Genomic DNA, 57,671 nt, shown 5'->3' on the forward strand with positions numbered 1-57,671 from the left:
AAGAAGAACTTATTAACGCTTTTTATTCCGTCAGAGACGCAGCTTATCGAATTATAGAGAAAAAAGGAGCTACTTTTTACGGGATTGCTACATCGTTGGTTCGAATCACTCGGGCTATCTTTAACGATGAAGATGCTATTTTACCTTTGTCTGTTTATTTAGCTGGAGAGTACCAACAAAAGAATGTCTTTTTAGGGGTCCCAGCTATCATTAATCGTGAAGGGGTGCGCGGCGTCATTGAAATTGCTTTAAACGAAGTAGAACAACAAAATATGCAGCATTCTGCTGACACCTTACGCAAGATCATCGAAAATTCTTTTGCTACATTAGAAGATGAACAATAAATAAAAACAGCTGCATCCTTCATTTCAAGGACGCAGTTGTTTTTAATGATAAGTAATAGTTAGTCAAGCACTTCAAATTTTTCTTCAAACAAAGGACTGACAGAACGATTTTCATGAATTCGTTTGATTGCTTCAGCAATCAATTGAGAAACAGATACTTGAACAACTTTCGGTGTCATTTTTTCTTCAGGCAACTGAATAGAATCTGTAATAATAACTTGGCGGATAACGGAATTTTCTAACCGCTCCATAGCTGGACCCGATAAAACAGCATGCGTACAGCAAGCATAAACTTCGGTTGCACCTGCATCTTGCAAGGCTTGAGCTGCTAAGGTAATGGTACCTGCTGTATCAATCATATCATCAATGATGATTGCTTTTTTGCCTTGAACATTTCCAATAATATTCATGACTTCTGCCACATTTGCTTTAGGACGACGTTTGTCGATAATTGCAATCGGTGCATGGATAAATTCAGCAAGTTTACGTGCACGCGTCACACCACCATGATCCGGAGAAACAACAACCACATCATCTTCTACCATATTATTATCTAAGAAATAATTCGCTAATAATGGTGCTCCTAATAAATGATCAACCGGCATATCAAAGAATCCTTGGATTTGAGGGGCATGTAAATCTAAGGCTAGGACACGGTCCGCTCCTGCATTAGTAATCATATTCGCGACTAGCTTAGCAGTAATTGGTTCACGTGATTGGGCTTTTCGATCTTGTCTTGCATAACCATAGTAAGGAATGACGATGTTAATGGTTTTAGCACTCGCACGTCTGAGGGCATCAATCATAATCAATAATTCCATTAAATGATCATTAACTGGGCAACTTGTGGATTGAATAATATATACATGAGCGCCACGAATACTCTCATCAACATTCACTTTAATTTCTCCATCGCTAAATTGCGTTGATGAAACAACACCTAATTCTACGCCAACTTCCGCGGCAATCTTTTCTGCCAATGGAAGGTTGGAGCTCAATGAAAAAATCTTCAATTTCGGGTCTTTGTAGTTTTCTGTAGTCATAATTTTCTCCACTCACCAATCTATTTTTTTGTGTTTCTTTCTTATATCATTCTTCTAAACCATTATAAAAACCAACCTAATATAAGACTATGTTATTTTTTTGACGGCGGAAGTTTATCCCAATACCCCTCTTTGTTGACTTGTCGCGCTCGCGCAATCCCTAAAGCTTGTTCTGGGACGTCTTGAGTAATGGTTGAGCCAGCTGCTAAAACTGTATTTGCACCAATTTCAACAGGTGCGATTAAATTGACATTGCAACCGATGAAACTATTATTACCAACTGTTGAACGGTGCTTGTCTTTGCCATCATAATTTACAAAAACAACCCCACAGCCAACATTAATATTTTCCCCTAAATCTGCATCTCCAACATAGGTTAAATGGGCAACACTAGTATGTGCACCTATTTGCGCATTTTTAACTTCTACAAAGTTACCAATATGTACTTGTTCACCAATCTTACTATTAGGACGTAAGTGACTGTATGGACCGATGTTACTGTCATCAGCCATTTCAGCTGATTCAATATTGGAACTTATGACACGAACACGATTACCAATTTTAGAATCGCTAATTTCTGAATGCGTACCGACAAAGCAGTCCTCACCAATAACTGTCTGTCCTTTTAATAAAACGCCCGGTTCGATAATGGTATCTGAACCAATTTTGACATCCGCTTCGATATACGTATTAAAAGGGTCGAGTAAAGTAACCCCATTTCGCATATGTTTTTCATTAATCTTTTTCTTCATTTTGACACTTGCCTCGGCAAGTGCAACGCGATCATTTACACCAAGTGCTTCTGACATATCTGTCATTTGATAGGCCGAAACAATTTGGCCTTGTTTTTTTAATATTTCGATTACATCCGGTAAATAATATTCACCTTGCGCATTATCATTGTTAACATTTGCAAGAGCTTCAAAAAGAATTTCATTATCAAATACATATGTTCCTGTATTGATTTCTTGTACGCGTGCTTCGCTTTCGGTTGCGTCTTTTTGTTCAACGATTTTTTCAACATGTTGTGCTTGGTTACGTATAATACGTCCATAGCCGAGTGGATCATCTGCATGAGCAGTTAAAATGGTTGCTTTTGCTTGTTGAGACTCATGGTGTTTTACCAAGTTTTCAAGTGTTTGGGCTGTTAATAGGGGCGTATCTCCACAAATAACAAGTGTTGTCCCTGATTTGCCACCCAAGGTTTCTTTTGCTTGTAAAACAGCATGTCCCGTACCTAACTGTTCGGATTGAAGCACAAATTCTGATCGGTTTCCTACCGTCGTTTGGACTGCTTCAGCGCCATGCCCCACAATCGTTACTATTTTGTCCACACCCGCTTGTTCTACTTGATCAATGACATGTTCTACCATTGTTTTTCCACAAACTTCATGTAGAACTTTGTATAACTTACTCTTCATTCTTGTCCCTTGACCGGCCGCAAGAACAACTGCAAAACGTTTCGTCATATAACTTTCTCCTTTGCTCTTGTATGAAATCACACAATTTTTATCCTACCCGAAATAACCAGTTTTTTCAACCTCTGTAAGCGTTCAATCGTATCTTTTCTTCATTTTCTCATATTCTGCTTCAAGATTACAGAAGAAAGTAGAAAAAGCCACCATAAATTTTATGGTGGCTCGTAACTAAATGTCAAAATAACTTCCTAAACTGACAGTCATCGTACGATTACGTATATTCACTTCACTCACACGAATTAACGACGCGTAATCTTCGGTTTCTTTTGAAGTGTAAGCTGCCTCTGCAAAAACAGTAACGCCTACAATTTCAGAATCAAACTCTTCTATAATACTGCGCATCCCACTAACTGTACCGCCACCCTTCATAAAATCGTCAACGATTAAGACACGGGAGCCGCTAGGGAGACTGCGCTTTGATAATTCCATTTTTTCAACACGATCGGAAGATCCGGACACATAATTGATACTAACAGTAGAGCCTTCAGTAATTTTCGAGTCTCTACGCACAATCACAAAGGGAACGTTTAAATAACTGGCTACGGCTTGCGCAATCGGAACCCCTTTGGTTGCAACAGTCATAACAGCCGTCACTTTTTCTCCTCGATATTGTGAAGCAATAATTCGGCCTATTTGATTTAATACTTGCGGATTTCCTAGTAAGTCAGATAAATAGACATAACCACCTGGTAACACACGTTCATTGCTATCCATTTTCTCACAAATTTCGGTCGCAAATAGACGTGCCTCTTCATCAGTTATAAAAGGAACATATTTCACGCCTCCGGCAGCACCAGGTAGGGTTTCCACAATTCCATAGCCGTTCTCCTCAAAGGCACGCCTAATAATCGTTAAATCCTCACTAATAGAAGATTTTGCTGAACTATATTTCTTAGCAAAATAAGTTAAAGATATCAATGTGTAGGGATGGTTCAATAAATAATAAGTCATGTCGACTAATCGATCGCTACGTCTAATTTTCATAAAGTCTTACTCCTTCTACCATTTTATTATCAACAGTATATCGGTAAATTCTTGAAAATGATAGTTTTTTTATATTAATTGTTCGTATTTAAATAAGAAAACAATCTTAACTAAATCTAAATTAGACATTTTGACCGGAATAGACGTCATTTTTATTTTAAACCTTTAAGAAGCTCTACAAGGTATTCATAACTTCTTTTCGTAGATGCGATACTTAATTTTTCTTTAGGTGTATGTACATCAAACATATCAGGTCCAAAAGAAACAACATCAAGGTTAGGATAAGTCTTTTTAAGTGCACCACTTTCTAAACCAGCGTGTATAACAATGACTTTCATCTCAGTCCCATACATTTTTTGATAGAGTTCAACTGCTTTTTCTCTGAGTTTTGACTCTGCTTTGTATTCCCATTCAGGATAACCACCTGAAATATGAAAGCTTCCAACTTTTTCTATATCTTTAGTAATTTGCTCTCTCATAGCATTTAAAATACGTTCACTCGAGCTTCTTGTAGAAATAGATAGGGTTATTTTGCCTTTTTCAGTATGAACAATCGCAAGATTACTTGAACTTTCTACCGTATTTTCGCTATCTGCTAACCAAGTATGCACACCTGTTGGGAGCTGTTCTAAAAGATACAGGATATTTTCCAAATCGATTTGTCTCAACGCTTTTTGTAAACCAGTCGGTTTGTCTAAAAGAATTTGCGGATTTTCTTCCACCCATTTATTTTTAAGTTGTGTTTCGATTTTAGTTACTGATGCTTCTAGTTTTTCTAAGTCCTCTTCTTTAACCCCGATGACTATTTTCATTTGTCTTGGAATGGCATTGTCTTTAGTCCCACCATCAATAGACACCAATTTGATAGCTATTTCTTCCTGCAAGGTTTTTAAAATATTCAGAGAAACTTTTAATGCATTCGCTCTATTTTTATCGATTTCCATTCCAGAATGTCCACCATTTAAACCAGTAACTGAAATAGTAAGTGCTTGGTAACCAGAAACTGAGTCTTCTTCGGTACTTACTGTTGCTTTGATCAGTTCTCCCCCTGCCGACCCTACAGTGAGAAAGCCTTCTTCTTCTGAATCCAGGTTTAAGAGTCTCGTTCCTTTTAAAACATTTGGTTTTAGACCTAATGCGCCGCTCATATCGGTTTCTTCTGAAGTAGTAATCAATAATTCGAGCATGGGGTGTTCAAGACGATCATCTTCTAAGATTGCAAGCCCCATTGCAACTGCAATACCATTATCTGCACCTAGTGTCGTGCCATTCGCCTTAATAAATCCATCTTCTACAATTAAATCGATGGAATCTGTTGAAAAATCATGGTCAACTTGTTCTTCTTTTTCGCACACCATATCCATATGGCCTTGTAGAATAATTCCTTCTGAATTTTCATAACCTTTTGTAGCAGGCTTTTTAATAATAATATTGTTCAGTTCGTCTTGGATTACTTTTAGTCCGAGGTCTTCGCCTACTTTTTTTAGATAATCGCTTATTTGCTTTTCAGATCCGGAACATCTCGGAATCTTAGTGATCTCTTCAAAATAATAAAAAACTCTTTCTGGTTTTAAATCCCTTAGTTTTTGCATCATAAATCCCTCCTTAACTATTTTTTGCTGCATTTTCTGCTATCTTAGCAATTAATTTTGATGCTAGTTTCATATTTTCAATTGGGATAAATTCAAATCTTCCGTGGAAATTATATCCCCCTGCAAATAGATTCGGCGTTGGAAGCCCCATATAAGATAGTCTAGCCCCATCTGTACCGCCTCTAATAGGTTTTATATCAGGAGTAATATTAATATCCTTCATGGATTGCTCCGCAAGGTCGATAATTTCCATATACGGTTCTATTTTCTCTTTCATATTATAGTAACTATCTGTTACTTCAATTGTGATAATGTTTCCATATTTCTTGTTTAAAAATTCAACGATATCTTTTATAAAGGTTTTTTTATTTTCAAATGCTTCCATCGAAAAATCTCTAATTATATAGGCTACTTGCGCCTCATCAACTGTTCCCGTAATACTATCTAATAAGTAGAAGCCTTCATAATTTTCAGTGTGTTCAGGCACTTCTACGCTTGGGAGCATGGTGTCAATTTCTAATGCTACTTTAAGGGCGTTGATCATCACGTTTTTTGCTGTGCCGGGATGAACATTCTTACCTTGTATGTGTATCTTGACACTTGCAGCGTTGAAGTTTTCATATTGCAATTCCCCAAGCGGGCCACCATCCATGGTATAAGCAAAATCTGCCCCAAATCCTTTAACATCAAAAAGGTCTGCACCTCGGCCTATCTCCTCATCTGGTGTAAAGCCTACTTTTATTGTTCCATGCTCAATAGAAGGATTATTAATTAAATATTCCATCGCATCCATTATTTCGGCTATACCAGCCTTGTCATCTGCACCTAAGAGTGTGGTGCCATCTGTCGTAATAAGTGTTTGGCCTTTGAGTTCTGCTAATTCCGGAAAGGCCTCGACCGTAATTGCGTATTTGTCATTTAATTTTATATCGCCACCTTGGTAGTCTACAATTTGTGGGTTCATCACCTTACCATCTAAATCGGGACTTGTATCAAAGTGTGCGATAAATCCGATTGTTGGCACTTCTCTATTGGTATTAGAAGGAAGTGTGGCATACACGTAACCATTTTCATCTTGCACCACGTTATCAAGCCCAATTTCTTTTAATTCTTCTACTATTATTTTGCCAAGTTCTAATTGTCCTTTAGTACTAGGGACTGTTTCAGAATTTTCATCTGATTTTGTATCGACAGCAATATATCGTTTAAATCTTTCAACAATTTTGTCTTGATTCATTTATACTCTCTCCTTTTTTATAAAATCGTTTGTAGTGCTAGCATGATCATTGCAAATACACCAATAATTCCCATCAGTGGTAAAACAAATTTTAGCCATTTGTCATAGGTAACATCTACCATTTCAAGGGTAGCAAGGATAAGACCGGTTGGAGTGATAAATGCCATCCAACCTTGACCCCAGTTATAAGCACTGACGACGATATCGCGAGAAACATTTACTGTATCAGCAAGTGGTGCCATAATTGGCATCGATAAAACAGCAAGTCCAGATGAGGATGGTACAAAGAATCCTAATATACTAAATAATATCATCTGAACCGATGCAAATAACCCACCGCTCATTCCTTTAACAATAGAAGAGGTATAATAAAGCAGCGTATCTGAGATCATTCCGTTATCCATCACAATGTTAATGGAGCGTGCGACTCCAATGATAAGAGCCACCCCAACTAGATCTGCGGCTCCTTCTACAAAGGTGTTGACTGATTCTTTTTCTGAGAATCCAGAAACAAACGCGATAATAAATACAACTGTTAAGAATAAAGCTGACATTTCTGGGAACCACCAAACACCTGTTGAAACGCCCCAAACCATTATGGGAAAGGCACCTAAAAATACTAACAGGATGAGCACTCTTCTCCAGTTAAAAGGCGCCACTTGGTCCGGATTATAATCCTTTAAAAATCTTTCTTCTATTCGCTTATGATCATCATAGACGAGTGATTTTGTTGGATCTGCTTTAATTTTTTTAGCATAGATATAGATGTAAACAAGGGTAATAATCATGGCTAAGATTAAGCTCACTAATCTAAAGGTTAGCCCTTCATTAAAGGAGATACCCGCCGCGTTGGAAGCGATTACAACCGAGAATGGATTCACAGTCGAGAACATGGTTCCTACAGAACTACCCAAATAAACGGCCGCAATTGCCACAATAGCATCATATCCACTTGCTAGGAAAATGGGCATCAAGATGGGATAGAGTGCAATCGTTTCTTCAGCCAGGCCGAAGGTGGTCCCTCCAATTGCTATAAGTGCTGATACAAATACAACGAGAAGAAATTCTTTGCCTTTTGTTTTCTTAGATAAAGCGGCTATACCCGCATCAAATGCTCCCGATTTATTAATCATGCCGATAATACCACCAAGTATCAAGACAAATACCATGATATCAACGGTGTCCATAACCCCTATTACCGGTGCCATAATCACGTCAAGCGGTCCTTGTGGGTTTTGTTCTATTTCTTGATAAGTATCTGGCACTGCGATTGGTTTTTTGATACTACCATCTGTAAATTTAGATAAGTCCATTTTGATATTTAAATCATCAAGGGCTTCTTGCGTGGCTGGAACACTTGTAGATTCACCCTCAGGATTGACCACTACAAATTCATTTTCGGCCTCTACGTACTCCATTTTTGAATATTGACCTGCTGGAACTAAGTATGTTAGCCCCGCTGCTAAGACTAGAATAATAAATAATACTGTAAAAGCAGTTGGGAACTGAAGCTTCTTTTTCTTTCTTTTTGACCCTTGAGGCACATTTTCTTCATTTTTTACCATAACTTTTCCTCCTTTTTCTATCTATCATTAACAAATTATAGCCTACTTATAATTATACTTTAAAAAGTAAAGAACACAACGTCACTTATTTAATTAAATCACTACAAAAAGAGTGACCAGATCAAAATCCGGCCACTCTTTTTCGTATCCTATTGCATTCATTTTAATTTTGTTTGGATTCTTTTAAAAATACCAGTTATTACAAATATTAAAACAAACATTAAGGTAATCGTTGCTCCTGGCGGCGTACCTAAATCATAAGACAGATAAAGTCCACCATACATACCAATTAAAGCAATGACCGTGCCTAATAAGATAACCGTTTTAAAACTGTTAACCAACCGCATAGCAATCGCTGACGGCAAAACTAAAATAGCTGAAACTAATAAAGAACCCGTAATGGGCATAATTAAGGAAATAGCCACACCTGTAATAACAGAAATAAATAAAGATATTTGCCGTACTGGAAGACCGGCTGTTGCTGCCGTAGCTTCGTCAAAGAGGAGAACATACAGCGGACGATTAAAAATAACATAAAGCGCTACTACTACAACCGTCAAAACAAGTAAAGTCGTAATTTGGTCTTTATCGATGGTTACAATCGAACCAAATAAAAATTGCTCAATATTAGCCGTTTGTTGCCCAGATACGAAACTCATTAATACTAAGGCGATTGCCATCCCCGTAGACATCAAGATTGCAATCGAAATTTCTGAATAGCCTTGAAAAACATCTTGCAAATATTCAATCCCGATTGCTACTAAAATGACCACAAAAATAGTTGTAAAGGTTGGGTTAATACCAATTAACATCCCTAGAGCAATTCCTGCTAGAGAGACGTGTGATAATGTATCTGCTAATAAGGATTGCCGACGTAAAATAAGCGTCAATCCTAGAATCGGTGCAATCATCGCAATTAAGGTTGAGGCTTGGAACGCCCGCTGCATGAATCCATAGAAAAACACCTCCATGGCGAATCCTCCTTCCGTCTCAAAATAATTTGGCGATCCATATACGTTTTAATGTCTTCATGTTCATGGGTCACCATTAAGATTGCCTTGTTATGAACTTTTGAGTTATGTCGCAACAGCCGATAGAAGCGTTCGCGTGACTCTTTATCCATACCGGTTGTCGGTTCGTCTAAAACAAAAAGGTCAGGATCCGTAGCAAAAATTCGTGCTAAGGCAATCCGTTGTTTTTGTCCTCCAGAAAGTTCGCCAATTTTTTTATGGCGTAAATCCCACATTCCCGTTGATTCCAGAGCTTTTCTAACATGTTCTTTATCTTCTTGGTCTAATCGTTTAAACCAACGATTGTTTTGATAACGCCCCGATTCAACAAATTCCAAAACCTTACTTGGAAAACCAATATTAAAGGAAGAGATTTGCTGAGGAGCATAGCCTACCATCATTTTATTCCCATGAATATTTGTTGGAGCTATTTTTGCAGTTCCTTCTTGGGGTTTTAAGAGTCCCAAGACACTTTTGAGTAAGGTTGATTTAGCAGCGCCATTTTCTCCGGTTAGAATAACAAACTCGCCTGCTTTAACAGTAAAGTTAATGTCTTGTAATACTGGCTCAGCATCATAGGAGAATGCCAAATTCTCTACTTTGATATAGTCCATTTAGCTTCCTCCTGTTTATTTAATGGTTTTCTTTAAGGCCTGTAAATTATCACGCATAATTGATAGGTAATCAATTCCAGACGCTTGTTCTTCGTCTGTGACACCTTCAATTGCACTTAATATTTCTTTTTCTATACCTGTTTCATTCGCTACAGCTTCTGCTAAACTCGCATTACCTGTATTTTGATAATAGATAACTTCAACGTTATTGTCTTGAATATACTTGGTAATTTCAGCTAGTTTTGCTGGACTAGCTTCTTGATTAGAGGTTAGAGATGATATAGCAATCTCTTCAAGATTGTAGCGTCTTGCTAAATAACCAAAAGCTGCATGTTGGGTTACAAAGGTTCGATTATGAGCTGCTTCAAAAGCCGCTTGATACTCTTCATCCAAAGTTTCTAATTCCTGTACAAAAGTTGCAGTCTGTTCCTGATAAACTTCTCTATTTTCTTGATCAACTGTTTGGATAACCGATGAGATCGTTTCTACCATCCGCTTCGCATATAGAGGATCTAGCCAAACGTGGGGATCAACAGCATGGTTGTGACCGTCATCTTCCGTGTGTTCTTCTTCGTCATCTGACTCTGCTTCATAAAAAGTAAGATCTTCGGCAGCTTCTATTATTTTTACATCACTTTCTTTTAATGTCTCCAAAACTGCTGGGACCCAAGTTTCCATATATTCGCTGCTGTAAACAAACACATCGGCTTCTGAAATAGCTGCCATGTCTTTTGGCGTCGGTTCGTAATTATGCGTATCTTGACCTGCACCTAGCAGAACCGTTACGTGTCCATTTTCGCCGACCACTTGATTCGTAAAATGATAGACCGGATAAAAGGTTGCGACAATATTAAGTTGTCCATCGTCCTCTTGGTCTCCAGTCTGCACTCCGCATGCTGCTAACAGCACCACCAAAAGGGGAACTAATTTTTTTAAGAGATTCATCTTATCTCTCCTCCTATTTTATAAATCGTAATGATTCCTATTTACCAACTTAGTTACTTTAGCATACGTTGCTTATCTCGTCAACAACTTCTTCTTATATCAAACAAAATAAGAGTGTGCTCAAACAAAACTTGTTTGCAACACACTCTTATTTTAGGGTTCGAACAATATAAACTTCTTCACAAAAACCGCGTAGACTATTATAGACACGACGCGCGCGTGAATAATTTTGACTGAAACCGATAATAGTTGGCCCACTTCCACTCATAGTAACACCATCCATCCCATATCGTAACATCCGATCACTTAATTGTTTCAATTGGGGATGCCGTTCAAAGGTTACTGCCTCCAGCGCATTACTTAAATTTGTTACCATTTGTTTGTAGTCGCCTTCTTCAATCGCCTTTTCTACAATTCGAGATTTTGGTTCATAGTTGAGTTTATCCGCTTCTAAAGAACGAAAAACTGTTTTAGTAGAGACGCTAATACGTGGTTTAGCTAACACAATCCAGCAGGGAGGTAGTGAACGAATCGGACGAACCTTTTCACCACGCCCAGATACAAATGCAGTCCCCCCGGTAATAGAATATGGAACATCGGTCCCCACTAACATCCCTAAATCAATTAATTCTTTTGTTGATAATTCTAAGCTCCATAACTGATTTAAAGCCCTTAATGTAGCAGCAGCATCCGTACTGCCACCACCGAGTCCAGCGGCTACTGGAATCATTTTTTCAATTTCGACTAACATGCCTTCTTTAATTCCATATTTCTCTTTGACTAATTTAATAATTTGATACACATGGTTCCGACGGTCAACGGGTAAAAAAGCTTTATTTGTATAAACTTCTATTTTATTTTCTACCAAAGGGGTAAAAGTCAAGTGGTCGGCCAAGTCAACCGATGACATAATCATTTCAAGCTCATGATACTGATCATCTCTTTTAAAAAGCACATCTAAGGTTAAATTAATTTTAGCAGGTGCTCGTTCGATCCATTCCATATTTATTCCCCTCCTTTCTCCTTATACTACACGATTGACTACTATTTATAAAGAAAAAGAGTTACTTGCACTGAATTGTAGGCAAACAAAAAAGTCAGTTTTTCGTAAACGAAAGTCTGACTCTTGTTTGGTTATTAGAATAATTAAAACGAGAGATTATGCGTATTGGCTTGTCTCTTCATTATAGAAAGAAATTTCTACTGAAGAAGTTAAGACATCTGCATAACTATATGAAACACGTTCAAAAGCATTTTCTTCCTGATCTAGATCAACAACAAACACAGAATGATAGGTCTCACGTAGCACACCTTTTCTTTCTGTTTTACGCTTTCTACCTGCTTGAGCAGTTAACAATACTTTCTTACCTAAACGATTGTCTAACTCCTCTTTGATTTCCATCAAGCTTCTCGGCATATATCCTTCACCTCACTAGCAAGCAGTATACCATAATTTTATAAAATTTTCAAGTATAACATAGGACGTATTTCTTGACAAGTCTTTTAGTTCTGTTCTAGAATGGAATATTTATTTAATTCATTTGCTAGATTTGCAAACTCTTCAATTGATAATGTTTCTGCTCGTCTACTAGGTTCGATATGAGTCACTTCGAGCGCATTTCGTAATACTTCCTTTATTTCGTCTGCTTTACCAAACATAGCCATTAAGTTATTCCACAAAGTTTTGCGTCTTTGTTGGAAGGAACCTCTCGTCAGTTTAAAATAAAATACCTCATCATCAACGGATACTTTTGGTGTTTCTCGACGTTTTAAATATAAAACAGCTGAGTCAACATTAGGTTGAGGTATAAAAACGGTTCTAGGTACAATAAAGGCAATTTCAGCCTCTGTATAATAATCAATTGCAATGGTTAATGATCCATAATCTTTTGAACTTGGTGATGCAGTCATCCGCTCTGCTACTTCCTTTTGCATCATCATGACGTAAGCGTCAACAGGTAAATTTGCTTCGATAAAATTCATAATAATAGGAGTCGTAATATAATAAGGCAAGTTCGCTGCTACAACGATACGATCAGTCGGTTCGAAGTGCTCTGCAAATACCGCTTCTAAATCTACCTGTAAAATATCTTGAAAAATAAATTCAATATTATCGTAAGCGGCTAATTCTTTCTTTAAGATTCGCTCTAATCGGCGGTCAATCTCAAAGGCAACTACTTTTTTGGCTGCTTGGGCCAAACATTCTGTTAGCGCACCGATTCCTGGACCAATTTCAATTACAACCGTATTTTTATCAATCTTCCCGGCTTCGAGCATTTCCGTCAAAATACTTGGTTCAACAAGGAAGTTTTGACCTAAGCTCTTTTTCATACTTAACCCATATTTTTTCAATATCTGCTTGGTTCGATCTGGTGTTGCAATATAATTATCTGTCAAAGCTATTCACTCCTCTTTTTTCAACTGGTAATGCACGATCAATTTTTTTCATAGCTGTAAGAATTTCTTCTTTAGTAATTTGAAACATTTGAACGCGTTTAATAAATTGCTTGCCATTCGTATAGCCAATCCCTAACTCATCACCGAGCTGTTCTCGGTACCAGGCGGAATGACTTTGTCCGATTAAGCCGAGTTGTATAAAGAAAGGCTTCAAATCTTCAATTTCAGCTTCTTTATGTGGTGTGTGGACATTTTTCAACGCTTCTTGAATTGTTTCTATGGAGGCATGCTCAACGCCAAGACTGCCTCCTTTTGGCGACTGGCAGTCTTGTTTTCTTAAAAAAGCGTGCTTTATACCTGGAACGCTCTGTGTAAGGGTTTCACGTATTTTTCCGCCTGGGAAATCGGGGTCTGTTAGCACAATAACGCCTCGGGTAGCTTGCGCCAAGGCTACTCGCTGAATAACTCTATCATCAATGGCTGATCCATTCGTTTCAATTGTATCAGCCTCTACCGCTAATTTAATTCGCGCTGTGTCGTCTTTACCTTCTACTACAATAATTTCTTTTACTTTCATAGGTCTTCCAATCTAAATAGTTTATTCGCATTACGTGTTGTAGCAAGTGCTAAGTCCTCGACACTCATCCCACGTAAATCCGCGACCCGTTTGGCTACATAAGCTACGTAAGCCGGTTCGTTGCGTTTACCGCGATAAGGAACGGGTGCCAGATACGGAGAATCGGTTTCAATCAGAAGCCGATCTAAAGGCACTGCTTGTGCTACTTCATGCACTTCTGTCGTTTTCTTAAAAGTCACCACGCCGCTTAATGAAATATGCATCCCTAAATCAAGGAACTTCTTCATATAAGTCACATCCCCACTATAACTATGCATAATCCCACCAATTGTTGAAACATCTTCATCTTTCAAAATCCGATAGGTATCAGCAATCGCATCGCGCATATGAATGGATATAGGTAGATTTAACTCTTTAGCAACCTTTATTTGCTTACGAAAGACTTCTTCTTGTATTTCCTTGGAGTCTTCCATCCAATAGTAATCTAATCCCATCTCACCCATCGCAACGACCCGTTTATTTTTCAATAAAGTTTTTAAATTTTCTTCTACTTCTGAAGTATAGCTTCCGGCTTCTGTAGGATGCCAGCCGATAATACTATATATTTCTGGATATTCCGCACTTAGTGCTAAAGATTTTTTTATTGTTCCGGGGTCAAAACCAACGACTGCTAAACGTTCAACATTCGCTTCTTTAGCGCGTTTTAGTGTTTCAACAAGGTCTTTATCAAATGCTTCTACATTTAAATGACAATGCGTATCAAAAAGCATTGTATTCAGCTCCTTTTCATCTCATTAATCTGCCGTTATTATACATGAAAACAGGGCTGATGCTTCAATAGCACCAACCCTTTATTTTAAGCAACTACAGAGCCATTTACAGCTTCTTCTGGTGCAAAGATAACTTGTAATTCTCCATCTTTTTCTGCTGAAAGAATCATTCCTTGGCTAATTTCGCCTCTCATCTTACGTACTTTCAAGTTCGCTACAATGATAACTTTCTTACCAATAAAGAAGGCCGGATCTTGATACCATTCAGCGATACCAGACAAAATCTGACGATGCCCTTCATCACCAGCATCTAAGCGAAACTTCAACAGCTTATCAGCACCAACTACCTTTTGGCAATCAATTACTTCAGCTACTTTTAATTCAACTTTATCAAAATCTTCATACTTAATTTCTTTATCCTTTTCAGAAATAAGTTTCGTCTCTGCTGGATTCCATTCCTCTACCGCTTGTTCTTCTTCTACAGTTCCACTATTTTGAGCAATTTGCTCTTTTAAGAATGCAACTTCTGCTTCTTGATCCAAACGTGGGAAGATTGGTGTTCCTTTTTTGACAACTTGCGTTCCTTCTGGGAATTGGTTAAATTGCAAATGACTCCATGTTGCATCCGTTTCAAAGTTAAGCCCTAATTGCTCAAATATTTTTTGAGGAGCAACTGTCATGAACGGGGATAAAAGAATTGCTGTGATTCGCAGTACTTCTGCTAAATGAACCATGACACTTTCCAGTTCTTCTTGACGTGTTTCGTCTTTCGCTAATACCCAAGGCTGCGTTTCGTCAATATATTTATTGGCGCGTGAAATCAAACGCCAAACTTCTGATAGTGCTAGGCTAAATTGCATTTTATCCATAGACTCTGTATACATTTCAATGACGGTTTCAGTTATTTGTTCTAAATCGCTATCGAAAGCTGTTTTAGATTGTGCCCATTTTGGAATACTGCCACCTAAATATTTATTAATCATGGCAATCGTTCGATTTAATAGGTTTCCTAAATCATTTGCAAGGTCAAAGTTGATGCGATTAATATAATCTTCAGGAGTAAAGACACCGTCACTACCAAAAGACACTTCTCGCATTAAATAATAACGCAAAGCATCTAAGCCATAACGTTCAACAAGCGGTTCCGGATAAACAACGTTTCCTTTAGATTTTGACATTTTACCATCTTTCATTTGCAACCAACCATGACCAAAGATTTGTTTTGGTAAAGGTATATCCAATGCCATCAGCATAATCGGCCAATAGATTGTGTGGAAACGAACAATTTCTTTTCCAACCATATGAACGTTTGCCGGCCAGTATTTTTGATAGAGACGGTCATCTTCTGAACCATACCCAAGGGCTGTAATGTAGTTTGACAGAGCATCAATCCAGACATAAACGACATGTTTGGGGTTACGTTTAACGGGTATTCCCCATTTAAAAGTTGTCCGAGAAACGGCTAAATCTTCTAATCCAGGCTTAATAAAATTATTAATCATTTCATTTTTTCGTGATTCAGGTTGAATAAAGTCGGGATGATCTTCATAGTACTTCAACAGGCGATCTGCATACTTGCCCATGCGGAAGAAATAAGATTCCTCCTTAACAAGTTCTACTTCGTGGCCACTTGGTGCAAGACCACCAATTACTTTACCAGTTTCATCTTTATAAACTTCAGCTAATTGTGTTTCCGTGAAGAACTCTTCATCAGAAACAGAATACCAACCTTCATATTCACCTAAATAAATGTCATCTTGTTCAACTAATCGTTCAAACATCGCTTGAACTGCAATAACATGTTCTTTATCAGTCGTACGGATAAATTTATCATGAGATATGTCTAACGTTTTCCATAAGGCTTGAATCTCCTTAGCCATTCCATCAACATACGCTTGAGGGGAAATACCAAGCTCTTCTGCTTTATTCTCAATTTTTTGACCGTGTTCATCTGTTCCAGTTAAATAATAAACATCAAAATTTTGTAGTCGCTTATAGCGCGCCATAACATCGCACGCAATAGTTGTATAAGAATTGCCAATGTGGAGTTTTCCACTTGGATAATAAATCGGGGTCGTAATATAAAACGTTTCTTTTTTATTAAACACGAATGAGTGCCTCCTTAGAATTATATATGCACAATCTATTTTACCATACAAAGCTCTTGATTGTTTGGTGTTTTCAAAATTCCTCTCGATAAAAAAAGTAGCCCTCAAGAGGACTACTTTTTATTGAACGATTAGTTTACGCGAACTGCAAAATCTGGTGTAAAGTATTTTACATAGTTAACTTCAACGTTTCTTCCTTCAAATGGTGCATGGATGTATGATCCGTCACCAAGAGAAATTGCTACGTGGTAAGTGCTACCTGCTGAACCCCAAAATAGTAAATCTCCAGCTTGTGCTTGAGAAACACTAATTCTTGTACCTGCATTTTCTTGTGGTACAGTCCAACCGCCGATATCAATGCCGTAAGCTTGTTTATAGACATAACTAGTAAATCCTGAGCAGTCAAATCCTGCTGGTGTTCTTCCACCCCATACATAAGGAACGCCAAGATATTTATATGCTTCTGAAACAACGTTTCCACTATAAGAGGGTGCTGGTGCTGGTGCTGGTGTCGGAGCTGGCGCAGGAACTGGTGCAGGAGTTGCCGTTTGAGTTGGCGCTGCTGCTGCTACGTTTTCTACCACTTGCTCTTCTACAACTTGCGATTCACTTACTTCTACTGTATTTTCTACTGTATGAATTGATGGTGCATAGTTAGTTGATGCAACTTCTGTCACACTTTCAATTGCTGGTGCTTGAGCAGCGCGCGCTGCTTCTTCTGCTGCGGCAACGGCTGCTGCTTCAGCTGCTGCTAAACGTGCTGCTTCTTCTGCTGCACGACGGTCTGCTGCTTCTTTTTCAGCTACAAAACGGTCGCGGTCAGCTTGTACAGTTGCTTTATTAGCATTCAATGCTGCAATCGCACTTTCTTCTTCAATTTTCTTGATTTCTAAATCAGCTTTTAGTTCTTCTAACTCACTTGACATTCCAATAATTTCACTTAATTTTTCTTCTGAAGAAGCTTTCTTTTCTTCAACTAAGTTTTGGTCAGCTACTTGTTGTTCAACCATGTCCTTATTAGCAGAAACCATAGTTGCAACAACATCTACTCTAGCAAATAGATCGGTTAGAGATTCCGATGCAAAAACAAAGTTCATATAGTTTGTATTTGATCCGTTTACTTGTACAGAACGTGCTTGGTCTTTTAATTGGTCTTCACGTTTATCAATAATAGCTTGAAGTTTTTCAATTTCTTTTGTTAATTCTTCTATTTTAGTTTGCGCTTCGTCACGTTGTGCAAGTAGTTCATTTGCTCGCGCTTCAGTAGCAGCAAGTTCAGCTTGAACAGCTGATAATAGTTCTTGAGCGGAAGAAATACTTCCTTTTATCTCTTCTAATTTTTGATCTTGTTTAGTAATATTATCTGTTAATTCATCTGCGGAAGCCGTCATTGGTGCCATCATACTGGTTGCAAGCATTGAGCTAGTTAGTAGTACTGTCATTAGTTTCTTTTTCAATTTCATACCTCCGAATGTTATGTTTATTTATAGGTGTCTTCTTGACATTATTTGTTTGCTTTAACGTTATGAATCATAGCATATTTTTTTTGTGAATAAGTGGATATAGTCAACTTGTAGTTACAATGTAATAAATCTGTAATATTGCGGGACTTATGTTGCAATTGTTAAAATGGTTGACTCACTACAGGGTGTTGGCTATAATAAAATCAATTGAAAAAGTTTAAAGTTATGACGGAACCCAGTAGGTAGAAGCTTTGCAGCAGATAGAGAATCGGTGAATGGTGAGAACCGGTGCAATCTTATACTGAATTACACTCTTGAACTTTCTTGAAGGAACGGTTAGCACCGTTATATGCATAAGAGGTTTTCCTATTGGGGAAACAATCTGGGTGGTACCACGGTAAATTATCGTCCCTGACAATACTGTCAGGGGCTTTTTTTGTTTTATAAATATAGAGGAGAGATAAAATGAATATTATAGAAGAATTACAATGGCGCGGCGCCATTAACCAACAAACCGATGAAGAAGGACTCCAACAGTTAGTAGAAGAAAAGAAAATTGGGTTATATTGTGGGATCGATGCGACTGGTTCAAGTATGCACATTGGGCACTTAATCCCTTTTATGATCTTGAAACGATTCCAATTGGCTGGTCATAAACCCGTTATTCTAATTGGTGGCGCAACCGGTTCAATCGGAGATCCAAGTGGTAAATCAGAAGAGCGCGTTTCGCAAACGGAAGAACAAGTTGCTTACAATGCTGAAAAAATTACAATCCAAATGCAAAAGCTATTCAAAGCAGGAGAATCAGATTCACAGATCCGTCTTGTAAATAACCTTGACTGGACAAAGGACTTATCCTTACTTGACTTTTTACGTGACTTTGGTAAAAACTTCAATATCAACACAATGTTAGCAAAAGACATTGTTTCAAGTCGCTTAGAAACAGGCATTTCTTTTACTGAGTTTTCTTATCAAATTTTGCAGTCTATGGATTATTTGCACCTCTATAATCATTATGATATACAACTACAAGTGGGTGGCGCTGATCAGTGGGGAAATATTACAGCTGGTTTAGAGCTTATTCGTAAAAAGGTCGGTCCAGAAGCTAAAGCCTTTGGTTTAACCATACCTTTGATGCTTAAAGCTGACGGAACTAAATTTGGTAAAACCGCGGGTGGTGCAATCTGGTTAGATCCAGAAATGACTACACCGTATGAATTTTATCAGTTCTGGGTTAACCAAGATGACCGTGATATTGTTAAATACTTAAAATACTTTACCTTCTTATCTAAAGAAGAAATAGATCTTTTAGCGGAAAAAATCGAAACAGAACCTCATAAACGCGAAGCACAAAAAACATTAGCAGCTGAAATGACACGTTTTGTCCACGGACAGCAAGCCTTGGAAGATGCATTAAAAATCACGGAAGCACTCTTTACTGGTAACATAAAAGAATTAAATGCCAAGGAGATTGAACAAGGTTTCAAAAATATGCCGACATTTGAATCACACCTGACAGAGCAAAACTTAGTCACTTGGTTGGTTAATTTGGGCATTGAACCTTCACGTCGTCAAGCCCGTGAAGATATCACCAATGGTGCTATTACAATTAACGGCGATAAAGTTACGGATACAAATTTTGTCATCACGGCAGAAAATTCATTCGAAAATCGCTTTATCATTGTACGACGTGGTAAGAAAAAATATTTCTTAATTAAATTGGTATAAATGATGCTAACACTTATTTCAGCTAGAAATAATACGCAAGCAGAGACAGTCGCCAATATGGCTACCACAATTTGGCGAGAACATTACCGCCCTATTATCGGTGACCAGCAAGTCGCTTACATGTTAGCAACAATTCAATCAAAAGAAAGGATTCTAGAAGATTTCGTGAACGTTGATTACTATATTATTCAGTTGGAACACAAAGCCATTGGGTACCTAGCCCTTGAAACAAAAAGAGAATCCTTTTTTTTGAGTAAAATTTACTTATACAAAGAGGTTCGTGGTCGAGGCTATGGTCACTCTATTATCAGCTACTTAAAGAACAAAACACGTTTAGAAGGAAAAAAATATTTGGAACTAACTGTTAATAAGTATAATCCCTCGGCTATTTTATTTTACGAAAAAATCGGTTTTCAACGTGTCGATGCGATTATTTCTGATATAGGAAAAGGATTTTTTATGGATGATTACGTTTATCGTTTGTATGTATAAAAAAATGGATGCTCAGTGAGCATCCATTTTTTTCTTTATACTTCTTCTTTTATATTTAATCATGACATTGATTGCTATAAGTAAGCCACCTACCAAGAGCATGATCCGAACACTCATAACTTGTAACCATTTTAAGAGGAGTAAACCAAAACCATAAATAACAATTGTCATAATATCTAGCTTTTCTTCCCAGTCATCCAGCTGGTTTTCACTTTTAGAAAATTTGGTCAATAGCCAATGAATCAGATAAAGTCCTAAAGCAGCTAGAAAAACAAAGATAATATTTTCATAGTCATTTAGTAACATACCGTATTTACGTTTTAATAAGACAATAGCAACAATATAAAGAGCTTGAAAAATATTTTCCTTTTCTCTTAAACTCGTCTTCATCCCACTTAAACCGCCTTGTAATAAGTTTGACCGAGTATCTGACCCGTTTCAACACTATCATGCCCCATAGTTAAATGAACAAAACCTTCAACTTCTGTTTCTGATAAGTTATAAAGCACTTCAATTTCACGACTCATTAAAAGCGGCGTTGTTTTCATCACAATATCTAAACTCGGAACCGGCATGGGCTTCAAGGTTTCAACTCTAAGTATCTGTTTTAAAGCAGCCACCAATCCTTCATAAGGTTGTGCACCGACAATTTTTACGCCTTGATTCGCTTCATTCACGAAAACCACAGTAGGAAATCCTGTTGCTGAAAGCGCACTAGCTAAACTTAAATCACTGCTTAATAAGCTGCGGCCTTCAAATGATTCTGCTGCACTTAATACTGCTCGGGAATCAAAACCTAAATCTTCTAATAAGATAGCCAAGACCGAACTTTTTGAAATGTCTTGATTGTGAAGCATGACTCTTTCGCGCAACTTACGTAAGAATAAGTCTGCTTTGTCTGGAAAATCTCGACGAATAATTTGATAGACTTGCGAACTTGGATAGGAAGAAGCAATGGGTTCATCTAGCCAGACGCGACCATCGATTGGCATCCGTGTAAAATCTCCAACTTCACGCCAATGTTCTGCCACGTCCACGGCCGTTTGAATACCATTAGCTCCATCACCATTATAAGTTTCCCAGTTTTCAATCATGCCACCCATAACGGTTAAATCATGATCAATATAGTCGGCATACTCATATCTAAATTTTCTCAGGGTTGGCTCAAAGGCCCAGCAAAAAGAGCAGAGTGGATCTGTTACATAGTAGAGATTTATTTTACTCATCCTCATCACTCTTTTCTACAGCTTTTTTCTCATCCCTATTGTTGGTTTCAGGCAACACACATAGACCCGTTTTCGGATCACAGACAAGCGATTCCGTTGCATTGCTTGTTTCAACTTCAATAAATGTAAACAAGGATTTCTCCATCTTTTTCTTCCTCCTTTTCTAAGACTGACGATCCCATTGATTACGGCTCCACATTCGGCCGTCTATTTCACCTTGTGTCATCTCAATTCTTCTATATTGTTCGTTTATTAAATCCACAAACGCTTGATACAGTGCTATTTGTCTATAATCCTGGCTTTCTTCTGCTAATTTGTTTATTTGTTCAAGCATCCAGTCTTTTTGTTCCATCATTTACTCCTTCATTTCTTCAAGCGTCCAGTTTAAATCATCCAACTGCTCCCTATTTTCTTCCATTTGAGCAATTAACAAATCCACTAAATGTTGGTTTTCAGTTGAAAAGCCCTCTTTACCAAGTCCATTTAACTCTTGCTTAAACCATTCTTCTTTTTCTTTTAAAGAAGGTAGTTTTACATTCGTCACGACCTGTCGATAGTCAATAAGCAACGCTTTTTTTTCTGTCTCACTCATGTAATCAAAACGTGCAATGACTAAGGGTGGTAAATAAGTCATGTGGCATTTCTGTATCGTTGCTTGAAAAGGTCGGAGTAATTCAGGGATAGTGAACTGTTCGCTGGCACCGGGCTGGTAGGCATTGATGTTTACTCCAGTTGTAACAACTAATTGACATTCCTTATTTTTTAAAAACTGTCCTTTCTTCCCATGGGCAAATCCTTCTATCAAGACTAAATCTTGCCACTTCTTAAATAGAGAGGGTGAACTATACCAATAAAAAGGGAATTGAAAAATAATACGATCGTGCTCTCGTAGGAGAGCTTGCTCATTTTCCACATTAATAATTTCATCTGGGTAAATAGCTTCTAAATGGTGCCACGTTACATTTTCTTCTGGTAAGCTTTCTTTTAAAAATTGTTGTGTATGTGATTCTGTTAGTTCAGGATGAGAGATAATGATCAATGTTTTCATATATAACGTTACCCCTTATTTCATTGTCTATGAATCTTATCAACAGTATATCGAAAATTCAATCATTCTGCTTATATAAAGATAAACAGGCTAAGGTTACACCTCAGCCTGCTATCTTCTAAATGAAATCTAATTAGTCCGTATACTGGTTAGTTTATCGGCAAATTCTTTAGCAGAGGCTGTCACTGCGCCGTAACCACCGTCTTTTAAATTTTTTGTTAAGGCGCTCCCAACACCAACTGACCACGCACCACTCGCAATCCATTGGTCCATATTATCTAAAGAAACACCACCTGAAGGCATCGCTTCCACCCAAGGGATCGGTCCGTGCAAATCTTTAATAAATCCGGGTCCCAATAAGCCTCCTGGAAATAGCTTTACAACTTCACAACCAGCTTCTAGAGCTTGTGATACTTCTGTAATCGTGCCACAACCTGGTAAGTAAGGGATGGTATAAATATTACAAATTCTAGCAATTTTTTTGTTAAACGAAGGGCTCACAACAAATTTAGAACCATTTAAAATAGCAATGCGAGCTGCTACTTCATCTAGAACAGTTCCGGCTCCTACAACCATATCTGTGTCTGCAAATTCATCGGCAAGCTGGCGCATAACTTTTTCTGCATTCGGGGTTGAAAAAGTTACTTCAATATTTTTAATTCCACCTTCAAACACAGCTTTGGATACTTCATATCCTTCTGCCTGTGTAGAACCACGCACAACTGCAAATAAAAAGTTTTTTTCTAACTGACTTAGTATGTCTCTTTTCATACTCATTTAACTTCCTCCCTTTCAAATCGCTCGTTCACGTTATAAGTTGATTGTATTTTTTCAAAGTTACTTTGTCAATTGTAGGCTAATCAAAGGTTAAACTCCAAAAGCCTTTATAAACTCGTTTGGTTCGCTTTCTTTTGCATATGATACATTTGTGCATAGCTTCCATTTTTTGCTAATAACTCACTATGGTTTCCTTGCTCAACAATTTGACCGTTTGCTAAGACTAAAATCTGTTCGGCATGTTGAATGGTAGAAAGACGATGAGCAATAATAAACGTCGTACGTCCCTCTTTAAGGACAGCCATCGCATGTTGAATGATTTCTTCAGTCTCAGTATCTATTGAAGATGTCGCTTCATCTAATATTAATATTTTTGGATCGAAGGCTAAGGCGCGAGCAAAGGATATTAATTGCCGTTGGCCTGAACTCAAGGTAGCACCCTTTTCAACAACTGGTTCTTGAATGCCTAGTTGAAAGTGCGTTAACATATCACCTCCGCCAACTGCTCGTAGTGCTTCTTCTGCTTTCTCACGGCTAATTTGCGGATCATTTAAAGTAATATTTGACTCAATTGTTCCAGTAAACAAGAATGGATCTTGTAAGACAATCCCCATCGCTTGTCGAACACTTTTTCTGGAATACTTTGTCGTAACGTGACCATCGATTTTTATATGCCCTTTTTGCGGGTCATAAAAGCGAAATAATACGTTCATAACCGAACTTTTTCCAGAACCCGTATGCCCGACTAGAGCAAGGGTTTCACCAGGTTTAGCTGTGAAGTTGATATCTTTTAACACTGGTGTTTCATCATTGTAAGCAAAATCGACGTGATCAAAGGTCACTTCTCCTTTATCAATAGGCAGGCGTGCCACTTCGTCTTTTTCACCCGGCCGGTCGATTAACTCAAAAACCCGCTCGCCTGCAGCAATTGCTTGTTGCACAAAAGCCATTTGCTGGATAATACCTTGGATTGGATCAAAGAGGCGCGTAATATAATCTACAAACACATATAAGGTACCAATGGATATACCTAAGAAACCATTTATATATTGGGTTGAAAAGTAAACCATCATAAATAAAAGTGCAAAGTGACGTAAAAGCCCTCCTAAACTAAACTGTGCAGCCGAATCAAGAATGACATATTTACGTTCGGTTTTAAACCACTCATCGTTGATGGTTGTAAATTCTTTTTCAATTTTTTCTTCTTGCTGAAAAGCCTGGACAATCGTCATCCCTTGGACTGATTCATTTATTTTTCCGTTAATATCGCTGTTAAGTTCTCGCTCTTTGCGACTTAAGGCACTCGCATATTTACTGTAATATTTGTACCAAATAAATATAATCGGTAAAAGTATCAATAAGCTTATCCCTAATCCTGTATGCAATCGGGAAATCGCAATATAAGTCCCTATTACATAAAGAGCATTCAACATGACGGTCCCAATGGTCGCCACATAAAATTGTTGTCTGAGCACTTCCGTGTCATTTGTGATTCTTGAAACCACTTTTCCAGCAGGTAGATTATCAAAATAACGAATCGGCAAGCCTTGCAAATGGTGGTAAGCTTGATCACGAATGACTTTAACAATTCCATTAGCAGACTGGGTCAGTATGAGGGCACTGATATAGCGCAAGAGAGCCGTTGCCAACATTAAGAGGGTGTATGTGATTAACAAACGAATAAGGACTTCTGTAAATAGCTCGCCTTGTTGTGCAGCTGGAGTAATAACATCATCAATAACCCGTTGGGCAATTAACGGTGCTGATAAATCAGCAATCACGGCTGTAATTAATAAGGTAAATCCAAGCATAAATTTATATTTAGCATATTTCATATAGGATAAAAGACGTTTGACCGTTTTCATTCTTCGTCACCTTCTTTCAATTCTTGACGAAGATACTGGGTATAATACCACCCTTTTTTTTCCAATAGTTCTAAATGGGTTCCTCGCTCAATAATGCGACCGTCTTCTAACACGATAATTTCATCTGCTCTCCTGACCGCTGATAAGCGGTGTGTTGAAATAATAGTTGTTTTACCAGCTCGTTCATTTTGAATATTAGCAATTATTTTTTGTTCTGTTTTTGCATCTACTGCTGATAAGGAATCATCTAAAATTAAAATATCCGGATTTTTTATAAGTGCACGAGCAATCGAAATCCGTTGTTTCTGTCCTCCAGAAATTGAAACACCTTTCTCTCCAATCACGGTGTCTAATCCTTGGTCCATTTTGGCTAAATCTTCTTCAAAGGAGGCAATTTTAACACTTTCCATAATTTCTTGATCACTCGCTCCCTCTTTCCCGAAAGCAATATTCTCGCGCACACTCCGTGAGAAAAGTATATGATCTTGGGGAACGTAACCAATTAAACTCTGGAAATGAGTAGGTTGATAATTTAAAACCGAATCAGTTCCATATTTAAATTCGCCTTCTCCTAAAGGATACTGGCGTAAAAATTGGCGAAGCAGTGTTGTTTTACCAGATCCTGTTTTACCAACTATCCCTAATGTTTTCCCCTTAGGAATAATAACTTCGATATTTTTTAAGTTATGATTGGTACTGGTTGGGTATTGAAAACTCAAATCATTTATGACAATATCTTTTTTAGAAGCAATAACTTTTGAACCTTTTTCTTCCATATCATCGCCTTGGTTAAGCACCTCTTCGACACGAATCATTGAGGCACTTCCTTGACGAAGCACATTGGTTAGCTCACCAATAGAAATAATTGGCCAAACAATCATCCCTAAATACATTTGGAAAGCAATCATATCCCCCACACTCAAGTTTTGTCTCGAAACAAGATAAGCACCGTAACCAAAACCGATCACATTGCTTAAAGTAATAAATATTTTGACTAAAGGTGCAAACAAAGCGTTGGCTTTTGCTACTTGATTATTTTTTTTCAGCATACTTTCCGTCTGCTTTTGAAATTTTTCTAGGTAGACTGTTTCTTTCGCGTACGCTCGGATGAGTCGGGTGCCATCAACAACTTCTAAAACATCATTATTTAGCTCGGAGAATGATTTTTGAGCAATCGTATAGCGTTCTTCCACCATATTTCCTACTTTTCCAAATAAATACGCTAAGAAGATAAGCGGAAAAAGACTTAATAAAGTCATCGTCCACGAAACCGAAACCCCCATCGTTGCAATAATCGTCGTTAAAAATAAAGTCGCATTCATTAAAACCATCATGCCATATCCAACCGTATCGGAAATGGCACGGACATCCTGGGTCGCACGCGCCATTAAATCGCCGACTCGAAACTTTTCATAAAAACTAGCACGCATCCGCAAAAAATGCTGCATCAGTGTTAAGCGCATATCCCGCTGGAGTTTAGCTGAACCTGTAAATAAATAATAAGACCAGATATATTCAAATAAATAAGCCGCTATTAAACTCAATAAAAAAGCACCTGTATATTTAAAAAGTAAAAGGCTCGTTAATTGTTTTTTAACAATGCTGTCAATCATGCGACCAATAATATAAGGAATGAGCACACTAAAAATATTACTTGCAATCATTGTAAAAAACGAAATTATATATCTTTTTTTATTTCTACTAAAAAACGTTTTTAATTTCAATATCACATTAAACATCTGACACATTCCTTACCTCAAATTTTATCTTATTTTTTATGTAGTTATTCGGTAGTTTGTAATAAATTTGATGATATATTGAAAAAAAGTAATCAGTGCCATGATGGCCACAAAAATTTGTAAGAAATAAATACCTGGGACACGAAAGAAAGCTAGGATAATGGTTAAAAAGACAAGCACAGTTGTCGCTTTACCATATTTATTGGCAGCAATAATAATCGGGGGTTTCAGACGAAGCATAAAGAAACCCAGTAAAATCTGTAACGTTTCTTTTGTTAAAATAATCCAAAAAAACCATTTTGCAATGTAACCAGCATCAACTAAGGTATAAAGAACTGATAATTGCATCAACTTATCAGCGAAAGGATCTGCCAGTTTTCCAAACTTAGAAACAGTATCAAATTTACGAGCCAGATATCCATCGAGCACGTCTGTTAGGCTTGCTAAAATAAAAATTATAAGAGCGACCATATGAGCATACGAATTTTCGGAATAAAAAGTTAGTAAATAAACAGGTATCATCACTAATCGTAATAGGGTTAACATATTTGGAAGCTGCTTCATTGGGTTCCCTCCGCTCCTATATATATTGCTGGTTTTATAATATCACAACTGGTAGTTGTCTAGAAGCTATGTCTACCAATATGACTAGTCTTGTATAATTATTTCCTGTTATACTATAGTTATTCAAGATCATTTTGGTTTACGAGGAGGAAGAGCATGTTAGAAATTAAAAATCTTCATATATCGTTTGGAAACTTAAAAGCCGTCGACGATGTTTCATTTATCATTCAAGACGGGGAAATAATGGGGATGATTGGTCAAAATGGGGCCGGTAAAACTACGACCTTTCGACTTATTTTAGATTTTCTAAAAGCTGATCAAGGTTCAGTTTTATGGAACGGTCATCCTTTAACAAAGGAAGATTACAATATCATTGGTTACTTGCCCGAAGAACGCGGACTTTATCCAAAAGTATCGATAGAAGAGCAGCTTATCTACTTCGCGCAACTCCGTGGCATGACGCGTCAAGATGCAAAAGGAAAAATTGACTATTGGATGGATAAATTTCAAGTTAAGGGTAAAAAAACCGATAAAGTAAAAACTTTATCTAAAGGTAATCAACAAAAAGTACAATTAATTGCTACCCTTCTTCATCAGCCGAAACTTGTTATTTTAGATGAGCCTTTTAGCGGTCTGGATCCAGTTAATGCAAGTATCTTAGAAGCGGGTATTAAAGAATTGCGTGACCAAGGGTCTTGTGTTATTTTTTCCAGTCATAATATGAATAATGTCGAAGAAATTTGTGATCACTTAGTTATGTTACGAAATGGTGCCCTCGTATTAAAAGGAACGGTCTCACAAATACGTGAGCAGTTTGGGCGTACAAAATTATTTCTAGAAAGTGATCTGACTATGGAAGCTTTACAAGCTATGCCGGGTGTTAAGAATGTATTTAAAAACACAGAAGGATTTCAAGTTTTAGATTTAGAAAATCCTGATTACGGTAAAGCCATCTTTACCCAAGTGACTAAAAATGGTTATATTGCAACCTTTAGTCAACAACCCCCTACTTTAGATGAAATTTTTCGATTGAAAGCAGGTGAAACCCATGCATAAATTTTGGGTTATCGTTGGCCAAGTTTACAAAAAAAATGTAAAATCTTTTGGTTTTTTAACCATGATTTTGAGTCCGATTATTCTTCTTGGTATCATTGCGGCCATTCTTACCTTTGTTGAAAATACAGAAACAGAAATACCTGTCATCGCTGTTTTTTCGGAAATGGATGCTGTCACAGAAACGATTCAAAATGAATCGGAATATTTTAAAGTGGATTCCAATATCCAATCGGTAGCTGAAGCTGAAGACGCTCTTGCAGTTGAAGAAATAGATGGCTACTTAACAGTCTCTCAAATAGATAATCAGTTATCGGCCACTTACAACCAAACTCCCGATGCTGCTTTTATGGATATAGAGCATTTAAATATCCTTCTTTCAAATATACAACTTGAGATGCAAGCTAGTCGTTTAAGTCTTCCAGCAGAAACAATTACAAGTCTACTCACTCCACCGCTCATAGAAAAGAAAACCATCTCGATTGAGGACGGAGAAATAACGGAAGGAGATTCCTTAAGACAGAATTTAAAGATTGGAGCAGCTTATGGTATTAGTATTGCCATCTTTATGTTTATCATGACCTACTCTAGTATTATTGCCGAAGAAATTGCTTCTGAAAAAGGAACCCGTATTATGGAAGTTATTTTATCAAGTGTAAATGCAACCACACATTTCTTTGGTAAACTCGTAGCGATTTTTCTCATTTGTCTCACCCAAATTTTGGCTTATTTGATAATCGGACTCATTGCTTTTCAATTTGACCGTGTCAAAAGCTTACTGTCAGCCGGGGTTAATCTTTTTGAAACACTCAAATTAGTAGCTGGAACATCTCTTTATTACTTTTTAATGGGAATTTCTCTTTACGCAGTTATTGCGGCTTTTTTAGGTTCGCTCGTATCTAAGATTGAGGATGTTTCCAAAGCCGTCACTCCTATTGTCTTTACAGCTTTAATTGGTTTTTACGGCGGTATGTTTGCTCTCGTAAACACAACTCATCCAATTATTAAAATCGGCTCACATATTCCTCTCTTTACGCCATTTATTATGCCCTTTCGAATTGCCGCCGAAACAGCAACCTCTTTTGAAGTCGGTATTTCGATGTTAGTTATGTTCCTTTTTACAATCTTTGTAACAATCGTCTCGCTGATCCTTTACCGTTCTAATGTTTTGATTTATTCAGATTCGGGCATGTTTAAAACAATTAAAACATCTTTTAGAAATATCCGTAACGAACGCTAATAAAAAAAGAACCAATATAAAATGATTGGTTCTTTTTTTGAATAGTTTTAATCTTCAGCCATTTCTTTTAAAGTGTGATTAACACGTTGCTCTAACTCTTGGCGCATCGCGTCCATTTGTTCATTTGCATCTGGGTTTCTCCGAAGCGTAAATTTTTTCGGCACAGGATCAAAACCACCTTTTACAAATGGTTGACAGCGCAGTATCCGGGCTGCCCCCATGGCACTTCCTTTAGCTGCTCCGTGCTTTTCAATCGCTTCAATCATGTAGTGCGAACAGGTTGGATAATAACGGCAACTAGGGGGGAACAAAGGCGAAACATGTTTTTGATACCCTTTTACACCCTTAATTAGTATTTTTTTCATTCGTAACTTCCTTTCTGCTTACTTATTATAACCTGTTTGTAGAATCCTGTCAGTTTTAGAGATTATAAATTATTTTGCTTACATAAAAAAAACTGACTTGGCAGTCAGTTTTTTTATTTAGTTATCCAATTGTTCCCCAATAGCAGCAGATTTAGCAGCCAAGAACGGGTAGCGGAAACCAAGTGCATGTTGTGCAATTTTAACCGTATGATCACTCATTCGCTCAAGGTTTGAGACAATATCAACGAACATGATACCATCCGATGGTCGGCCAACCCCTTTGTTCAAACGACGAATGTACTTACTACGTAAGTGAGATTCGATTGAGTTAATTTCTTTTTCGCGTTTTAGAACATTGCTTGCTAGACTATAAGAGTTTCTAGTAAAGGAGGCAACTGATTCTTGAATATTCAATTCCACTAATTGGAACATCCGAACTAAGTCTTCATCATAGAAAACTTCGTTTTCAGAAGTCTTATCATTATTTTTAGAGCTCCGTTTTGCTAATTTATTGCCTTCATTAATATTTTTTAAGATATTTTCACCATGATCTCCAATACGCTCTAGGTACTTGGTAATATCAAGCATAGAGGAATGCTCGTTTGATTTAGCTAAAGGAAGTTCCTCACTCCCGATAATCATCAAGTATTCAGTTAATTTCATATCAATGTCATTAATAACTTCTTCTAATTTCATGGCTTTATCAAATGAAGCCTCTTCGTTATTTTCAAAATACTTAAACACTTCTCGAAATTCATCGGTTACAACATCGGCCATATGACCAATTTCTACTTTAACTTGGTTGAGTGCCATAATAGGCGATGAAGAAATAAGCGAATAATCCAAACGAGTATCATCGTAACCAATAACTTCAATTTCACCAGGCACTATCCGAGTAACTAATTTCGCTATACTATTAATAAACCACATTTGAATGAGAACATTCGTTAAATTAAATAATCCATGTGCAAATGCTAGTTGCATAGCTGGTTTAAGATTAAATGCTTCCGAAATCATAACAATGAGAGATGTAAATGGACTCAATAAAATCATGACTATAATGGTTCCGATTAAATTAAATACGACATGTGAAGCTGATGCTCGTTTGGCTACAACGCTTGTACCAAGAGCAGCTAAAATGGCTGTAATAGTCGTCCCAATGTTACTACCAAACAAAATTGGAAGTGCTGCTTGTAAGGTCATTGATCCAGCTCCATACATTTCTTGAACAATCCCGATAGTTGCACTGGAGCTTTGAACAATCAGCGTTAAAAAAGTTCCGACTGATACGCCCAGTAAAGGACTGCCAGAAAGGGTTAACATAAGCTCTTTAAATTGGGGTAATGTTTCTAAGGGAGATAAACCATTCCCCATGAGTTCTAATCCAAAAAACAGGGCTCCAAACCCAAAAATAACTTCGCCCATACTTTTCACATAGGTTTTTTTCGAGAAAAAGAGAAAGGCTGATCCAAGTGCCATAATCGGTAAGGCGTATTCGCCAATACTAATCCCAATGATGAAGGCTGTAACGGTTGTCCCAATATTGGATCCCATGATAACCCCGATAGCTTGTTTTAAGGACATAAAACCTGCACTAACTAATCCAACCGTTAATACGGTAGTTGCTGAGCTACTTTGAATTAGCACCGTCACAATGACACCGGCCAAAATGGCACGAAATGGTGTTGAGGTAAATTTATTCAAAATCGAACGAAGATTATCTCCAGCTGCTTTTTGTAAACCATCTCCCATAAAATTCAATCCAAATAGAAAAATTCCTAAACCACCCAAAAACTCAAAAAGCATTTGTTGGATATTCACACTTTAAACCTCCAATTACATTTTTAGCTATTATAGCGTCCTGCATAAATGCATTACCCCTATTCTAACTGTTCCAATCAAAATTAAAAAGGTAATTATGAAGAAAAAGTTTTTTTTACTTCATAATAACCCCCCTCTTACTACTTACGTAAACGTAAAATAAAGTTTTCAATTCGGTTAAATGCCTCTTTTAATTCTTCAATTGAATAAGCATAAGAAATCCGAACATATCCTTCTCCGGATTCACCAAAGGCACTGCCTGGCACAACTGCTACTTTCTCTTCTTGAACGAGTTGGGTCGCAAAAGCTTCAGAAGTCAGTTCGAATTCAGAAATGTTAGGAAAAATATAAAAAGCGCCAAACGGTTCAAAACAAGGGATACCTAATTCTTTTACGCGACTCATTAAGTAGCGTCTTCTCTGGTTATAACTTTCGCGCATCTCATCCACTTGGCAATCACAATCTCTTAAAGCAACAATACCGGCATACTGGCTAGTAGTCGGAGCAGCCATAATTGCAAATTGGTGTATTTTAGTCATGGCTTGAATTATTTTTTGAGGACCAACTGCATAACCCAATCGCCATCCTGTCATTGCAAATCCTTTTGAGAATCCGTTAATCACAATTGTTCTGTCTCGCATACCATGGAGTGTAGCGATACTGATATGTTGATGATGGTAAGAAAGCTCGCTATAAATTTCATCACTAATCACATATAAGTCATGGGCAATAACTAAATCTGCAATAGCTTGTAAATCTTCTTTTTCCATGACGGCTCCAGTTGGGTTATTAGGATAAGACAAAATCAGAACTTTTGTTTTTGAAGTTATCACGGCTTCTAACTCTTCTTTTTGTAAGCGAAAATTATAGCGCTCCTGCAAATCAATTGTGACCGCAACGCCATCAGCCAAAGAAACACAAGGAACATAAGAAACGTAACTAGGCTCGGGCACAATCACTTCGTCGCCTGGGTCTAACATGGCCCGCAAAGCTAAATCAATTGCTTCACTGCCTCCCACGGTTACTAAAATTTCTTCATTAGGATTATAAGATAGCTGACAGCGTCGACTTAGATATCGACTAATTTCTTCACGTAAAGCCATCAAGCCAGCATTCGCCGTATAGTAAGTATAACCTTTTTGTAAGGTGTACATGCCTTCTTCTCGAACCAACCAAGGTGTATCAAAATCTGGTTCCCCTACTCCTAAGGAAATAACACCTGGAATTTCACTGGCAATCTCAAAAAAGCGGCGAATACCAGATGGTTTAATTGTCTCTACCTTTTTGTTTAAAGGATCTCTCATGGCGTTACCACCATGCGCTTATCTTTTTCATCGTCAACTAGAACAAGTCCATGATCCTTATAGCGCTTTAAAATAAAATGAGTAGCTGTTGCTTGTACTTCTTCAATTGTAGATAACCGCGATGAAACAAATGCAGCAATCTCTTTCATGGGGGCTTTCCGCATTTCTACAAGGAGGTCGTAAGCACCTGACATCAAGTAAACCGCATCCACTTCTGGATACTGGTAGACCCGTTCTGCAATTTTATCAAAACCCAAGCCTCGTTGCGGATTAACTTTTAGTTCAATAACAGCAGATACTTCGTCGTCCGATACTTTTTCCCAATTAACAAGCGTATGGTAACCACTAATAATTTTTTCAGTTTCTAGCTTTTCTATGATACTTGTCACTGTGGAAACTTCTAAGTCGAGCATCACAGCAATTTCCTGGTTACTTAAACGGCTATTCTTTTCAATGATTTTCAATATCTGTTCTTCTGTTTTTCGAGTCATGGGACCGATCTCCTTTGCAATCACATCATATAACCAAAATCGCTCTCATTTTAGCACCGTCCAACCTGATTAGCAATAGGGGGAATTATCATTTTAATAATAAAAAACTCCGACATGAGTCGGAGTTTCTTAAGTATTTTAATTATTTTACAACTGTTGTAACGTCGCCTTCGCCTGAGAATAGTTTGTTTGCATTTTCTAAAGAGGTAATGATTGCTTTCCCGTTTTTAGAGTTTTCAACAAACTCGATAGCTGCTTCAACTTTAGGAAGCATACTTCCTGGTGCGAATTGGTCTTCGGAAATATATTTCTTTAATTCCGCAACTGTAACATCTTCTAATTTTGTTTGGTCTGGTTTGCCCCAGTTAACAAAGACGTTATTAACGCCTGTCAAGATAATAAGGTAATCCGCATCAACTAACTCTGCAAGTTTTGAGGCAGCAAAGTCTTTATCAATAACTGCTTCAATTCCTTTGTAGCCTTTTCCTTCTGAAACAACAGGAATTCCGCCACCACCAGCTGAGATTGTTACAAAACCACTGTTTATCAATGATTCTACAACTGGATACTCAACAATGTTTTGTGGTTTTGGTGACGCCACAACTTTACGCCAGCCACGTCCTGCATCTTCAACGAAAGTTCCATTACCTTGATCCATTTCAGTTTTTGCATCTTCTTCACTCAAGAAAGGTCCAATAGGTTTTGTAGGGTTCTCAAAAGCAGAATCTTTAGGATCTACTTGAACTTGTGTCACTAAAGAAACCACTTGTTTTTCAATACCTTCATCTGCAAGTGCTTGACGCATTGCATTTTGTAACCAGTAACCGATACTTCCTTGTGTCATCGCTACAAGTGAATCTAACTCAAATGCTGGATTTTTTTCTGAATCTGCTGCAGCATTTTGTAGAAGTAAGTTCCCAACTTGTGGACCATTACCGTGAGTAACGATTAAATCATGACCGTCTTGGACAAAATTTACTAAATATTCTGCTGTTTGACGGACTGCATCTTTTTGAGCTTTAGCTGTGGGTACATCAGTTAAAATAGCATTGCCACCTAAAGCTACAACGATTTTTTTTGACATGAATGTTAATCTCCTTTGTAATTATCTATTTATAAAGACAAACCAAAAAGTGTATCCCAACCTGAACTATGTCCATATTTTGAAATGGCTTCAATCAATGTGTCCCATTTATCCCATTCTTCTGCTTTAATAGCTTGGAATAGATTAACAAAGTGTGAACTTGTGTAGCCTTTAAGTAAGGCCTGATAATAGGCAACACTTACTTCAGTTGTTTGGACCACATCTAGTTTTTCTCTTAAAATCGAAAGCCATTCATCATTGCCTCCAAAAGCTATCAAGCCAAGTAATATTCCCATCAGCATATCATCACCGCTAGGAGTCAGACCCTGACCCCTCCCGATGAAGTGATGAATAAATATTTCTTGAAAATCTCTATCACCTAGGTTTGCAAGAACATACTTCTCTGTTAGTATACAACTTCTTTCACTCAAATAAAAGTCTGTTTTTTCTAAAAATGATAACTTTTGAAACTTATTAATCACAAATCTAGGTAAAGTGTCTATTTGAGGTACACGGCAATCGAACTCAAAAAACAAGTTTGTATCAATCGTGAAAACTTTTTGACGCGTATAAATCGTAAACGTTTTATTACGCCAACGCACACGATTACCAACTTCAACTGCTTGAATAAGTTCCATTACCAAAGACTCGGGAAGGGTTATACCAAAAGCAGAAACCCCTTCACTATCTTTTCCTATATGAATTAATTGTTTCTGAAATATAAGGTTAAAACTAGTGTTGAAAACTGAATGAATCGTTCCAACTGCTTTATCAGAAATAACATGGGGCTGGAAAAAAACTAGCCTCCAATAAAAAAATCGTAATGAAAGAATCAAAATTCTGATTGTTTCATTACGATTTTTATTTTTTACTGCTTTTTTGTAAAAAGGACCCACTTTCCTTCTAGCCTCAAGGGCTAGTTTTGTAAGATTCATGCTCATAAGCATGATGCCGATGTCATTATGAACGGCTTGCTTACCTCTGACATGGGTTCTGCGCATGCCAAATACACCTTTCAAACGACCAAAAACAGTTTCTACGTCAATTTTTCGTTGTGCGTAGATTTCTTTGCCACGATCGCTTTCAAGATTTTCTTTTGCATGCTGCTTAAAGTATTCCCAGTTATAGTTGACCGCTGTCTGGCGCTGGGCACCTTTCGGTGTCTTGGCTAATTGCTCGCGTGTCTCGTCCGGTTGTTCCTCATCAGCCTTGTATACTTTAAATTGTCTTTGGTAACCGTTCTTATCATTTCGCGTACTGTAATGTGAGAAACTAAAATGGACGCCGTCTAAATCTGTATAAGCATCTTTAATCTCATCATAGTCCCAGTTAGCGCGGTGTTTAGGATTAGAACGATAAGTTTTACTGTTCTCTTTATGATACATGCCGTATGGAATGAGCGGTACTTTCTGAAAGGTATCCAGAACCGCCTCGTAATTTTCTTCACTGCCATAGCCAGCGTCTGCGGCGATAAATTTAAATAAATCTAACGTTTGAATAGATTCTAAAAAAGGGATAAACGTGCGTGTATCCGTCGGATTTGAAAAAATATCATACGCAATGACAAACTGATTGCTCGATGCGACTTGAAGATTAAAACCTGGTTTTAACTCACGGTTCTTCATCGGGGCTTCTTTCATGCACATGAACGTTGCGTCTGTATCTGTTTTTGAGAAACTGTTGCGGCCATCAAATATGGCGTTTGCTTCTTTATAGCGTTGCTTACGCGGCAAGAAATCTTTTTTACATTTATTCCGATGTTTCTTGAGGATGCGACGACGTCGCTTCAGTTTTGAACCCCCTTTGGGAATCACTTTTTCTTCTGTAATCGCCGCTTCAACGGCCACAAGTTCTTTGTCTAGGGAACCGATTATTTCTTCAATGCCTTCGGATGTTTGTAAGGTCTCTTCCGATAGAGCGAGGTTTACTTTTGCCTGGATGAGCTCCTCATACAATTGTGAAACATTGTCATTGAGTTTCGCTTCATAGCGTGCGATTGCTTTCTTCCAAGTGAAACTATAAATATTGGCATCGGCTTGTATCTTTGTACCATCGATATAGAGCGCATCTTCATGAAACAAGCCGTTGTCACTCAAGAGTGTTGTGAAAAGAATAAAGGCATACTTGATGAGTTTTGATGCGTGCTCACTTGACCGGAAATTATTGATAGTCTTGTAGCTAATAGGAGTATCGCCCGTTAACCACTTCATAGGAATGGATTCTTCATTCATCCGTTCTATTTTGCGTCCAGAAAAGGTTGTGCGACTATAGGCAAACAAACACATTTTTAAAAGCATGGCGGGATGAAAAGCAGGACGACCTGTATGAGACGTTTCTTCCAAAAGAAATTCCGAAGGAATCGAATCGACAAAACGGCTAATGAGGCGGGCTTCATGGTCATTCGGGATTGTAAAATCCAATTGTAGTGTGAAGGCTGTTTCCATTGTGTTATAATTTTGATACACGGTGAGTCACTCCTTTGGTTTTTGGTCGTACTTAAATTATAAGGTATTCGACTCACTGTGTCTTTTAAAACGATAAAAATCCCCCACTCCTTCAAAATGAAAGAGTGGGGGATTTTCTTTATTCAGAGACTAAGTTTTTTCCCAGCCCCATCGGTTCTTTTTGAAATAGATTAGTTTTTCATTTTTTGAATAGCTTCAAGCAAACCTTGTGAATAGGTAATTCCCATTGCACGGTCACCTAGCCCATATCCAGGCATAGCAATTTCTCCCCAAACAGTCCGGCCATGGTCAGGTCGTATGACGCCATCAAAACCAACCTCTACTAAGGCTTTCATAATAGCGAACATATCTAAAGATCCTTCGCTACTTAAGTGTGCGGTTTCTTTAAATTTACGTTCTCCTAAAAACTTGACGTTTCTAAAATGAACGAAATTAATTTTTTCCCCAACCTCGTGAATAATTTTAACCATATCATTATCGGGATTTGCACCTAAAGAACCGGTACATAAGGTAAGCCCATTATAAGGAGAGTCAATGATATTGAGTATTTTTTTTAAATCCTCTAAATTTTTAGTAATACGTGGGAAACCAAAAATTTCATAGGGCGGATCATCGGGATGAATCGCCATTTTGACGTCCATTTCTTCGCAAACAGGAATAATCTTCTTTAGAAAATAAGTTAAATTATTGAACAAGATTTCTTCTGTTACACCATCATAAGTTGCTACTAATTCATCAAATTTATTCAAACGTTCTTCTTCCCAGCCTGGTAAGTCAAATCCTTTTGATTGGCTATGGATAAGTTTAAACATATCACTTGCTTGCATATGATTGACAACTTCTTGGTCATAGACAAGCGATAAACTCCCATCTTCATTCTCAAAAGATAAATCAGTTTTAGCCCAGCCAAATATTGGTTTGAAACTATAACAAATCATACGGATTCCGCACTGCGACAAGTTTTTAATTGTTTGAATATAATTATCGATATAGTAATCGCGCTCAGAGGTACCGGCTTTAATCGCATCATGGACAGCCACACTTTCGATTCCTAGTAACTCTAAGTCTCCACTTTCCACTGAATTTTTCAACTCTTGAATTTCAGAAATTTCCCAAACTTCTCCTGGTAATTTACCGAGTAATGTTCCGACAACACCATTGATGCCAGGTATTTGTCGGACATGATTTAATGGAATTGAATCCCCTTTTTCTCCATACCATCTAAATCCCCACTTCATTACTACCATCCCTTTCTTATTTAAAAGTCATCGTCGTCATCGTCATCCTCTACTACTAAAGAAGCGTGCCAGACACTGATTCCACTCGCTCCTTGTTCAAGAATGGCTTCTGTTGCTTGTTCTACAGGTGTCTTTAATAACTGGTGATTAATAGCTTCCAGTAACATTGGCAGGTTAACCCCACCAATGACATAGGTTGATTCTTGGCCTTCTTCTTCCAATTCATTCGTCACTAAAACAGATTGGTTATAAGGGCTAGCGCTTATTAAATCAACAAAGACAATAACGCCCTCACCTTGATCAACACTGTGAATGCTTGTCTTAATTTTCGATCCTAACTCTTGGACGTCATCGCCTAAATTTAAATGGACCGTTTCAATATTTTCAGTTGCTCCAAAAATAACTTCCGCTGCATTTTTTAATCCTTCACTTAATGAACCATGTGTTGCAATTACAATTCCTAACACTTCTATTCCTCCTCTATAACGATTTAAAAAGCGTCACTACTTTTTGTATGTTATCCATATTAATAGTTTTATTGCTTAAAAGGGTTTTATCTAGGTAGAAGTTATTTTTCCCTTCCTTGTTTTGCACGTTTGCCGCAAAAAGATAGTTCATTTCCCCAGTTGTTCTCTCGTGTTCAATATTTAATTTCGCTAACATTTCTTTGGGAATTCCTTTTCCCATAAATACTAAAGGTGCATCAGCTCCCACACTATCCAACAGGAAAATTTGTGCATGAGGACGAATCTGGGCGCGTAAGGCTTCTAACCCGTTACTACCCAAGCTACCTTCGTCTATAAAAGCAAAGGCTGTTTTTGTTCCTTTTACGTCCTTTAGCAGGGATAACAGTGTTAGAATCGAGGATGTATTTCGTATAAGCGTTTTACGGTTTGAAAATCCTTTTGTAGCTTTTCCTAAAACATAAAAATACACGCCGTAAATCAAAACCATCATTAAAAATGATACCGATAAAACACCAGCAGATGCATACCCTTTATTTATGAAGAAGAGTGTTCCCAGAACACCTAATAAGATTAAAAGGAGCGAGGAAAAAACAATAAAACGTGTGGTTCTTTTTTCTTGTTCTTTTCGGTTAAATAAAGCATACGCACCTATGTTTTGAATCGGAGTATCATAATAGGTACAGATGATTCTATCTGCTTTTTCAATATCTCCCACATAGACATTTCGAGCTACATTTTTTTTACTGCGATCATATTCAATCACTTGAACATCATTTCTTATTTCAGAAATGTCTGCTAGTAGAGCTGATAGAAAACGACCTTTATTCTTTTCAGAACGACGAACGCCATAAATATTCTGATAACGAAATTGCCAATCTTTAAATCTTTCACTGTCCTGCATGAAATAAACCACCTATCAACTTAATTACCACATTTTTATAGAAGAAAAGCAGATATTAAATAATATCTGCTTCTTTCATTGGATATTATCTTAGAGATCAAATTGCTTTAATACGTCTTGTAAGCTTGATAACGGTGAAGAAGGTGTCGCTTGGAAATAGATATTCTCAACACCATGCTCTTCATTTAATTCTTTAAGTAATTTTGCGTCTTCTTTGTTTAAATAAACAGATTTTGTAACAAGAACGTCATCATCACTTTTTTTGGCGATTCCACCAATATTCAAGTCTTTCATTGGAACGCCATGAGTCACTAAATTGTAAATACCTTTTACTGATTTTGTAATTAAAATGCAACTGTATTCTTTGAATTCAAATTCATCCCAATAGTATTTACATTTTTCTTCTGTCATCACGATTGTTTTTTGACCTGTACGACTTCCCGCACTCTTGTATAGATCTTTCATAAATTTATCTTTAGCAACTACGTCATCAACAACAAAAATTGAGTTAACACCATTTCGCTTAGATAATGTCAACATCACTTGTCCATGAATCAACCTTTCATCTACACGTGCTAAATTTACAACTCCCATTTTTACACTTCCCTTTCATCTAAACGTTTATAAAATACCGACGCCTGCAAGAACAATCAAAATCAGCGTTAACCACAACAGAGCCTGAGTTACCTTCAACCCTTTTTTAATAAAGTAGTAGTAGACTCCTAGAACAACGGCCAACGGCAAAATTCCTGGCATAATGGTATCCAGTATTTCTTGTAACACAAAAGGCCGACCTGAGATTGAAAATTCGAGGCTTGATGTCACTTTAACATAATTTCCTGCTAAAATCCCCATCATAAACATACCTAGAATAGACAGCAATTCAATTACACTTTGTATACCTTCACTATGCATCAAACCAGTTGCATTTCTACCCGTTTTGAATGCATTTCTTGAAAAGAATACCCCTAATAATACTTGGTAAAGAGCAAAAGCAATAAAAGGGAATAAAGCGCCGGCTGGACTTCCCATTTGCGCCCATGGAACGGCAATGGCAATAAAAATATATTGGACGGTTCCGGAATCGATTGAATCTCCGATTCCTGCTAAAGCGCCCATTAAACCAGCTTTAGTGTTATACATGAGGTCATCTGTCATTGTAACAGGTTCATTGTTTGCTATTTGTTTTGCACGTTCTTGTTCCATGGAAGCCATTAACCCAGTAATGACTCCTCCACCCCAAGATAGTTGTGTGTTAAAAAATAGCAACTGACGTTTATAGGCCGCTTTTAATTCCTCATCATCTTTGTAGAGCTTGCGTAGAATAGGCATCATCGCATAAAGCAAGGAAGGTGCGAGGTAGCGCTCAAAAGAGTGCGGAATTTCGTTAGCAAAGTGCCATCTGAGGTAGGTTTTAGTAACATCTTTTTTAGTAATTTCTTCCGGTAATAACGGTGTGTTTTTATTAGCAGCTTGATCAGCGTTTATCATCTTTTATCTTCCTTTCAAATCTCTATAATTAGAAGTCATCATCATCGTCATTATCAAATTCCATATTTCCAGCTGCAGGTGCAGATTTTTGGTTACGGCTTAAAACAAAAATAGCTGCTACAAGCGTTCCAAGTATGGCATAGGTAACCATGGTAATAGATAATGGAGCCAATACAACACTCATAAGGTAAGCGAGTAAGAAAAATACCATGTACTCTTTACGTCCAATAACATAAATCGTTGTTGCAATCCCGATAGCTGCTAAACCGCCACCTACAACTTCTAGAATGTGTAAAACGACTGTCCCTTCAAGTGCACTGATAACGTCTGCAATAACCGGTGCTCCATAAAATAACGCAATGAAGACAAGCGGTACAAATAAAATAAAGGAAGCGATGGTTGGATATAAAATAATTGATCGAACTATTTTGCCGTCGTCTAAATCTTCAACACTTTTATCTGTATATTTTCCTAGGAATGTATTAATAAAAAATCTAAATTGGTAAAGATAAGAACCGAGAAGTCCTACTGGTACGGCAACTGCAATGGCAGCTTCAGGTTGTAAGTTACCCATTAACGCAACTGGTACGGCAATCGCTGCGGCGATAGCTGGTTCAGAAGGCATCGTTCCACCTGGTGAGAAAACTCCCATATAAATTAATTGAATAGCTGCTGTAATAATCATTGCTTGGGCAACATCCCCCATAACAATCCCTGCTATCAAACCGGTCATTAACGGAGAAAATCTTAATGTTAGAGTTGCTCCCCCTAAAAAGGCACGAGACATAACTGCCCCTACCCAGAGTGCAATGATTAAACTTTGCATTGCGGTAATTGTTTCCATTTTTTATACCTCCATATTGATATATTTTTCTAAATCGATAATTGCTTTTTTCAAAACAGATTCATTAATAACAATCGGTAATAAATGCACTTTTTCTTTTCCATTGATTAACTTAACAATATTGTCTAGTGCTTCTTCTGATAAGGGGTATTGCCCCATTTCAGTTAATGATTTTGGTAAGGATAGTGAGTTATATAAAGGTATTAACTCATCAATCACTTGCCATTTCTCTTCCAAAGCAAGTTGGTAAAAAATTCCATACGCAACCTTTTCACCATGGAGATACTTATGAACACCTGGCAAATAAGCTGATATGGCGTCATGAATAGAATGAGCCGCTGTATTACGGGCATATTTATCACCAAAACCGCCTACTAATCCTGCTACTCCAAAGATAATTTCAGATACTTTAATAAAACTTGGGCTTGCAATTCCTTTTTGCATATCTGCAATGGCTTGTGGTCCCTCTTCCAGAATCACATCTTTGCAGACTTTTGCAGAATGGCGGGCAAGCATAAGGAAATTATTATTCGCAAACTTTCTTTGTTCTAATATCAAATCAGATTCGTACCACTTAGCCAATGTATCCGCAATCCCTGCAACAAAATACTTTACCGGAGCAGTGAGGACTATATTTGGGTCTGTAATCATGAAAGCTGCTTGCCTTTTATAATGCTCTGTTTTTCCTTCTGCTAATCCATTTTCCTTATACATGACTGATAAAGGTGCCCAAGGTGCACAGTTACTAGCTAAGGTCGGAACGACACCAAATGGTTTATAAGTTAACGAAGCAACGTAATAAACAAGGTCACAGAGTTTGCCACCACCCACACCAATAATAAAATCAGCTTCAACCTCTTTAACTAATTCTGCTAAACGTTGCGCCTCCTTATAACTACATTCACCACTGTACCTTTCATATTGGACTGAATAACCGTTTTCTAAAAAGCGTAAATACGGACTCGCTTTTTTCCATGAAACAGTCCCATGTATCAGAAGAATTCGTTGTGTTTTATACTCGTCAACTATTTCAGGTATGGCTTCTATCGCACCGGGACCATATTTATAAAATTGTGGTCCGACTTTTACATTTATAACTGTATCCACCTTTGTTCCTCTCCCTTATTCTGTAACGTAAGGACTCACTGATTGTACCGGACGATTCGGTAACCTCCCTTCAATAACAGCTTCACAATCAGACACACACACCTCTCCCATTCCTTCTAGACATTCCATGGTATAAGCAGATGTATGTGGCGTCACTACTATATTAGGATAATTTAAAAACAAATGATCAGAAGAACCAGGCTCTACCTCCAGTACGTCTGTTGCATAACCAGCAAGTTTTCCATTTTCAATTGCCTCAATAATAGCTGCTTCATCCACTAAGGCGCCTCTAGCGGAATTTGATAAATAGGCTCCCTGTTTCATTTTATCGATACGCTCTTTAGAAATCAGGTGGTAATTCGCTTCATTTAAGCTCGCGCATAAGCAAATAACTTCTGAACGTTCTAGAAGTTCGTCCAATTCAACCTTTTTACCTCCAAAGGTATTGATTTCAAGTGCTGTTTTATTGGGATCTACACCTAAAACGTCACATCTGAATCCATAATGGAGAATTTCTACAACGCGACTACCGGTATTTCCAACGCCAATCACCCCTACTGTTTTTCCACATAGTCCGCTTCCAACAAATTCGGCCCGGTTTTCCCAACCACCTTTTTTTACTTCAGCAGCAGATTCTAGTGTTCGTCTCATCAGGGCTAATAAATTGGTAACATTATTCTCAGCAACAGCGTCGCGCTCGACTAAAGGGGGCACAATCGACACAAGCGTACCATGCTTTTTAGCAGCTTCTAAATCAATATTATTAAAACCAATCCCGTGCCTTGTGATTAATTTGAGTTCATCTTTGTGTTCGAAAAAGTCACTTGTAAAAAAGGGTGTCACACTCGCAATAATCATATTGTACCCTTTTAGTGCTTCCGCTAACTCTTGACCAGGGATCGCACTGTCGAATTCGAATCGGCTCACAGAACCCATTTTTTCCAAGCGCTTTAAATGATGATTAAAGATTCTTCCGAAACTACTAGAATTCACAATCGCAATTTTGTTTTCTTGTGCCATAGGTGGTTATTCCTCCATTACTTTAAACGAGTCTTTTAGTACTATTGTTTTTTTGAAAACGTTTTACTAATTCCACGTGTTCAGTATAATAAATATTTTTTATTTTGTAAAGACTTAATAAATAATATTTATTTTTATTATTTTTATGCTATTATGGTTGTAAATGAGGTGATTACGATATCTGGAAACTATATAAAAAAGATTTTGAAACCACATATGAATAGTTTTTCTGCAACGGAGTTGAATATAGCAGAATATTTTGTTGTTTTAGGTATGGATTTAGTAAATAAAACTTTAGCCAATCTTTCGGAAGAAACAAGTTATTCAGAAGCGACTATTTTTAAATTTGTAAAAAAATTAGGTTTTAAAGGGTTTCAAGATTTTAAAATCAGTGTGGCTTCGAACTATCATATCAATGAAGAGCGTTCTCACCAGCTTGCTGTATTTACCGATATTTCTTCTTCAGATAAGCCCATTGACATTTCAAATAAAGTGATTCATTCTTCTCAAATTATGCTAGAAAGTCTGGTTGCTAGTCTAACCAATGAGGTTTTACAAAAAGCATTGGATCTAATTACGCAGTCAAAAGGACTTCATTTCTTTGGGATCGGTGCTTCTTCAGTTATTGCATTAGATACTTATCAGAAATTTTTGAGAACGAGTATTCCTGTTCATTATGTTGCTGATTATCATATGCAATTAATGCATGTTTCTAAGTTGACAGAAGATGACTGTGTTTTTCTTTTTTCTCATTCAGGAAAAACTGTTGAAACCATTCGTCTTGCTGAAGTAGCAAAGCAATGTCACGCTAAAATTATTTATTTAACTGGTAATCCTGCAGGAAGAATCAATGTATTAAGCGATGTTAGTATTGTCGTTGAAACAGAAGAATCTGTCTTTCAATCAGAGGCTTTAGCTGCTCGTATCCTTTACTTAACAATTGTGGATATTATTTATTTATCCTATCTTTATAAGGATGAAAACAAAAATATTCATTCTATTGATACAATTCGTCAAATTTTATCAACCACTAAAGAAAAGGATGAGAAGGTATGACAATTAAAGCAATCGTATGCGATATGGATGGTACCTTATTAACGGCTGACCACCAAATTAGTAAAGAGAGCCAGTCCTTACTCGTAAAACTTCAAGAAAAAGGCATCACCTTGATTTTGGCTAGCGGAAGAAGTTATTTGCGTTTAATGCCTGATGCTTTAACTTTAAAAATGGATCGCTATCAGGGCTATCTTATTGATGTAAACGGAAGTTCCATTTATCATTTTGATACAAAAAACCGAGAGAGATTGGGCGTAATGGACGCAGAGGATATTAAACGTGTAACCGACGCCTTTCGTGTTTTTAATGTAGAGATACAGTTCTCCCAAGATGCTGCTATTCACACGTATCTCCCAGAATCTCTTTATGCATTAAAAAAACGCATCCGCGGTGAAATGAAATTACCAGAAGATTATCCGTGGGCAAGCGGCATGCATGGATGGCTATGTGATATACGTGATGGTTACCCTGAACAAACCTTAATGCTTGATTTAGCTGAGGCACCTTCTATTTGTAATAAAATTACCATCGCCCAAGATCCACATTTTATGGCTTTTATCGCCCAATCTTTAACAAATATTGGTCTTGAAAAAGATTATGAATTTGTTTTTTCAGATGAACGAAAACTTGAAATTACAAAAAAAGGCGTTAATAAAGGGGTCGCGCTTGATCAATTACTAAACAAATTGAAAATTTCCCAAGATGAAGTCGTTGTTTTTGGCGATAGTGAGAATGACATCTCAATGTTAGCTAATAAACCTTATTCCTTTGCTATGGCCAATGCTTTACCAAAAGCTAAAAGTTATTCTACTTATGAAACTTTTTCTAATGATGAGAATGGTGTCTATCATGGGTTAAAAAAACTAATGGATGAAGGAATCATTTAACAAATAAAGATCAGGAGCAATTACGCTTCCTGATCTTTATTTGTTTCTTTTAAGGTACCATCTTTCATGATATACACGCGGTCGCAATAAGAAATCAAGCGTTCATCATGCGTCACCATAATAGTTGCTTTTTGTTGGTTTTTTGTTTCCCGAGCTAATATTTCAACTACTTCAAAAGCACGATCTGTATCTAAACTGGCTGTTGGTTCATCAGCTAGAATAACGGATGGATTATGGAAGAGTGCTCTGGCAATCGCAACTCGCTGACGTTGCCCACCTGATAAGTCACTCGGATATTTATTTTTTAAATCGGATATACCTAATTCTTCAAACAAGGATTCGGCTCTTTCTTTTTCATACTTTGAACGGGTTACTTTATTCACTAACTTCATTTGGTTTTCAACTGTTAAAAAAGGAACTAGGTTTGAAGCTTGTAAAATAAATCCAATTTCATCAAAACGTAATTTCGTACGTGCTTTACTAGAAACCTCACTGAACTTCTCTTCACGAATCATCACTTTACCTTCGCTTGGAGTTTGCAAGCCACCAATTATTGTCAGAAGTGTACTTTTTCCGGAGCCACTTGGTCCAATAATAGCTACGAATTCGCCTGCTTTTACGTGGAAGTTTGTTGGTTTTAGTGCTTCAATGACGGTGTTTCCATCGTTAAACTTTTTGGAAACATTAACTGCCTCGATTAAATTCATATTCATTCCTCCTATCCCATCGCTTCTAACGGATCAATTTTGGCGACTGTTCGTACCGAAAAGAACGCCCCTGTAATCGCAAACAAAATTAATAGTCCGGTTATAGCAACCAGGAAAAGGCTATTTGATTGGAAGGGAACGACTGCTGGTAGAAACAAAGCCGTTAACAAGGTCAAGGCCAAGCCAATACCTACTCCAATTACAGCTAGTATAAAGGTTTGCGCCACAACTGATTTGGCAATATAACCGGTTGATATTCCCTGTGCTTTCATAATTCCAAACATACTTGATTTTTGAACCGTTAAAACATACATAAATATACCAATTACAACTGCTGCAATCACAATTAAAAAGCCAATCATTAAACCAAATGTTAAAACCTGAGCCGTATAGCCTGGAATTTTATTAATATAATCCCCAATACTATACAAACGTAAATCCTCATTATGAACCTTAATAGCTTCTAAAGACTGGTCACGGACTACAATCGCACTAATCCGACCGGACTCACTCTCATCGATATTTTCGAAACGGATATCTTGGTAAGTATTAACGGTTGTATAAAGGACGGGGCCAACACTGAATTGTGCATTGTCCGTGAAGCCGACGACTTCCACCGTTAAATCTGTCCCCGTTAAACTGAGTTGGTCACCAATTTCGATTCTGTTCTCTTCTTTTAAACTAATGTCTGCGACGATTTCATAATCGTCACTGAAGGCGCGCCCTTCAATCACATTTGGCATAATAAATTCCTCTTTATTAATACCAAAGAATGTCACAGATATCTTTGACTCTTCACTTGTTTCGCCTTTTTTGCGAACAACATTAGGTGCTTGGCCTAACACTGCTACCTCTTCTGCGTCTATATCAGCAGCTAACCCCCTGCCCATCATAGACATCCCAATATTGGTATTCGATTCGTCTGTTAAGACAATTCCGCTAGCATCCCATTTATCTACACTGGTTTTGTTTGCCTGTGCTAAACCATTTGCCAAACCAACCAAAAAAAAGACTAAATAAGAAACTAAAACCATGACTCCAATGATTAACGCAAACCGGGTTTTTGAATGCTTAATCTCGTTCCAAGCTAAAAACATACTTTTACCTCTTAGTAACTGGGTTACTTCTTTCTCATTTTATTTTGCAATAGAAATATCATAACATGGAAATAATATTCCCGTTTATCTTTTTGCTCACCATACACTAAAAAAGGAACATACCAATGATATGTTCCTTCCTATTTTCATTGAGATTTTGGTACCAATACAGTGAGGTGATGCTCCAGAACAGAAACATCTATCGGTAAAGCGGGTCCTTCATCACCATCTACATTCGTTTTTAGCTCTGTTCCGTCTGTAAGAGCAAGATGTGCCTTTTCAAAAGCACGGTAAATAATCCGCTCATCTTCGGCTACTTGTCCTGAAAATATTTTTGGTACTAAGCTCACTTTATCAATGATTTTATCACCCTTTAGCAGCATAAAATGGAGTCTCCCATCGTAAGCACTAGCTTCGGGTAAAACATTTTCAAATCCCCCTATCGAGTTGGATAAAGACATCACCACGACCATTGATACTTCTTGAATGCTTTCACCGTCTATTTCGATATTGAAATCATACATTTTCTTCTCACCCAAAGCTTTTGCCCCTTCGATGAAATAAGCGAGCGGCCCCAGTTTGGTCTTTTCTTCAATATCAACCTGCTGAACCGCTCGGGGAACCTCCCCAATTCCAACGATATCGATGAAATAACGGTCATTAATTTTACCGATGTCCATTTTTTTCTCTACTGAATCTTTCAAATTCGCAATCGCTTCTTGCGGGTCCATTGAAATTCCTAATGAACGACCTAAATTGTTCACCGTACCCATTGGTATAAAACCAAAAACAGGCCGGTATTCCTGCTCTGCTAATCCGTTAACCGTTTCGTTGATCGTTCCATCTCCACCCATCGCAAACACTGCCGTTAAGCGATCTTGGGTCGCTTGCTTGGCAAAACGCGTCGCATCGCCCGCTTTTTCTGTATGCTTGACGGTCACTTGATCGTACATTTCTGTTAAAGTAGCTTCCATATCTTTTGCATAATCTTTTGCCTTTTTATCTCCTGAAGTAGGGTTTACGATTAATAGTGCATGTGTCATCTGATTATCCTCGCTTTCTAAAAAGAAACATTTTCTGGTTCAAATTCTTGATACAGAGCAATCGGCATCTTATGATGCAATTTGTATTGAATCTCAATAGGTTTTTCGTTTTGATGACTGATACCGTCTGCGGTGCCAATATAAGTATACCGCTGCGTAACATTATTAACCGTTTTGTACTTTCTAACAAACAGATGAATCACTTTTTCATGTTCGCTATTCCTAGTTAACTCTTTCCCACGTTTTGAATGAATACGGGTCGCATTGGGGGTTTCCCATTGAAACTGGCTCTGTGATATAAATTTATCTTTATAATTAATGTTGTCTTCAATATCTTCTTCTTTATGCAAGTCAACAAATAAGAAATAATGATTTCCATTTAATTCATTTTGTAGGGTACTTCCTCTAAAAGCTGAATGAGTATTGCGATAATTAGCCATTAGCCCCACTTCTCTTTGCGTGTATTCACTATAGAGCTTGAGGAAAGGATAGCCTAGGTTCTGGTGTCCAAAAGCAAGTTGGTATCGTAATAAACCGTAATGAATTGCATCACTGATAAAATGTTTCTGCTCATGATTGGTTAAAGCAATTGATAAGTCTTTATGGAAAGTATAGCCGTCTTCAGAAATCTTCTCAATTATTTTTACTTCTTTTTGTTCCTTTTTATCTGCGTACTCAAAATTAAACGTTTCTAAGGCATGATTGGTTGTATTTTTTTGGTCGCCATCCACATATTTAGCAACTTGTCTGTAAGCTTCAGCTTTTGTAAAAGTTTTTTGGCTAAGACAAATTTCTAAAATTGCAAATTCATGTGGACGCTTTAGAGGAAGATAGCTGAGTAGTTTTGTGTATATGTCCATGAACTTTTTATCCGCCACTAGTGCTTGAATCTTTTCATCTGTTTTTTCAACTATCTTTAGAAATTCAATATAATTATTAGATTTATTTTGCGATACAGATTTACTAAAGAATAAAATTGGATCCGGTGCTCCTTCAAGAGTTAAATAGTCCTGAAGGTGATAAGGCACCTTTCCACCCAAGGCATTTTTAAAGGTTTGGTAATCTTCTTTTAAATACTTAAAAGTATAAAAATTTTCATTCTCTAATTGATTTAGAATTTGTTCTTTCGCTATTTTGTCCATACGAATATTGGACGGTCCTGGGATATTTCGAAAGTCTCGACGAACTGCATGGGTAATTTCTTTCTTTGAAACAGAACGGGACCCATATAAGGCAATGGCAATTAAAAACGACTTGCTATAGTTCCCAATAAAATCTAATACCGTTAAAAACTCTTTACGTTCAGCTATTCTTAACCCCCGTCCTATTTGTTGCGTAAATACAATGGGGGATTCGGTTGGCCGCAACATCAAAACTGTATTAACGCTCGGTATATCAATTCCTTCATTAAAAATATCGACAGTAAAGATAACTTCAAGCTGAGCAGTTTCGCTTTCTAATAGACGAATTTGGCGTTGGCGTTCGTCTTGGGTATCTTCACCAGTTAAATAGCTACTTAAAATTCCACGTTTATTGAATTCAGCTGCCATAAATGCAGCATGCTTCTTAGTGATACAAAATCCTAATACACGTCTTTTAGAATCATCGTGCCCATAGAAACGCATTTTTTCTACAATAAAATCTACTCGACTAGAAATATTTAATTTTTCGGCAATTTCATCTGGTCTTAGGGTGTTATCGCTCAGGTCAACATCACTTTGATCCGTTATACCGTAATAGTGAAACGGAACCAACAATCCTTCTTTTAAAGCTTCTCTTAAACGTACATCAACCGCTAAATTATTACCGAACAAATCAAAAACATTCCCTTCGTCACTCCGTTCTGGCGTTGCGGTCATACCAAGGAGAAAGTCTGGCTTAAAATAATCAATAACTTTTTGATAACTTGGACTAGTAGCGTGATGTGCTTCATCTATTACAATATAGTCAAATTCATCTCTTTCATATTGTTCATACTCACGAGACATGGTTTGAATGGTCGCAAACAAATAGTCAGCACCGTAACTTTTCTTATTCCCAGTTAATAATCCCATTTTATTCTTTGGAACAGCAACAACCTTTGCAAATGATTCAAGTGATTTTTCAAGAATCGTTTCTCGGTGAACTAGAAAAAGCATCTTTTTTGGCTTAACTTGTTGAACATCAAAAGCTGCCATAAAGGTTTTACCTGTACCTGTTGCAGCTACCGCTATGGCACGGTCATTGCCATTCTCACGTAATAGGGCTAATTCTTGTATTGCCTTCGTCTGCATCACATTTGGTGTTAACCTTGGCATCAACGGGTAGGTAAAAAGCTGACGTGCGTTGAAGTCTGATGAATGGATGGTATCTTGATAACGTACTCCCTGATAATGACGTTCAAACTCCACCATGTAATCTTCTGATGTCACAAGACTCTTTTCCCAGATATCGTGGAAGCTTCCTTTAAGATCGTTTAGAAACTCTTGATTTGATTCATCGTTTTTTGCAATGACTTGTAAATTCCATTCGATGTTACTCTTCAAGGCATAATTGGTTAAATTTGAAGATCCTATAATAATTTTATAAAAAGAATCATATTCAAATATATAAGCTTTTGGATGGAATCCTTGTGTTTTGGTTGCCAAAAACACACGGACATCTACTCCCGCAAACGCCTTTACTCTCCTAACTGCTTTAGGATCAGTAAAGTTTAAATAGGTCCCAGTTATAAATTTTCCTTTAACCCCTTTTTCAGTAGCAATTTTAAAACTATCCAGTAATAGTTGAACGCCAGAATAGCTAATAAAAGCGATATTAAAATAGAACTGCCGGCACTCTGTTAAAGATTCTGTCAGTTCATCTAATAAATTTTTCTGACTGGTATTATTGACCAATGTATACATAGACCGACCCTCTTTCTATTAATCGTTTTTATTGACCAAAAGGTTAATGGTCGGAATATCCGCTGGTGCCCATTCTAGGAGCTCAAGCTTATCAACAGGAACCCATTTGACAGCAACGTGCTCTGTGAGGGTAGGCACCCCTTCTGTTAGCATACATTTGAATGTTGTTAAATGAACAAAAGCAAAATTATATTCATATTTTGTAGTCGTTATTTTTTCTTTCACAACAATTTCACACAAAAGTTCTTCTCGAATCTCACGTTCAAGGGCTTCTTTTCCAGTTTCGCCTGGTTCAATTTTACCACCAGGAAACTCCCACAAATAAGCTAAAGCTTTGCCAGGACCCCTTTGCGCACAAAGAATTTTCCCTTCTGATTCAATAACCGCTCCTACGACATGAATTTCTTTTTTCATAATATGCCTCTTTCTTTTTTAACTACCGTGATAACAAAACAAAAAAGAACCATATAATGTTCTTTTTAGATCTTAAATTCAATTAATATTTATTATAGAGAAAATTTATTTTATCATTATGTTTAATGTAATTTTTCATACATTTTTTTGTTATTTAACAATAGTTATAGAATAATGGGCTTCAAAATTTTTTTCTTGAATAAGTCAATGGAGTAATACTATATGACCATTAGTGCTTCTCACCTCTGTTATTTTTAGATAAACAATAGATGTCATCTTTAGTATTATTACATTAATATAAATGTGAATTAACACTTATTTGAAAACGATCTTTATTGAAGTCATAAATATTATGTTCAATACAGATAAATGATAAAACACAGTTTTTTTAAAATCCTATTCTTATAATCGAAAGTTCATCTATCTCGGGAGTCGGGTGGTACTTCTAATGTGTGTCTATCAAGACCGTCCCTTATTTTGTAAGTCAAAAAGTAGAAAATAAGTTCCTCAATCTCCTATATGTCTCTTAGCGCTGGTAAAATGGTCGACTCATGAAAAATGCAATTAAGAAATTATTAATGTAGTTGCATTGTGTTGTAAATTTTCCTACATTAAATTTATTTAAAGTTTTAATCGTTATTAAAAAACCTATTATACTTTATTGTTCACAAAGTATAATTGCTAATCAAAACTTCATCTATCTTTCCTCTTTTACTCCCAACTGAATTAATACTCCTTCTCGCTGCTATAATTTCAACATTATAATCCTTGTATAAATCTTCAATGAAGTCTACTTTTGAATTCGATAAAAGAAACTTCACATTCCGAGCATTCAATTCATCACACACATTTTTTAAACGTATTTGATCATTTTTTCCAAATTTTGAATTGGTATATCCTGTGAAACTCACGGTAGTATTTAGAGGTACATAGGGTGGATCTATGTACACAAAAGAACCTGATTCTACACTTCGTAAAACTCCTTCGAAGTCTCCCGTTAAAAATTTGATATTATTGCTATTAAAGTATTTATTTAAGTCTAATAAATTTTCTTTATTAACTATATTTGGATTTTTGTATCTCCCATATGGTGTATTAAAGTGGCCTTTACTATTTACCCGATATAAACCATTATACCCTGTTTTGTTCAAATAAATTAATCTTGAAGCCTTTTCTATACTAGTCCATTCACTATACGTATCACTTCTATCAATTGCTCTCATTCTATAATAATACTCTTCTGTATTTTCATGTTTTTCTAAGTCTTTGATAAGTTGCTCAACATCCGTTTTAATTACTCTATAAGCATTAATTAGATCTTCGTTAAAATCATTTACGACAGCTCTATTAGGCTTCAAATCTAAAAAAACTGCTCCTCCTCCTAAAAATGGTTCGTAGTAATTACTTATTGTTGACCTTTCGGGTATTCGTTCTCTTATAGAAGGTAAAAGTTGCCTTTTACCACCTGCCCACTTTAAAAACGGTTGGATGGATTTTGTCTTCATTATATTTTCTTCCTTATCTATCGCAATTTTTATAATTATACTAAATACCAATAATTATCATATCACGAACTTGGGTTCGTTCCAATCCTTCTACGCTCATTAAATAAGCAGAAAGTAAAGTAATGGCTAGGACATAATATTTAATGACTAATCTTTAACAATTTAGCACTCCAGTACTATTTAAGTTCAACTTTTGAGCAATTAATTCCTATATATATCTACTACAATTGAAAAAATTAAAATCGATATCTTTTATTAAATCTTATAATACTCTGTATTTACTTATTAATAGAAAAAGTATACCTTAGAATATAAAAATATAAAGCCATTTACATTTTACTGGTGATGTAAGTGGCTTTTACTTAAAATTGTTTTTGCTTCTACAAGATTAATGTACTTCTGAGTTCTAGATACCATGATCTCAAATTTTTTGTTAATTCAAATGTTTGTTCTTTTAATAACTCTTCATGCAAAACACTTGGATCATTTGACAATTTATCAAAAATGATTTCTCTCGTAATCGAATCAAAATTATTACCATATAGTTGAATCATCAAACATTCTTTAATAGTTTTATAGTTACTCAAATCTTTAATAAAAGAAAGTACCTTTTCATCTGTTTTCTTTAAACTCAACGTAAAGAATTTAGATGTTGGAATAAAAAAACTTTCAATGACTGATAAATAATTAAGGTAAATAAGCGTATCAATCAAAACCCGACCTACATCTTCCCCATCTTTACTTGCGCAAGTAAAGTTAAAAACTGATTCACTAATATTTTCTTTTGAAATATTATCAAGTAAAAAAAATACGGAAAACAGGCTTTTATTTTTCGGAAATTTGTTCAAAGGGTTAACTTCGATAAACTTCTCATTATTAAAAAAATTAACAAAATTATCTTTATCAAACTTATTTATTTTTATCGTATTTCCCATTAGGCTATTTACATCAATAGCATAATTTATTACTTTTTTATTTTTTAATACAGATGCATCGTATTCTACATTAGTATTTTCACTATTTTTTCTTACAATATAGTCCGATTCAGCAGCTGAAGTGTTTCTTTCTTCCTCTAAACTTAATGAATCCACATTTAATAAATCATCCCAATCCAAGTCAAAATATTCCATGATTGGACCCCTTTCAAATATTCAAAATATCCTCTATTTCTTCATCTGTTTCTTGTTTCAAAAAAAGCTTTTTGTCTTCTTCTACTTTTTCAGACAATAATTCGGGTGCTGTTAGATTTTCATCTAGTAGGACATCTATTACTAATTCTTTACTTGTCTTTTCTAATAGTGTAGAATAATTTTCGCCTATTTTTTCTATTCCATATAAAGCATGCGCTTTTATTTCTTCTAAGAGGGTTTTAGTTTCCACTGTACTATCATCTATATTGAAAACCTGAGCAGCTGTTAAAGCTCTCCCTTGGTATACTTTCTCATGTTGTAGAAAGATAAATAAAATATTCTCAAGTTGGCTTCTTCTTTGAAAATACGTTCTGGAAACTTCAAGTCTATCATTTATCTCTAAATCTATTTCAGATTTCTTTCCAAAATAGATCCCTATTAACGCTGCTTCAACAAATAAATCCGCTCCACTTTGATATACAGAATTTTCTATTAAGGCTCTTGCTATGGATGCGTGTTTACCATTTAGTACAATATCACTCGAGATTAATGCCATTCAATTTCCTCCATTCTTTTTAAAGCACTTCTAATTCTTCATTGGTTAGAGCGTTTTCTCTTTCTGTTTTTGGAATAGATAGTTTATATTTTTTGCCTATATGTTCTTCTAGACTATCCTCAACTGGTCCTTTATATTGCCTTTCAGTACTAAAAAGAATTAATTGTTCCACAGACTGTGGTAACTTTTCTGAAATTCTTTTTGAAAATTGATTGTCTAGCGTGGCAAAAGCAGCATCTAGTATTATTGCAAAATCCTTTTCATTACTATAATCATAATCCTGTCCTTTATTTTTCTCTTTAATTATCTCTTTATGAGCATCGATAATTGCAAGTATTAGTGACATGCTAATTGAAATTCTTTCACCTTCAGAAGGTGAAGCAGGAGATCCGTCAGCTTCAGTAACACTATACTCAAAATTATCATTTAACGATAATTTTTTATTTTTATAAATTATCTCTGAAAAATGATTATTTGCTATTTTTTCAATTTGATATTTTCTTGCAATTCGATCCTTTTTATTTCGTTCCTCTAAAATCATAATACTATCATCTATGAGGTCATACTTGATTTTATTAAAGATATTTTTATTTTTTTCATTTATTAATTCCTTATATAATTTTTCCTTGGTGTTTAATTCTTTTTTTTCATTCTCAATATGATATTCTACTATATTTTTGCGTTTACTCAATTCTGAGATTCTATTTTTCAATTCTAGACGCTCATTGTTTTTTTGTTTGATTCCAATCGAATCGTTATTTCCAATCTTCTCACTCAATTCCAAAAGACTCTCTTTTTCAATACCCATATTATCTATCGTTTCGATATAATCATTTTTTATTCGTTGTAAATATTGGTAAGCAGTATTCATTCCCGCCATTTCATCTTTTAAATTATTTTGAAATATTCTCACTAATTGTGAATTGGATATTGGTGGTTGATAATTCCTTTGTTCTAAAAGATGATCCTTATGTCTGTCTGTTATTTTTTCTCCACAAATACATACTCCTCTTTTAATTATTTCATCAATTGCACTTGCTTGCATACTAGAAATTGTCTTTTTATCATATTCTTCATTAAAATTGATATTTCTATATTTTTTATTCAAAAGAGCCATCATCATCTTTATCCTGTAATTGTAACTATCAAATAATATATTCTTTCCCATTTCTTGGAGCTTTGAACTGTTTTTTTCAATCTTCCCTTCCAATTCTTTTCTTTGTTTTGTTAAATCTTGAATTTGGTCATATAGACTTAATTCATTGTCTAATTTATTAATTTTTGATTCACTTTCCTTTATCTCTTTTTGAATTTTATTATTTTCTAGTTTATAATCTTTTCGTAAATCTTCATGAATAATCATGTCGTGATTCAATTTCTTTATTTTTTTGTCATTAGTTCCCTCAGATAGATTACTTTTATAGAATCTTTTCATATTATTCAAAGCTCTCAAAGAATTATCAAGAATATTAAATCCATTTATCGCTCCTATTGCATTTCGAATATCTGATCTGGATTTAGCGTTGTTGTTACCTAAATCATTTATCCTCTCTCCATCGAATAAAAAGTAATGAGACATTTCTTTAGTTAATATTTTATTTATCATTCTGTTAATTTTTTTTCCATCAAGAGTTGAATCTCCTGGTGGACTAGTTAATATTTTTGTTTCACCAGAACTATCTTTAAATTCTATACTTATTATTTCATTATATATTTTATTACTTTTCCTATATACTTCCCTAAACCTAGTTATCTCGTAATCAATACCTTCTTCTTCTATCACTAACTGGACAGACAACTTTTCTTTTTCTTTATTACTCGTTTTTTGGACATACTTATTTAATAAATGCAGTTTATTGTCTAGTTCAGTTTCTTCGTCTCCGTATAAACACCATTTTATGGACTGCATGAGAGTTGTTTTACCAGTGGAGTTT

The 57,671-nt window shown here is 36.5% G+C and carries 55 protein-coding genes, 1 pseudogene and 1 other annotated feature (2 of these 57 running past the window's edge); of the genes and pseudogenes, 7 read left to right on the forward strand and 49 right to left on the reverse strand.

The features are described from left to right. Window positions 1-344 carry the final stretch of an L-lactate dehydrogenase gene (locus BW727_RS07400; RefSeq protein WP_062470858.1) on the forward strand. 634 nt of this gene lie to the left of the window's left edge, so 344 of the gene's 978 nt are visible here — the last part of the coding sequence; the start codon falls outside the window, past its left edge; the stop codon is at window positions 342-344. A gap of 59 nt (window positions 345-403) precedes the next feature. On the opposite strand, the gene BW727_RS07405 is transcribed toward BW727_RS07400, so the two are convergent. The 16 genes from BW727_RS07405 to BW727_RS07480 all read right to left on the reverse strand — a co-directional run bounded on the left by BW727_RS07405 (window position 404) and on the right by BW727_RS07480 (window position 18,121). Continuing rightward, window positions 404-1,387: a ribose-phosphate diphosphokinase gene (locus BW727_RS07405; protein ID WP_062470861.1), complete on the reverse strand. Its 984-nt coding sequence runs from the start codon at window positions 1,385-1,387 to the stop codon at window positions 404-406. A gap of 92 nt (window positions 1,388-1,479) precedes the next feature. Continuing rightward, entirely contained in the window at window positions 1,480-2,856 is a 1,377-nt protein-coding gene (gene glmU, locus BW727_RS07410; RefSeq protein WP_062470863.1) for a bifunctional UDP-N-acetylglucosamine diphosphorylase/glucosamine-1-phosphate N-acetyltransferase GlmU, read from the reverse strand. Between the two features lie 177 nt (window positions 2,857-3,033). After that, a complete protein-coding gene (gene purR / locus BW727_RS07415) occupies window positions 3,034-3,849 on the reverse strand; it encodes a pur operon repressor (protein ID WP_062470866.1) in 816 nt (271 codons plus the stop codon). A 152-nt stretch (window positions 3,850-4,001) separates the two neighbouring features. Further along, a complete protein-coding gene (locus BW727_RS07420; RefSeq protein ID WP_062470869.1) occupies window positions 4,002-5,441 on the reverse strand; it encodes an aminoacyl-histidine dipeptidase in 1,440 nt (479 codons plus the stop codon). A 13-nt stretch (window positions 5,442-5,454) separates the two neighbouring features. Further along, window positions 5,455-6,678 (reverse strand): peptidase T, encoded by a 1,224-nt coding sequence (pepT, locus tag BW727_RS07425; RefSeq protein WP_062470872.1) that lies wholly within the window; start codon window positions 6,676-6,678, stop codon window positions 5,455-5,457. Between the two features lie 17 nt (window positions 6,679-6,695). Then, window positions 6,696-8,243, reverse strand: coding sequence for a YfcC family protein (locus tag BW727_RS07430; protein WP_062470875.1), 1,548 nt, complete (start codon window positions 8,241-8,243; stop codon window positions 6,696-6,698). Between the two features lie 158 nt (window positions 8,244-8,401). Next, window positions 8,402-9,214, reverse strand: a complete 813-nt coding sequence (locus BW727_RS07435) for a metal ABC transporter permease (RefSeq protein ID WP_062470878.1) — start codon at window positions 9,212-9,214, stop codon at window positions 8,402-8,404. Then, window positions 9,160-9,867, reverse strand: coding sequence for a metal ABC transporter ATP-binding protein (locus BW727_RS07440; RefSeq protein WP_062470881.1), 708 nt, complete (start codon window positions 9,865-9,867; stop codon window positions 9,160-9,162). The genes BW727_RS07435 and BW727_RS07440 overlap by 55 nt, the downstream gene beginning before the upstream one ends. 15 nt (window positions 9,868-9,882) lie before the next feature. Then, complete coding sequence (locus BW727_RS07445; protein ID WP_062470884.1) at window positions 9,883-10,812, reverse strand: metal ABC transporter solute-binding protein, Zn/Mn family; 930 nt, start codon at window positions 10,810-10,812, stop codon at window positions 9,883-9,885. A 148-nt stretch (window positions 10,813-10,960) separates the two neighbouring features. Continuing rightward, on the reverse strand, window positions 10,961-11,815 hold the full coding sequence (gene ispE / locus BW727_RS07450) for a 4-(cytidine 5'-diphospho)-2-C-methyl-D-erythritol kinase (protein ID WP_062470887.1): 855 nt from the start codon (window positions 11,813-11,815) through the stop codon (window positions 10,961-10,963). 156 nt (window positions 11,816-11,971) lie between these two features. Continuing rightward, on the reverse strand, window positions 11,972-12,229 hold the full coding sequence (locus tag BW727_RS07455; protein WP_062470890.1) for a Veg family protein: 258 nt from the start codon (window positions 12,227-12,229) through the stop codon (window positions 11,972-11,974). 86 nt (window positions 12,230-12,315) lie between these two features. Further along, window positions 12,316-13,209, reverse strand: a complete 894-nt coding sequence (gene rsmA / locus BW727_RS07460; RefSeq protein ID WP_062470892.1) for a 16S rRNA (adenine(1518)-N(6)/adenine(1519)-N(6))-dimethyltransferase RsmA — start codon at window positions 13,207-13,209, stop codon at window positions 12,316-12,318. After that, complete coding sequence (rnmV, locus tag BW727_RS07465) at window positions 13,199-13,786, reverse strand: ribonuclease M5 (RefSeq protein WP_062470894.1); 588 nt, start codon at window positions 13,784-13,786, stop codon at window positions 13,199-13,201. The genes rsmA and rnmV overlap by 11 nt, the downstream gene beginning before the upstream one ends. Continuing rightward, window positions 13,783-14,556 (reverse strand): TatD family hydrolase, encoded by a 774-nt coding sequence (locus BW727_RS07470; RefSeq protein ID WP_062470905.1) that lies wholly within the window; start codon window positions 14,554-14,556, stop codon window positions 13,783-13,785. Before BW727_RS07470 ends, rnmV begins: the two co-directional genes overlap by 4 nt. 86 nt (window positions 14,557-14,642) lie before the next feature. After that, a complete protein-coding gene (gene metG / locus BW727_RS07475) occupies window positions 14,643-16,664 on the reverse strand; it encodes a methionine--tRNA ligase (protein ID WP_062470908.1) in 2,022 nt (673 codons plus the stop codon). A 131-nt stretch (window positions 16,665-16,795) separates the two neighbouring features. After that, window positions 16,796-18,121 (reverse strand): C40 family peptidase, encoded by a 1,326-nt coding sequence (locus BW727_RS07480; protein WP_062470911.1) that lies wholly within the window; start codon window positions 18,119-18,121, stop codon window positions 16,796-16,798. Window positions 18,122-18,343: 222 nt separating this feature from the next. Further along, window positions 18,344-18,543, forward strand: a binding site (T-box leader). A gap of 49 nt (window positions 18,544-18,592) precedes the next feature. Between BW727_RS07480 and tyrS the strand changes: the two genes are divergently transcribed. Both tyrS and BW727_RS07490 read left to right on the forward strand, forming a co-directional pair. Then, window positions 18,593-19,855, forward strand: a complete 1,263-nt coding sequence (gene tyrS / locus BW727_RS07485; RefSeq protein ID WP_062470914.1) for a tyrosine--tRNA ligase — start codon at window positions 18,593-18,595, stop codon at window positions 19,853-19,855. Continuing rightward, the gene (locus BW727_RS07490) at window positions 19,856-20,347 is read left to right on the forward strand and encodes a GNAT family N-acetyltransferase (RefSeq protein ID WP_062470917.1); all 492 of its coding nucleotides are present in this window, start codon (window positions 19,856-19,858) and stop codon (window positions 20,345-20,347) included. Window positions 20,348-20,359: 12 nt separating this feature from the next. Here the strand turns inward: BW727_RS07490 and BW727_RS07495 are convergent, their stop codons facing one another. The 9 genes from BW727_RS07495 to pgsA all read right to left on the reverse strand — a co-directional run bounded on the left by BW727_RS07495 (window position 20,360) and on the right by pgsA (window position 27,566). Then, a complete protein-coding gene (locus tag BW727_RS07495; protein WP_062470920.1) occupies window positions 20,360-20,737 on the reverse strand; it encodes a hypothetical protein in 378 nt (125 codons plus the stop codon). Window positions 20,738-20,742: 5 nt separating this feature from the next. Continuing rightward, window positions 20,743-21,573: a DsbA family oxidoreductase gene (locus tag BW727_RS07500; protein WP_062470923.1), complete on the reverse strand. Its 831-nt coding sequence runs from the start codon at window positions 21,571-21,573 to the stop codon at window positions 20,743-20,745. Then, window positions 21,566-21,718 carry a hypothetical protein gene (locus BW727_RS10615; RefSeq protein ID WP_156179564.1) on the reverse strand — a complete coding sequence of 51 codons (153 nt, stop codon included), beginning with the start codon at window positions 21,716-21,718 and terminating at the stop codon, window positions 21,566-21,568. Before BW727_RS10615 ends, BW727_RS07500 begins: the two co-directional genes overlap by 8 nt. Window positions 21,719-21,736: 18 nt before the next feature. Next, on the reverse strand, window positions 21,737-21,925 hold the full coding sequence (locus tag BW727_RS07505) for a hypothetical protein (protein ID WP_062470926.1): 189 nt from the start codon (window positions 21,923-21,925) through the stop codon (window positions 21,737-21,739). A 3-nt stretch (window positions 21,926-21,928) separates the two neighbouring features. Then, window positions 21,929-22,621, reverse strand: a complete 693-nt coding sequence (locus BW727_RS07510; protein WP_062470929.1) for an NAD(P)H-dependent oxidoreductase — start codon at window positions 22,619-22,621, stop codon at window positions 21,929-21,931. A gap of 129 nt (window positions 22,622-22,750) precedes the next feature. After that, window positions 22,751-23,398 carry a bifunctional 2-keto-4-hydroxyglutarate aldolase/2-keto-3-deoxy-6-phosphogluconate aldolase gene (locus BW727_RS07515; RefSeq protein ID WP_062470932.1) on the reverse strand — a complete coding sequence of 216 codons (648 nt, stop codon included), beginning with the start codon at window positions 23,396-23,398 and terminating at the stop codon, window positions 22,751-22,753. 107 nt (window positions 23,399-23,505) lie between these two features. After that, complete coding sequence (locus tag BW727_RS07520; protein ID WP_062470935.1) at window positions 23,506-25,263, reverse strand: ABC transporter ATP-binding protein; 1,758 nt, start codon at window positions 25,261-25,263, stop codon at window positions 23,506-23,508. Beyond that, a complete protein-coding gene (locus tag BW727_RS07525; protein WP_062470937.1) occupies window positions 25,260-27,002 on the reverse strand; it encodes an ABC transporter ATP-binding protein in 1,743 nt (580 codons plus the stop codon). The genes BW727_RS07520 and BW727_RS07525 overlap by 4 nt, the downstream gene beginning before the upstream one ends. Before the next feature lie 36 nt (window positions 27,003-27,038). Continuing rightward, window positions 27,039-27,566 carry a CDP-diacylglycerol--glycerol-3-phosphate 3-phosphatidyltransferase gene (gene pgsA / locus BW727_RS07530; RefSeq protein WP_062470940.1) on the reverse strand — a complete coding sequence of 176 codons (528 nt, stop codon included), beginning with the start codon at window positions 27,564-27,566 and terminating at the stop codon, window positions 27,039-27,041. Window positions 27,567-27,722: 156 nt separating this feature from the next. Between pgsA and BW727_RS07535 the strand changes: the two genes are divergently transcribed. Both BW727_RS07535 and BW727_RS07540 read left to right on the forward strand, forming a co-directional pair. Continuing rightward, window positions 27,723-28,622: an ABC transporter ATP-binding protein gene (locus BW727_RS07535; protein WP_062470943.1), complete on the forward strand. Its 900-nt coding sequence runs from the start codon at window positions 27,723-27,725 to the stop codon at window positions 28,620-28,622. Next, window positions 28,615-29,859, forward strand: a complete 1,245-nt coding sequence (locus BW727_RS07540; protein ID WP_062470947.1) for an ABC transporter permease — start codon at window positions 28,615-28,617, stop codon at window positions 29,857-29,859. Before BW727_RS07535 ends, BW727_RS07540 begins: the two co-directional genes overlap by 8 nt. Before the next feature lie 47 nt (window positions 29,860-29,906). Here BW727_RS07540 and yidD read toward each other — a convergent pair whose 3' ends face one another. The 15 genes and pseudogenes from yidD to BW727_RS07615 all read right to left on the reverse strand — a co-directional run bounded on the left by yidD (window position 29,907) and on the right by BW727_RS07615 (window position 44,457). Beyond that, on the reverse strand, window positions 29,907-30,224 hold the full coding sequence (gene yidD, locus BW727_RS07545; RefSeq protein WP_062470950.1) for a membrane protein insertion efficiency factor YidD: 318 nt from the start codon (window positions 30,222-30,224) through the stop codon (window positions 29,907-29,909). Window positions 30,225-30,341: 117 nt separating this feature from the next. After that, window positions 30,342-32,045, reverse strand: a complete 1,704-nt coding sequence (locus BW727_RS07550; RefSeq protein WP_062470952.1) for a Na/Pi cotransporter family protein — start codon at window positions 32,043-32,045, stop codon at window positions 30,342-30,344. A 140-nt stretch (window positions 32,046-32,185) separates the two neighbouring features. Beyond that, entirely contained in the window at window positions 32,186-33,349 is a 1,164-nt protein-coding gene (locus BW727_RS07555) for an aminotransferase class I/II-fold pyridoxal phosphate-dependent enzyme (RefSeq protein ID WP_062470955.1), read from the reverse strand. Next, window positions 33,346-33,840: an Lrp/AsnC family transcriptional regulator gene (locus BW727_RS07560; RefSeq protein ID WP_062470957.1), complete on the reverse strand. Its 495-nt coding sequence runs from the start codon at window positions 33,838-33,840 to the stop codon at window positions 33,346-33,348. The genes BW727_RS07555 and BW727_RS07560 overlap by 4 nt, the downstream gene beginning before the upstream one ends. Before the next feature lie 142 nt (window positions 33,841-33,982). Beyond that, window positions 33,983-34,924, reverse strand: coding sequence for a carbamate kinase (arcC, locus tag BW727_RS07565; protein WP_062470959.1), 942 nt, complete (start codon window positions 34,922-34,924; stop codon window positions 33,983-33,985). Between the two features lie 29 nt (window positions 34,925-34,953). Next, on the reverse strand, window positions 34,954-35,562 hold the full coding sequence (locus BW727_RS10855) for an oxamate carbamoyltransferase subunit AllH family protein (protein WP_156295301.1): 609 nt from the start codon (window positions 35,560-35,562) through the stop codon (window positions 34,954-34,956). A gap of 133 nt (window positions 35,563-35,695) precedes the next feature. Continuing rightward, window positions 35,696-37,389, reverse strand: a pseudogene (locus BW727_RS07575) (IS1182 family transposase). A 170-nt stretch (window positions 37,390-37,559) separates the two neighbouring features. Further along, a complete protein-coding gene (uxuA, locus tag BW727_RS07580) occupies window positions 37,560-38,627 on the reverse strand; it encodes a mannonate dehydratase (protein ID WP_062469958.1) in 1,068 nt (355 codons plus the stop codon). 20 nt (window positions 38,628-38,647) lie between these two features. Next, window positions 38,648-39,094 (reverse strand): PTS sugar transporter subunit IIA, encoded by a 447-nt coding sequence (locus BW727_RS07585; RefSeq protein WP_062469955.1) that lies wholly within the window; start codon window positions 39,092-39,094, stop codon window positions 38,648-38,650. Window positions 39,095-39,107: 13 nt separating this feature from the next. Continuing rightward, entirely contained in the window at window positions 39,108-39,995 is an 888-nt protein-coding gene (locus BW727_RS07590) for a hypothetical protein (RefSeq protein ID WP_062469952.1), read from the reverse strand. 90 nt (window positions 39,996-40,085) lie between these two features. After that, the gene (locus tag BW727_RS07595) at window positions 40,086-40,589 is read right to left on the reverse strand and encodes a PTS sugar transporter subunit IIB (RefSeq protein ID WP_062469950.1); all 504 of its coding nucleotides are present in this window, start codon (window positions 40,587-40,589) and stop codon (window positions 40,086-40,088) included. Window positions 40,590-40,616: 27 nt separating this feature from the next. Beyond that, window positions 40,617-41,486: a PTS system mannose/fructose/sorbose family transporter subunit IID gene (locus tag BW727_RS07600; RefSeq protein ID WP_062469947.1), complete on the reverse strand. Its 870-nt coding sequence runs from the start codon at window positions 41,484-41,486 to the stop codon at window positions 40,617-40,619. A 28-nt stretch (window positions 41,487-41,514) separates the two neighbouring features. Then, window positions 41,515-42,330 (reverse strand): PTS mannose/fructose/sorbose/N-acetylgalactosamine transporter subunit IIC, encoded by an 816-nt coding sequence (locus BW727_RS07605; protein ID WP_062469944.1) that lies wholly within the window; start codon window positions 42,328-42,330, stop codon window positions 41,515-41,517. 3 nt (window positions 42,331-42,333) lie between these two features. Continuing rightward, window positions 42,334-43,437, reverse strand: a complete 1,104-nt coding sequence (locus BW727_RS07610; RefSeq protein WP_062469941.1) for an iron-containing alcohol dehydrogenase family protein — start codon at window positions 43,435-43,437, stop codon at window positions 42,334-42,336. 15 nt (window positions 43,438-43,452) lie between these two features. Next, window positions 43,453-44,457: a D-isomer specific 2-hydroxyacid dehydrogenase family protein gene (locus BW727_RS07615; RefSeq protein WP_062469939.1), complete on the reverse strand. Its 1,005-nt coding sequence runs from the start codon at window positions 44,455-44,457 to the stop codon at window positions 43,453-43,455. A 168-nt stretch (window positions 44,458-44,625) separates the two neighbouring features. Here BW727_RS07615 and BW727_RS07620 point away from each other — a divergent pair, with 168 nt between their 5' ends. Together BW727_RS07620 and BW727_RS07625 are read left to right on the forward strand one after the other, a co-directional pair. Further along, window positions 44,626-45,513, forward strand: a complete 888-nt coding sequence (locus BW727_RS07620; protein WP_062469936.1) for a MurR/RpiR family transcriptional regulator — start codon at window positions 44,626-44,628, stop codon at window positions 45,511-45,513. Continuing rightward, complete coding sequence (locus BW727_RS07625; protein WP_062469934.1) at window positions 45,510-46,400, forward strand: Cof-type HAD-IIB family hydrolase; 891 nt, start codon at window positions 45,510-45,512, stop codon at window positions 46,398-46,400. The genes BW727_RS07620 and BW727_RS07625 overlap by 4 nt, the downstream gene beginning before the upstream one ends. A gap of 20 nt (window positions 46,401-46,420) precedes the next feature. Here the strand turns inward: BW727_RS07625 and BW727_RS07630 are convergent, their stop codons facing one another. The 9 genes from BW727_RS07630 to BW727_RS07670 form a co-directional block, all read right to left on the reverse strand. Then, complete coding sequence (locus tag BW727_RS07630; RefSeq protein WP_062469931.1) at window positions 46,421-47,107, reverse strand: ABC transporter ATP-binding protein; 687 nt, start codon at window positions 47,105-47,107, stop codon at window positions 46,421-46,423. 11 nt (window positions 47,108-47,118) lie between these two features. Continuing rightward, a complete protein-coding gene (locus BW727_RS07635) occupies window positions 47,119-48,204 on the reverse strand; it encodes an ABC transporter permease (protein ID WP_062469928.1) in 1,086 nt (361 codons plus the stop codon). Window positions 48,205-48,350: 146 nt separating this feature from the next. Beyond that, the gene (locus tag BW727_RS07640; RefSeq protein ID WP_062469925.1) at window positions 48,351-49,247 is read right to left on the reverse strand and encodes a diacylglycerol/lipid kinase family protein; all 897 of its coding nucleotides are present in this window, start codon (window positions 49,245-49,247) and stop codon (window positions 48,351-48,353) included. Between the two features lie 17 nt (window positions 49,248-49,264). After that, window positions 49,265-52,132 carry a DUF3427 domain-containing protein gene (locus BW727_RS07645; RefSeq protein WP_062469922.1) on the reverse strand — a complete coding sequence of 956 codons (2,868 nt, stop codon included), beginning with the start codon at window positions 52,130-52,132 and terminating at the stop codon, window positions 49,265-49,267. Between the two features lie 18 nt (window positions 52,133-52,150). Continuing rightward, window positions 52,151-52,546 carry a (deoxy)nucleoside triphosphate pyrophosphohydrolase gene (locus tag BW727_RS07650; RefSeq protein ID WP_062469919.1) on the reverse strand — a complete coding sequence of 132 codons (396 nt, stop codon included), beginning with the start codon at window positions 52,544-52,546 and terminating at the stop codon, window positions 52,151-52,153. A gap of 665 nt (window positions 52,547-53,211) precedes the next feature. Beyond that, on the reverse strand, window positions 53,212-54,051 hold the full coding sequence (locus BW727_RS07655; protein ID WP_062469916.1) for a DNA adenine methylase: 840 nt from the start codon (window positions 54,049-54,051) through the stop codon (window positions 53,212-53,214). Window positions 54,052-54,431: 380 nt separating this feature from the next. Then, a complete protein-coding gene (locus BW727_RS07660; RefSeq protein ID WP_062469914.1) occupies window positions 54,432-55,181 on the reverse strand; it encodes a hypothetical protein in 750 nt (249 codons plus the stop codon). 13 nt (window positions 55,182-55,194) lie between these two features. Then, a complete protein-coding gene (locus tag BW727_RS07665) occupies window positions 55,195-55,737 on the reverse strand; it encodes a hypothetical protein (RefSeq protein ID WP_062469911.1) in 543 nt (180 codons plus the stop codon). Between the two features lie 19 nt (window positions 55,738-55,756). Next, window positions 55,757-57,671, reverse strand: partial view of an AAA family ATPase gene (locus BW727_RS07670; protein ID WP_062469908.1) — the 3' portion only. The gene runs 104 nt beyond the window's last position; only the last 1,915 of its 2,019 coding nucleotides appear in the window; the start codon falls outside the window, past its right edge — the gene reads right to left on this strand; its stop codon occupies window positions 55,757-55,759.

Source organism: Jeotgalibaca dankookensis (assembly GCF_002005405.1).
Classification (GTDB): domain Bacteria; phylum Bacillota; class Bacilli; order Lactobacillales; family Aerococcaceae; genus Jeotgalibaca; species Jeotgalibaca dankookensis.

Coding starts and splice junctions, on each gene's coding strand:
- BW727_RS07405 (WP_062470861.1), bottom strand. CDS start 1,387: ATGACTACAGAAAACTACAAAGACCCGAAATTGAAGATTTTTTCATTG.
- glmU (WP_062470863.1), bottom strand. CDS start 2,856: ATGACGAAACGTTTTGCAGTTGTTCTTGCGGCCGGTCAAGGGACAAGA.
- purR (WP_062470866.1), bottom strand. CDS start 3,849: ATGAAAATTAGACGTAGCGATCGATTAGTCGACATGACTTATTATTTA.
- BW727_RS07420 (WP_062470869.1), bottom strand. CDS start 5,441: ATGCAAAAACTAAGGGATTTAAAACCAGAAAGAGTTTTTTATTATTTT.
- pepT (WP_062470872.1), bottom strand. CDS start 6,678: ATGAATCAAGACAAAATTGTTGAAAGATTTAAACGATATATTGCTGTC.
- BW727_RS07430 (WP_062470875.1), bottom strand. CDS start 8,243: ATGGTAAAAAATGAAGAAAATGTGCCTCAAGGGTCAAAAAGAAAGAAA.
- BW727_RS07435 (WP_062470878.1), bottom strand. CDS start 9,214: ATGGAGGTGTTTTTCTATGGATTCATGCAGCGGGCGTTCCAAGCCTCA.
- BW727_RS07440 (WP_062470881.1), bottom strand. CDS start 9,867: ATGGACTATATCAAAGTAGAGAATTTGGCATTCTCCTATGATGCTGAG.
- BW727_RS07445 (WP_062470884.1), bottom strand. CDS start 10,812: ATGAATCTCTTAAAAAAATTAGTTCCCCTTTTGGTGGTGCTGTTAGCA.
- ispE (WP_062470887.1), bottom strand. CDS start 11,815: ATGGAATGGATCGAACGAGCACCTGCTAAAATTAATTTAACCTTAGAT.
- BW727_RS07455 (WP_062470890.1), bottom strand. CDS start 12,229: ATGCCGAGAAGCTTGATGGAAATCAAAGAGGAGTTAGACAATCGTTTA.
- rnmV (WP_062470894.1), bottom strand. CDS start 13,786: ATGAAAGTAAAAGAAATTATTGTAGTAGAAGGTAAAGACGACACAGCG.
- BW727_RS07470 (WP_062470905.1), bottom strand. CDS start 14,556: ATGCTTTTTGATACGCATTGTCATTTAAATGTAGAAGCATTTGATAAA.
- tyrS (WP_062470914.1), top strand. CDS start 18,593: ATGAATATTATAGAAGAATTACAATGGCGCGGCGCCATTAACCAACAA.
- BW727_RS07490 (WP_062470917.1), top strand. CDS start 19,856: ATGATGCTAACACTTATTTCAGCTAGAAATAATACGCAAGCAGAGACA.
- BW727_RS07495 (WP_062470920.1), bottom strand. CDS start 20,737: ATGAAGACGAGTTTAAGAGAAAAGGAAAATATTTTTCAAGCTCTTTAT.
- BW727_RS07500 (WP_062470923.1), bottom strand. CDS start 21,573: ATGAGTAAAATAAATCTCTACTATGTAACAGATCCACTCTGCTCTTTT.
- BW727_RS10615 (WP_156179564.1), bottom strand. CDS start 21,718: ATGGAGAAATCCTTGTTTACATTTATTGAAGTTGAAACAAGCAATGCA.
- BW727_RS07505 (WP_062470926.1), bottom strand. CDS start 21,925: ATGGAACAAAAAGACTGGATGCTTGAACAAATAAACAAATTAGCAGAA.
- BW727_RS07510 (WP_062470929.1), bottom strand. CDS start 22,621: ATGAAAACATTGATCATTATCTCTCATCCTGAACTAACAGAATCACAT.
- BW727_RS07515 (WP_062470932.1), bottom strand. CDS start 23,398: ATGAGTATGAAAAGAGACATACTAAGTCAGTTAGAAAAAAACTTTTTA.
- BW727_RS07520 (WP_062470935.1), bottom strand. CDS start 25,263: ATGAAAACGGTCAAACGTCTTTTATCCTATATGAAATATGCTAAATAT.
- BW727_RS07525 (WP_062470937.1), bottom strand. CDS start 27,002: ATGTTTAATGTGATATTGAAATTAAAAACGTTTTTTAGTAGAAATAAA.
- pgsA (WP_062470940.1), bottom strand. CDS start 27,566: ATGAAGCAGCTTCCAAATATGTTAACCCTATTACGATTAGTGATGATA.
- BW727_RS07535 (WP_062470943.1), top strand. CDS start 27,723: ATGTTAGAAATTAAAAATCTTCATATATCGTTTGGAAACTTAAAAGCC.
- BW727_RS07540 (WP_062470947.1), top strand. CDS start 28,615: ATGCATAAATTTTGGGTTATCGTTGGCCAAGTTTACAAAAAAAATGTA.
- yidD (WP_062470950.1), bottom strand. CDS start 30,224: ATGAAAAAAATACTAATTAAGGGTGTAAAAGGGTATCAAAAACATGTT.
- BW727_RS07555 (WP_062470955.1), bottom strand. CDS start 33,349: ATGAGAGATCCTTTAAACAAAAAGGTAGAGACAATTAAACCATCTGGT.
- BW727_RS07560 (WP_062470957.1), bottom strand. CDS start 33,840: ATGACTCGAAAAACAGAAGAACAGATATTGAAAATCATTGAAAAGAAT.
- arcC (WP_062470959.1), bottom strand. CDS start 34,924: ATGTCAAAAAAAATCGTTGTAGCTTTAGGTGGCAATGCTATTTTAACT.
- BW727_RS10855 (WP_156295301.1), bottom strand. CDS start 35,562: ATGGAACTTATTCAAGCAGTTGAAGTTGGTAATCGTGTGCGTTGGCGT.
- uxuA (WP_062469958.1), bottom strand. CDS start 38,627: ATGAAGTGGGGATTTAGATGGTATGGAGAAAAAGGGGATTCAATTCCA.
- BW727_RS07590 (WP_062469952.1), bottom strand. CDS start 39,995: ATGCAGGACAGTGAAAGATTTAAAGATTGGCAATTTCGTTATCAGAAT.
- BW727_RS07595 (WP_062469950.1), bottom strand. CDS start 40,589: ATGGGAGTTGTAAATTTAGCACGTGTAGATGAAAGGTTGATTCATGGA.
- BW727_RS07600 (WP_062469947.1), bottom strand. CDS start 41,486: ATGATAAACGCTGATCAAGCTGCTAATAAAAACACACCGTTATTACCG.
- BW727_RS07605 (WP_062469944.1), bottom strand. CDS start 42,330: ATGGAAACAATTACCGCAATGCAAAGTTTAATCATTGCACTCTGGGTA.
- BW727_RS07615 (WP_062469939.1), bottom strand. CDS start 44,457: ATGGCACAAGAAAACAAAATTGCGATTGTGAATTCTAGTAGTTTCGGA.
- BW727_RS07625 (WP_062469934.1), top strand. CDS start 45,510: ATGACAATTAAAGCAATCGTATGCGATATGGATGGTACCTTATTAACG.
- BW727_RS07630 (WP_062469931.1), bottom strand. CDS start 47,107: ATGAATTTAATCGAGGCAGTTAATGTTTCCAAAAAGTTTAACGATGGA.
- BW727_RS07635 (WP_062469928.1), bottom strand. CDS start 48,204: ATGTTTTTAGCTTGGAACGAGATTAAGCATTCAAAAACCCGGTTTGCG.
- BW727_RS07640 (WP_062469925.1), bottom strand. CDS start 49,247: ATGACACATGCACTATTAATCGTAAACCCTACTTCAGGAGATAAAAAG.
- BW727_RS07645 (WP_062469922.1), bottom strand. CDS start 52,132: ATGTATACATTGGTCAATAATACCAGTCAGAAAAATTTATTAGATGAA.
- BW727_RS07650 (WP_062469919.1), bottom strand. CDS start 52,546: ATGAAAAAAGAAATTCATGTCGTAGGAGCGGTTATTGAATCAGAAGGG.
- BW727_RS07655 (WP_062469916.1), bottom strand. CDS start 54,051: ATGAAGACAAAATCCATCCAACCGTTTTTAAAGTGGGCAGGTGGTAAA.
- BW727_RS07660 (WP_062469914.1), bottom strand. CDS start 55,181: ATGGAATATTTTGACTTGGATTGGGATGATTTATTAAATGTGGATTCA.
- BW727_RS07665 (WP_062469911.1), bottom strand. CDS start 55,737: ATGGCATTAATCTCGAGTGATATTGTACTAAATGGTAAACACGCATCC.